At 65.8% G+C, this 54,507-nt stretch carries 53 protein-coding genes (1 of these 53 only partly in view); 28 read left to right on the forward strand and 25 right to left on the reverse strand.

Annotated features, from left to right (window positions below; genetic code table 11):
* Positions 1-764: 764 nt before the first annotated feature.
* On the reverse strand, positions 765-1,208 hold the full coding sequence (locus CCOS865_RS06935) for a hypothetical protein (protein ID WP_119139211.1): 444 nt from the start codon (positions 1,206-1,208) through the stop codon (positions 765-767).
* A gap of 312 nt (positions 1,209-1,520) precedes the next feature.
* On the opposite strand from CCOS865_RS06935, the gene CCOS865_RS06940 reads away from it, so the two are divergent.
* Positions 1,521-2,147 carry a response regulator transcription factor gene (locus tag CCOS865_RS06940; RefSeq protein WP_119139213.1) on the forward strand — a complete coding sequence of 209 codons (627 nt, stop codon included), beginning with the start codon at positions 1,521-1,523 and terminating at the stop codon, positions 2,145-2,147.
* 46 nt (positions 2,148-2,193) lie between these two features.
* Here the strand turns inward: CCOS865_RS06940 and CCOS865_RS06945 are convergent, their stop codons facing one another.
* From CCOS865_RS06945 to metG, 7 genes are all read right to left on the reverse strand, one after another.
* Positions 2,194-2,373 (reverse strand): PA3496 family putative envelope integrity protein, encoded by a 180-nt coding sequence (locus tag CCOS865_RS06945; protein ID WP_119139215.1) that lies wholly within the window; start codon positions 2,371-2,373, stop codon positions 2,194-2,196.
* Between the two features lie 104 nt (positions 2,374-2,477).
* Complete coding sequence (nth, locus tag CCOS865_RS06950; RefSeq protein WP_119139217.1) at positions 2,478-3,116, reverse strand: endonuclease III; 639 nt, start codon at positions 3,114-3,116, stop codon at positions 2,478-2,480.
* Positions 3,117-3,120: 4 nt separating this feature from the next.
* The gene (locus CCOS865_RS06955) at positions 3,121-3,645 is read right to left on the reverse strand and encodes an Rnf-Nqr domain containing protein (RefSeq protein ID WP_119139219.1); all 525 of its coding nucleotides are present in this window, start codon (positions 3,643-3,645) and stop codon (positions 3,121-3,123) included.
* Entirely contained in the window at positions 3,638-4,237 is a 600-nt protein-coding gene (locus CCOS865_RS06960; RefSeq protein WP_119139221.1) for an RnfABCDGE type electron transport complex subunit G, read from the reverse strand. The genes CCOS865_RS06955 and CCOS865_RS06960 overlap by 8 nt, the downstream gene beginning before the upstream one ends.
* Positions 4,237-5,205, reverse strand: coding sequence for an RnfABCDGE type electron transport complex subunit D (locus tag CCOS865_RS06965; RefSeq protein ID WP_119139222.1), 969 nt, complete (start codon positions 5,203-5,205; stop codon positions 4,237-4,239). Before CCOS865_RS06965 ends, CCOS865_RS06960 begins: the two co-directional genes overlap by 1 nt.
* On the reverse strand, positions 5,202-5,750 hold the full coding sequence (locus tag CCOS865_RS06970; protein ID WP_119139224.1) for an Rnf-Nqr domain containing protein: 549 nt from the start codon (positions 5,748-5,750) through the stop codon (positions 5,202-5,204). The genes CCOS865_RS06965 and CCOS865_RS06970 overlap by 4 nt, the downstream gene beginning before the upstream one ends.
* Before the next feature lie 98 nt (positions 5,751-5,848).
* Entirely contained in the window at positions 5,849-7,891 is a 2,043-nt protein-coding gene (gene metG / locus CCOS865_RS06975) for a methionine--tRNA ligase (protein WP_119139225.1), read from the reverse strand.
* 160 nt (positions 7,892-8,051) lie between these two features.
* On the opposite strand from metG, the gene apbC reads away from it, so the two are divergent.
* Positions 8,052-9,146, forward strand: a complete 1,095-nt coding sequence (gene apbC, locus CCOS865_RS06980; protein WP_119139227.1) for an iron-sulfur cluster carrier protein ApbC — start codon at positions 8,052-8,054, stop codon at positions 9,144-9,146.
* Positions 9,147-9,260: 114 nt separating this feature from the next.
* On the opposite strand, the gene CCOS865_RS06985 is transcribed toward apbC, so the two are convergent.
* Positions 9,261-9,470 (reverse strand): cold-shock protein, encoded by a 210-nt coding sequence (locus CCOS865_RS06985; protein WP_043197576.1) that lies wholly within the window; start codon positions 9,468-9,470, stop codon positions 9,261-9,263.
* A 326-nt stretch (positions 9,471-9,796) separates the two neighbouring features.
* Here CCOS865_RS06985 and dcd point away from each other — a divergent pair, with 326 nt between their 5' ends.
* On the forward strand, positions 9,797-10,363 hold the full coding sequence (gene dcd / locus CCOS865_RS06990) for a dCTP deaminase (protein WP_119139229.1): 567 nt from the start codon (positions 9,797-9,799) through the stop codon (positions 10,361-10,363).
* Between the two features lie 97 nt (positions 10,364-10,460).
* Positions 10,461-10,694, forward strand: coding sequence for a hypothetical protein (locus tag CCOS865_RS06995; protein WP_119139231.1), 234 nt, complete (start codon positions 10,461-10,463; stop codon positions 10,692-10,694).
* Here CCOS865_RS06995 and pdeM read toward each other — a convergent pair whose 3' ends face one another.
* The 5 genes from pdeM to CCOS865_RS07020 form a co-directional block, all read right to left on the reverse strand.
* On the reverse strand, positions 10,695-11,354 hold the full coding sequence (gene pdeM / locus CCOS865_RS07000; RefSeq protein ID WP_119139233.1) for a ligase-associated DNA damage response endonuclease PdeM: 660 nt from the start codon (positions 11,352-11,354) through the stop codon (positions 10,695-10,697).
* A gap of 1 nt (position 11,355) precedes the next feature.
* Complete coding sequence (locus CCOS865_RS07005; protein ID WP_119139235.1) at positions 11,356-13,815, reverse strand: ligase-associated DNA damage response DEXH box helicase; 2,460 nt, start codon at positions 13,813-13,815, stop codon at positions 11,356-11,358.
* A 64-nt stretch (positions 13,816-13,879) separates the two neighbouring features.
* Entirely contained in the window at positions 13,880-14,995 is a 1,116-nt protein-coding gene (locus CCOS865_RS07010; protein WP_119139237.1) for a succinylglutamate desuccinylase/aspartoacylase family protein, read from the reverse strand.
* Between the two features lie 214 nt (positions 14,996-15,209).
* Entirely contained in the window at positions 15,210-16,868 is a 1,659-nt protein-coding gene (locus CCOS865_RS07015; protein ID WP_119139239.1) for an ATP-dependent DNA ligase, read from the reverse strand.
* On the reverse strand, positions 16,865-17,881 hold the full coding sequence (locus CCOS865_RS07020) for a ligase-associated DNA damage response exonuclease (RefSeq protein ID WP_119139241.1): 1,017 nt from the start codon (positions 17,879-17,881) through the stop codon (positions 16,865-16,867). Before CCOS865_RS07020 ends, CCOS865_RS07015 begins: the two co-directional genes overlap by 4 nt.
* A gap of 211 nt (positions 17,882-18,092) precedes the next feature.
* Here CCOS865_RS07020 and CCOS865_RS07025 point away from each other — a divergent pair, with 211 nt between their 5' ends.
* Positions 18,093-18,275, forward strand: a complete 183-nt coding sequence (locus CCOS865_RS07025) for a type II toxin-antitoxin system HicA family toxin (protein ID WP_119139243.1) — start codon at positions 18,093-18,095, stop codon at positions 18,273-18,275.
* Positions 18,268-18,723, forward strand: a complete 456-nt coding sequence (locus CCOS865_RS07030; protein ID WP_341868372.1) for a type II toxin-antitoxin system HicB family antitoxin — start codon at positions 18,268-18,270, stop codon at positions 18,721-18,723. Before CCOS865_RS07025 ends, CCOS865_RS07030 begins: the two co-directional genes overlap by 8 nt.
* A gap of 49 nt (positions 18,724-18,772) precedes the next feature.
* On the opposite strand, the gene CCOS865_RS07035 is transcribed toward CCOS865_RS07030, so the two are convergent.
* The 5 genes from CCOS865_RS07035 to CCOS865_RS07055 all read right to left on the reverse strand — a co-directional run bounded on the left by CCOS865_RS07035 (position 18,773) and on the right by CCOS865_RS07055 (position 23,058).
* Complete coding sequence (locus CCOS865_RS07035) at positions 18,773-21,211, reverse strand: penicillin acylase family protein (protein WP_119139245.1); 2,439 nt, start codon at positions 21,209-21,211, stop codon at positions 18,773-18,775.
* Positions 21,212-21,393: 182 nt separating this feature from the next.
* Positions 21,394-21,600 carry an SEC-C metal-binding domain-containing protein gene (locus tag CCOS865_RS07040; RefSeq protein ID WP_119139246.1) on the reverse strand — a complete coding sequence of 69 codons (207 nt, stop codon included), beginning with the start codon at positions 21,598-21,600 and terminating at the stop codon, positions 21,394-21,396.
* A gap of 6 nt (positions 21,601-21,606) precedes the next feature.
* Positions 21,607-22,080, reverse strand: coding sequence for an LEA/WHy family protein (locus CCOS865_RS07045; protein ID WP_119139248.1), 474 nt, complete (start codon positions 22,078-22,080; stop codon positions 21,607-21,609).
* Between the two features lie 2 nt (positions 22,081-22,082).
* Positions 22,083-22,559 (reverse strand): YchJ family protein, encoded by a 477-nt coding sequence (locus CCOS865_RS07050; RefSeq protein ID WP_119139250.1) that lies wholly within the window; start codon positions 22,557-22,559, stop codon positions 22,083-22,085.
* 4 nt (positions 22,560-22,563) lie between these two features.
* Positions 22,564-23,058 (reverse strand): DUF6231 family protein, encoded by a 495-nt coding sequence (locus tag CCOS865_RS07055; protein WP_119139252.1) that lies wholly within the window; start codon positions 23,056-23,058, stop codon positions 22,564-22,566.
* A gap of 159 nt (positions 23,059-23,217) precedes the next feature.
* Here CCOS865_RS07055 and CCOS865_RS07060 point away from each other — a divergent pair, with 159 nt between their 5' ends.
* The 4 genes from CCOS865_RS07060 to CCOS865_RS07075 all read left to right on the forward strand — a co-directional run bounded on the left by CCOS865_RS07060 (position 23,218) and on the right by CCOS865_RS07075 (position 25,847).
* On the forward strand, positions 23,218-23,910 hold the full coding sequence (locus CCOS865_RS07060; protein ID WP_119139254.1) for a PA1041 family peptidoglycan-binding anchor lipoprotein: 693 nt from the start codon (positions 23,218-23,220) through the stop codon (positions 23,908-23,910).
* Positions 23,911-23,999: 89 nt separating this feature from the next.
* Positions 24,000-24,722, forward strand: a complete 723-nt coding sequence (locus CCOS865_RS07065; protein WP_119139256.1) for a PA1041 family peptidoglycan-binding anchor lipoprotein — start codon at positions 24,000-24,002, stop codon at positions 24,720-24,722.
* Positions 24,723-24,820: 98 nt separating this feature from the next.
* The gene (locus tag CCOS865_RS07070) at positions 24,821-25,096 is read left to right on the forward strand and encodes a DUF1145 domain-containing protein (RefSeq protein WP_119139258.1); all 276 of its coding nucleotides are present in this window, start codon (positions 24,821-24,823) and stop codon (positions 25,094-25,096) included.
* A complete protein-coding gene (locus CCOS865_RS07075) occupies positions 25,089-25,847 on the forward strand; it encodes a collagen-like protein (protein WP_119139260.1) in 759 nt (252 codons plus the stop codon). Before CCOS865_RS07070 ends, CCOS865_RS07075 begins: the two co-directional genes overlap by 8 nt.
* 11 nt (positions 25,848-25,858) lie before the next feature.
* On the opposite strand, the gene CCOS865_RS07080 is transcribed toward CCOS865_RS07075, so the two are convergent.
* Positions 25,859-26,323 (reverse strand): CopD family protein, encoded by a 465-nt coding sequence (locus CCOS865_RS07080; RefSeq protein ID WP_119139262.1) that lies wholly within the window; start codon positions 26,321-26,323, stop codon positions 25,859-25,861.
* A 97-nt stretch (positions 26,324-26,420) separates the two neighbouring features.
* Between CCOS865_RS07080 and dinG the strand changes: the two genes are divergently transcribed.
* The 5 genes from dinG to pdxH all read left to right on the forward strand — a co-directional run bounded on the left by dinG (position 26,421) and on the right by pdxH (position 33,935).
* Positions 26,421-28,565: an ATP-dependent DNA helicase DinG gene (gene dinG, locus CCOS865_RS07085; protein WP_119139264.1), complete on the forward strand. Its 2,145-nt coding sequence runs from the start codon at positions 26,421-26,423 to the stop codon at positions 28,563-28,565.
* An 80-nt stretch (positions 28,566-28,645) separates the two neighbouring features.
* Complete coding sequence (locus tag CCOS865_RS07090; RefSeq protein ID WP_119139266.1) at positions 28,646-30,883, forward strand: beta-galactosidase; 2,238 nt, start codon at positions 28,646-28,648, stop codon at positions 30,881-30,883.
* A 153-nt stretch (positions 30,884-31,036) separates the two neighbouring features.
* Entirely contained in the window at positions 31,037-32,182 is a 1,146-nt protein-coding gene (locus CCOS865_RS07095; RefSeq protein ID WP_119139268.1) for a serine hydrolase domain-containing protein, read from the forward strand.
* Positions 32,183-32,281: 99 nt separating this feature from the next.
* Positions 32,282-33,268 carry an OmpA family protein gene (locus tag CCOS865_RS07100; RefSeq protein ID WP_119139270.1) on the forward strand — a complete coding sequence of 329 codons (987 nt, stop codon included), beginning with the start codon at positions 32,282-32,284 and terminating at the stop codon, positions 33,266-33,268.
* Between the two features lie 19 nt (positions 33,269-33,287).
* Complete coding sequence (gene pdxH / locus CCOS865_RS07105) at positions 33,288-33,935, forward strand: pyridoxamine 5'-phosphate oxidase (RefSeq protein WP_119139272.1); 648 nt, start codon at positions 33,288-33,290, stop codon at positions 33,933-33,935.
* Here pdxH and CCOS865_RS07110 read toward each other — a convergent pair.
* Positions 33,932-34,165, reverse strand: a complete 234-nt coding sequence (locus CCOS865_RS07110) for a hypothetical protein (RefSeq protein ID WP_119139273.1) — start codon at positions 34,163-34,165, stop codon at positions 33,932-33,934. The two genes, pdxH and CCOS865_RS07110, sit on opposite strands and share 4 nt — an antisense overlap.
* A gap of 139 nt (positions 34,166-34,304) precedes the next feature.
* On the opposite strand from CCOS865_RS07110, the gene CCOS865_RS07115 reads away from it, so the two are divergent.
* Positions 34,305-34,769 (forward strand): outer membrane lipoprotein, encoded by a 465-nt coding sequence (locus CCOS865_RS07115; RefSeq protein WP_119139275.1) that lies wholly within the window; start codon positions 34,305-34,307, stop codon positions 34,767-34,769.
* A 1,039-nt stretch (positions 34,770-35,808) separates the two neighbouring features.
* Here the strand turns inward: CCOS865_RS07115 and CCOS865_RS07125 are convergent.
* Both CCOS865_RS07125 and CCOS865_RS07130 read right to left on the reverse strand, forming a co-directional pair.
* On the reverse strand, positions 35,809-36,834 hold the full coding sequence (locus tag CCOS865_RS07125; RefSeq protein WP_119139278.1) for an IS110 family RNA-guided transposase: 1,026 nt from the start codon (positions 36,832-36,834) through the stop codon (positions 35,809-35,811).
* A gap of 246 nt (positions 36,835-37,080) precedes the next feature.
* Complete coding sequence (locus CCOS865_RS07130) at positions 37,081-38,493, reverse strand: purine-cytosine permease family protein (protein ID WP_119139279.1); 1,413 nt, start codon at positions 38,491-38,493, stop codon at positions 37,081-37,083.
* Between the two features lie 385 nt (positions 38,494-38,878).
* Here CCOS865_RS07130 and parS point away from each other — a divergent pair, with 385 nt between their 5' ends.
* The 3 genes from parS (at position 38,879) to CCOS865_RS07145 (ending at position 42,199) form a co-directional block, all read left to right on the forward strand.
* Positions 38,879-39,409: a type II RES/Xre toxin-antitoxin system antitoxin gene (gene parS, locus CCOS865_RS07135; protein ID WP_119139281.1), complete on the forward strand. Its 531-nt coding sequence runs from the start codon at positions 38,879-38,881 to the stop codon at positions 39,407-39,409.
* Positions 39,409-39,876, forward strand: a complete 468-nt coding sequence (locus CCOS865_RS07140; RefSeq protein WP_119139283.1) for an RES family NAD+ phosphorylase — start codon at positions 39,409-39,411, stop codon at positions 39,874-39,876. The genes parS and CCOS865_RS07140 overlap by 1 nt, the downstream gene beginning before the upstream one ends.
* A gap of 115 nt (positions 39,877-39,991) precedes the next feature.
* The gene (locus CCOS865_RS07145; protein WP_119139388.1) at positions 39,992-42,199 is read left to right on the forward strand and encodes an ATP-binding protein; all 2,208 of its coding nucleotides are present in this window, start codon (positions 39,992-39,994) and stop codon (positions 42,197-42,199) included.
* 15 nt (positions 42,200-42,214) lie between these two features.
* On the opposite strand, the gene CCOS865_RS07150 is transcribed toward CCOS865_RS07145, so the two are convergent.
* Complete coding sequence (locus CCOS865_RS07150; RefSeq protein WP_119139285.1) at positions 42,215-43,261, reverse strand: LacI family DNA-binding transcriptional regulator; 1,047 nt, start codon at positions 43,259-43,261, stop codon at positions 42,215-42,217.
* A 239-nt stretch (positions 43,262-43,500) separates the two neighbouring features.
* On the opposite strand from CCOS865_RS07150, the gene CCOS865_RS07155 reads away from it, so the two are divergent.
* The 4 genes from CCOS865_RS07155 to CCOS865_RS07170 are packed head-to-tail and all read left to right on the forward strand — an operon-like array spanning position 43,501 to position 49,104.
* On the forward strand, positions 43,501-45,735 hold the full coding sequence (locus CCOS865_RS07155) for a TonB-dependent receptor (protein ID WP_119139287.1): 2,235 nt from the start codon (positions 43,501-43,503) through the stop codon (positions 45,733-45,735).
* Positions 45,736-45,787: 52 nt separating this feature from the next.
* On the forward strand, positions 45,788-47,131 hold the full coding sequence (locus tag CCOS865_RS07160; protein WP_119139289.1) for an LLM class flavin-dependent oxidoreductase: 1,344 nt from the start codon (positions 45,788-45,790) through the stop codon (positions 47,129-47,131).
* Positions 47,128-48,171: an L-glyceraldehyde 3-phosphate reductase gene (mgrA, locus tag CCOS865_RS07165; RefSeq protein WP_119139291.1), complete on the forward strand. Its 1,044-nt coding sequence runs from the start codon at positions 47,128-47,130 to the stop codon at positions 48,169-48,171. Before CCOS865_RS07160 ends, mgrA begins: the two co-directional genes overlap by 4 nt.
* A gap of 3 nt (positions 48,172-48,174) precedes the next feature.
* Positions 48,175-49,104, forward strand: a complete 930-nt coding sequence (locus tag CCOS865_RS07170; RefSeq protein WP_119139293.1) for an aliphatic sulfonate ABC transporter substrate-binding protein — start codon at positions 48,175-48,177, stop codon at positions 49,102-49,104.
* A 107-nt stretch (positions 49,105-49,211) separates the two neighbouring features.
* On the opposite strand, the gene CCOS865_RS07175 is transcribed toward CCOS865_RS07170, so the two are convergent.
* The gene (locus CCOS865_RS07175) at positions 49,212-49,691 is read right to left on the reverse strand and encodes a GNAT family N-acetyltransferase (RefSeq protein WP_119139295.1); all 480 of its coding nucleotides are present in this window, start codon (positions 49,689-49,691) and stop codon (positions 49,212-49,214) included.
* Between the two features lie 176 nt (positions 49,692-49,867).
* Here CCOS865_RS07175 and CCOS865_RS07180 point away from each other — a divergent pair, with 176 nt between their 5' ends.
* The 5 genes from CCOS865_RS07180 to CCOS865_RS07200 form a co-directional block, all read left to right on the forward strand.
* A complete protein-coding gene (locus CCOS865_RS07180; RefSeq protein WP_119139297.1) occupies positions 49,868-50,488 on the forward strand; it encodes a LysE family translocator in 621 nt (206 codons plus the stop codon).
* 21 nt (positions 50,489-50,509) lie between these two features.
* Positions 50,510-51,382, forward strand: a complete 873-nt coding sequence (locus tag CCOS865_RS07185; protein ID WP_119139299.1) for an alpha/beta fold hydrolase — start codon at positions 50,510-50,512, stop codon at positions 51,380-51,382.
* A 101-nt stretch (positions 51,383-51,483) separates the two neighbouring features.
* Positions 51,484-52,620, forward strand: coding sequence for an HlyD family secretion protein (locus CCOS865_RS07190; RefSeq protein WP_119139301.1), 1,137 nt, complete (start codon positions 51,484-51,486; stop codon positions 52,618-52,620).
* A complete protein-coding gene (locus CCOS865_RS07195) occupies positions 52,610-54,118 on the forward strand; it encodes an MDR family MFS transporter (protein WP_119139303.1) in 1,509 nt (502 codons plus the stop codon). The genes CCOS865_RS07190 and CCOS865_RS07195 overlap by 11 nt, the downstream gene beginning before the upstream one ends.
* Positions 54,119-54,180: 62 nt before the next feature.
* Positions 54,181-54,507 carry the start of an AraC family transcriptional regulator gene (locus CCOS865_RS07200; protein WP_119139305.1) on the forward strand. 420 nt of this gene lie beyond the right edge of the window, so 327 of the gene's 747 nt are visible here — the first part of the coding sequence; it begins with the start codon at positions 54,181-54,183; its stop codon lies off the right edge, out of view.

The following is a 54,507-nucleotide window of genomic DNA, read 5'->3' on the forward strand; positions in this document are numbered from 1 at the left end:
TTTTTCTTGGAAAAAAGTAACCAAAAACCGCTTGCTCCTGCATCCGGCCCTTCGCTGCGCTACGGGTTCCCTCACTCCGGCCTTGCTCCCGCGAGGACCGGGCTGTACGGGCCTTCCTGGCCCGCAGCCCTTGCCGGCCTTCCTGGCCGTCACCTCGCTTCGCAAGACCTCCGTTCGGCCTCCTGAAGTCGCGGTAGATCAAGATCACGAGCCAGATCAAAGGCCAGATCAAGTGCCAGGGCAACGGCTGGCGAATCGCTGCGCTCTCGCTTGTTTATAAGGGCGGTACAGCGCGTCAGCGCCAGAATGTGCATTGGCAGTGCCGGCCTCTTCGCGGGTAAACCCGCTCCCACAGGTTCTCTGCTGGCCGTAAGGCCACCGCGGTCCCTGTGGGAGCGGGTTTACCCGCGAAGAGGCCAAGCTATCCACCACCGATGCCACTATCGAAGATAACGCCAGTCCAGGCGCCACCCCTAACTTGGCGACCTCAGGAGGCCGAACGGAGGTCTTGCGGAGCGGGGTGACGGCCAGGAAGGCCGGCAAGGGCTGCGGGCCAGGAAGGCCCGTACAGCCCGGTCCACGCGGGAGCAAGACCGGAGTGAGGGAACCCGCAGCGCAGCGGAGGGCCGTATGTGGGAGCCAGCGGTTTTTGGTTACTTTTTTCCAAGAAAAAAAGTGACCCGCCGTAAGGGCGGAAGGGGCCATAAGAGCCACAAAATGGAATGGATAAGCCCACAATCCCCAAGCCCAAGCCAAAGCCGCATTCAAAACCCCCCAGGCCCCTCGGAATCCCCCAGCGGCGCCACCGACAGCTTGATGCACACCCGCGCATCGAGGTTGTACAACGTCCAGTTGCGCGGGCTAGGGTGCGTTTCCGCCAGGATGCGCAACAGCTGCGCCGCTATCAGCTCGTTGGCCTGCGGCCCCGACAGGGCGAGGCTGCTGCTTTCACCAGCGTGCCCCGATCTGCCCGCAGCGGGCTCAGGCTTGTCACCCCCTTCGTGGGGCAGGTAGAGGGTCTGGTGATTGAAGTTCAGCGTCAGAAAAAACAGGATCGTCAGAAAGAACGGAAACCCCACCAGGAACCACGTGTACACCGTCTGGCTCTGCTCACTGAGAAACGGCAGTGACGCCAGCGCCGAGGCTTCGACGATGCCGGCGAAGATCGCAATGAGCGTCAACGGGCTCAGGCTTTTCTGAATGTTCATGACGGCAGCCCTGCACGAGTTTTGTCCATGTTTACCCGGCGCGGCGCACGTAAGAAAGGTAGGAGAGTTCCACGCGCGGAACGATTGCCACGGGTACTGACAGAATTTGCCCGGATCAGGGTCCTGGCAGGCGCCGGTCAAGCCTTCCTGCGCACGGCGCGAACACCCCGCAGGGGCTCAGCTTGTAGGAAGCTTCCCTAATTAATGTAGGTTCCATCTTTGCATGAGTTGCGGGGCCGAACGACTGCGCCACTGGGTGCTCTGCTCGGTTATGGTGGCCGCTGGATAAAGCAACGAATCGATGGATATCGCATGAATAAAGTGCTGATCGTGGATGATCATCCGGTTATTCGCCTGGCCGTGCGCATGCTGATGGAGCGCCATGGTTACGAGGTGGTGGCGGAATCCGACAATGGCGTCGATGCCTTGCAACTGACGCGGGAATACCAGCCCGATATCGTCGTGCTGGATATCGGTATCCCTAAACTCGATGGCCTCGAGGTCATTGGCCGGATGATCACGGCCAGCCCGACGAGCAAGGTGCTGGTGCTGACCTCGCAGGCGCCGGGGCACTTCTCGATGCGCTGCATGCAGGCAGGCGCCGCCGGGTATGTGTGCAAGCAACAGGAGCTGACCGAGCTGCTCAGCGCGATCAAGGCCGTGTTGTCCGGCTACAGCTACTTCCCCAACCAGGCCATGTTCAAGACCCGTGGCACCCTCAACCGGGGGAGCGAAAGCGAGATGGTCGAACGTCTGTCAGCCAGGGAAATGATGGTCCTGCAGCAGTTGGCGCGCGGCAAGAGCAACAAGGAAATTGCTGACAGCATGTTTCTCAGCAACAAGACCGTCAGCACCTACAAGAGTCGCCTGCTGTTGAAGCTCAACGCCCGTTCGCTGGTGGACCTCATCGACCTGGCCCAGCGGCATGGCCTGACATAGCCCTGAAAAAAAGCCTCCGCAAGGGAGGCTTTCGAGAATTGATCGATTACAGGTCGTAATCGTAATCGGACAGCTGACGCTGCAGGCGTCGCTCTTCCAGGAGATTGTCGATGGTACGGCGCTTGTTCAGGTTGGTCTTCGCGGTTTCTACCTGAGGCTCTGCGTCATCATCCGCAGTACTGGTGAAGTCATCGTCGATCGACAGCTCTTCTTTATCGGTACTCATGCGTTGCTCCAAGCCAAAGGGCCATTCGCCGTCCTTATAACGAGAAACGCGGTGCTGGTAAAAAAGATTTTTTCAATCGCCCGACGGGGTTTTTACCTATCGGCTCAATCGTCGGAGGTCTTCAGCTTGTACTCGCACAGGTCTTCTATCCTGCAACTGCCGCAGCGCGGCTTGCGCGCCTGGCACACGTAACGCCCGTGCAGGATCAGCCAGTGGTGGGCATCGAGCAGGAAATCCTTGGGGACGAACTTCATCAGTTTCTTTTCCACCTCCAGCACGGTCTTGCCCGGGGCGATGCCGGTGCGGTTGCTGACCCTGAAGATATGCGTGTCGACCGCCATCGCGGGCTGCCGAAACGCGGTGTTGAGCACCACGTTGGCGGTCTTGCGGCCGACCCCCGGCAAGGCCTCGAGCGCCTCGCGGGTCTGCGGCACTTCACTGCCATGCAGCTCGATGAGCAGGCGGCAGGTCTCGATGACGTTCTTCGCCTTGCTGTTGAACAGGCCGATGGTGCGGATGTACGCGCTCAACCCCTCGACGCCCAGGGCGTAGATCGCCTCTGGCGTGTTGGCGACCGGGTACAGGCGGGCGGTGGCCTTGTTGACCCCGACATCGGTGGCCTGGGCGGACAGCACCACGGCGATCAACAGCTCGAACGGCGTGCTGTAGGCCAGTTCGGTCTTCGGTTCGGGGTTGTCTTCGTGCAGCCTGCGAAAGATCTCCAGGCGTTTGGCGGCATTCATGGGGTCAACGGGTTCCTTGACGACGAGAGGGGGCGGTGTCCGGACGCAGGCGATTGTACAAGGCCAGCAGCAGGCCGAGCAGTATCAATCCGCCCGGGGCGAGGGTGGCCAGGTGCGCGCCCGCCACCTGGCCTAGCCACTGGCGGCTGAGCCCCAGCAGCAGGCACAGCCCGACCAGGCCACCGAGGTGCATGGCCAGCAGCCGCCAGCGGCGCTGCTTGGGCAGCAGATGATCGGCTGCCAGGCATTGCAGGCTGAGTAGCGCCGGGTAATGGCCGAGGGCCAAGGCCAGCGGCAGGGCCCAGGCGCGCAGGCCCAATTGCAGGCAGCTGCACAGGGCGGCAATCAGCAGCAGGCTGGCCAGCAGGCGGGTGGCGCCTTGCAACGGGCGCGCTAACGCCGCCAGCAGTGCCTGGTGCAGGACCATCAGCGCTACCGTGCAGGCGGCGATCGCAGCCGCTTGCGCGACGGTTTGCGTAGCCCCGAGCAACGGCGCCAGGCTGATGCCCAAGAGCCAGAATCTATTCATCGCGCGCCCCCAGCAAAACGCTGCGGTGCTCGTCGAAATAGCGCAGGGCATCCTGCAGCGCCTCGAGTACGGCGCGCGAAGTAACCGTAGCGCCGGCCAGCTGATCGAAATCGCCGCTGTCCCGTTTCAGGGCCCAGGCGGCGTTGCGCGTGCGCCCCGTGAACTGCTCCAGCCAGCGCAGCCCGGGGTCCACCAACTGGTCGCCCAGCCCCGGGCTTTCCGCCTGCTGCAGGACGCGTATGCCGAGCAGGCGGCCATCGGCGCCGATGGCGATGGCCAGTTCGATGGGGCCGGCGTAGCCCTTGGCCTGGCTGCGCAAGATCACTGCGCTGGGCGCCCCCGCCAAAGTGGCGCGGTAGCCGGCCAGCAGCTGGCTGTGCGTGAGCTGCGCTGCGGGCAGCTCGAGAGGTGCTTGCAGCGGGGTGTTGTCGTAGCTGCCAGGCGGCAGCACGGCGAGCCATTCGCGGGTCTGCAGGTCGCGCTGGGCGTTGTCGATTGGCCTGTCAGTCCACTGCCTAAAGGCCAGCGTTGCCGCTAGCGCCAATCCACCCACCACTACCAGCCACAAGACTTGGCGCGTCAGCTTGTTCATCAGGCCACCTGCTCGCGGCGTGCCGCCAGACGGTCCAGCGCCGGCACCGCCAGGTTCATCAGGAGGATGGCGAACGCGGTGCCATCGGGGTAACTGCCCCACGTTCGAATCACATAGATCAGCACCCCGGCGCCGAACCCGAACAGCAATCGGGCGCTGGCCTGCCGGGGCCCGGAGACGGGCTCGGTGGCGATGAAAAACGCCGCGAGCATGCTCGAGCCGGAAAACAGGTGCAGCAGCGGCGAGCCATTGGAGTCGGAGCCCGAGCCGTTCCAGCACAGCAGGCTGAGCAGCACCAGGCCGCCGAGCAGCCCTGCGGGTGCGTGCCAACTGAACAGCTTGCGCTGCAACAGCCACACACCGCCGAGTAGAAACGCCAGGTTGACCCACTCGCTGCCGCGCCCGCCGACACTGCCAAAGCCCGGGTGCTGGGCGAACAACTCCTCCACGGTCAGGCTACGGTTGTGCCGCAGGCCATCGAGCACCGTCGGCTGCGCCCAGGCATCGATCCCGGTGTCGCCGAATATCAGCTGCAGCCCTTCGCTGAAGCCGGGTACGGGGCCGGGCCAGTGGTTCATCTGCAAGGGGAAGCTCAACAGCACCAATGCATAGCCGACCATCGCCGGGTTGAACAGATTACGCCCGACACCGCCGAACGCTTGCTTGCCCAGGCCGATCGCAGCACTGGCGGCGATCGCCGGCAGCCACCATGCGACGTAAGGCGGCAAGGCTGCGGCCAGCAGCACCGCTGTGACCAGGGCGCTGCCATCGACCAGTGACGGCAGCACGTGCTGCCCGCGCAGCCTCAGCAGCAAGGCCTCGCTGGCCAAGGCGAAGCCCGCGCACAGCAGCAGGTTGAACAGCACCCCCCAACCCTGCAGCCACAACAACGCCAGCAGGCCGGGGGCGCAGGCCAGCAAGACCTGGCCCATGGCCGCGGGCAGGCGGGGATCGGCGGTCTGGGTCATTGCCCGAAGAGTCCGTTGAGGCCACACAGAGCCATGCTCAGCACCCCGGCGCCGATCAGTTCGATGGGCAAGCCGCGCAGCGCCAGAGGCATCTCGGCGTGCGCGCTGCGCTGGCGCAGGTCATCGAACCAGGCCAGGGCCAGCCACAGGCCCAGGCCCGCCAGCAGCCCCCCGGCCAGGGTCGCCAGCCAGCTGCTGTGTTCATCGGTGAGCTGCAACATCAGGCCGAGCACGGCGGCGTTGCTCAACAGCACGATGCGCAGGTCCTCAAGGGGCGTTTCAGGGTAACGGCGGGCGAGCAGCGCAGGGATCGACCAGGCCAGCAACGCCAGCACGGGCAACAGCACGAACAGTTGCAGGTCGTGCAACTGCAAAGGCACCAGGAGCAGGCTGTCGAGCAGTTTTGCGCCGACCAGCCCCCCGAGCATCAGCAGCGCGCAGGCGGCGCCCTGCAGGTGCACGTGCACGCGCGTAGGCGACCCGCGCTGCAGGATCAGGTGGTTGACCAGCGCAGCGCTGACCAGAACCAGGACGTAGTCGCTCATGGGAATGCCAGAGGCCGTGGGCTGCAGTGAGTATATCCGGCACGGCGCCAGGCGGATGCAAATGCCCCGGCGCTGAGGCCGGGGCAGAAGGGGCGGGGTTACTTGATGCGCTGACCTGGCTTGGCGCCGCTGTCAGGGCTGAGCAGGTAGATCTCTTCACCGCCAGGGCCGGCGGCCATGACCATGCCTTCAGAGATGCCAAAGCGCATTTTGCGCGGCTTGAGGTTGGCCACCATCATGGTCAGGCGGCCTTCGAGCTTGGACGGATCGGGGTAGGCCGACTTGATCCCGGAGAACACGTTGCGGCGCTCGTCGCCGATGTCCAGGGTCAGTTGCAGCAGCTTGTCGGCACCGGCTACCGCCTCGGCCTTGACGATCAGCGCCACGCGCAGGTCGACGGCGGCGAAGGTGTCGAACTCGATTTCCGCCGACAGCGGGTCTTTGCCCAGCTCGCCGTTACCCACAGGCGCGGTGTTGCCCTGGGCGGCGAGCAGGTCTTCCTTGCTGGCGGCGATCATGGCTTCGACCTTGGCCGGCTCGATGCGGCTCATCAGCGGCTTGAAGGCGTTCAGCTGATGGTTTTCGAGGCGCGACTGGTGGTCGTTCCAGGTCAGCGGCGCGACGTTCAGGAAGGCCTCGGCATCGGCGGCCAGCAGCGGCAGCACCGGTTTGAGGAAGATCACCAGTTGGCGGAACAGGTTGACGCCCTGGGCACAGATGGCCTGCACCTCGTCCTGCTTGCCTTCCTGCTTGGCCAGCGACCACGGTGCCTTGTCGGCGATCCAGGCGTTGGCGCGGTCGGCCAGGCCCATGATTTCGCGCATGGCACGGGCGAAATCGCGGGCCTCGTAGGCTTCGGCGATGGACGGCGCGGCAGCCAGGAAGGCCTCGGTCAGCTCAGGGGCAGCGTCACCGCCGACCAGCACGCCGTCGTTGCCCTTGTGGATGAAGCCCGCGCAACGGCTGGCGATGTTGACCACCTTGCCGACCAGGTCGGAGTTGACCTTCTGCACGAAGTCTTCCAGGTTCAGGTCGAGGTCGTCGACGCCACGGCCCAGCTTGGCGGCGTAGTAGTAACGCAGGTATTCCGGGGCCAGGTGATCGAGGTAGGTGCGCGCCTTGATGAAGGTGCCACGCGACTTCGACATCTTCGCGCCATTGACCGTCAGGTAGCCGTGCACGTTGATCGCGGTCGGCTTGCGGAAGCCCGAACCTTCGAGCATGGCGGGCCAGAACAGGGCGTGGAAGTTGACGATGTCCTTGCCGATGAAGTGGTACAGCTCGGCCGTGGAGTCTTCTTTCCAGAAGGCGTCGAAGTCCAGCTCCGGACGGCGCGCGCAGAGGTTCTTGAAGCTGGCCATGTAGCCGATCGGCGCGTCCAGCCAGACATAGAAGTACTTGCCCGGCTCGCCTGGGATCTCGAAGCCGAAGTACGGCGCGTCGCGCGAGATGTCCCACTCCTGCAGGCCGGAGTCGAGCCATTCGGCGAGCTTGTTGGCGACCGCATCCTGCAGGGTGCCGCTGCGGGTCCACTGCTGGAGCATGGCCTGGAAGTCAGGCAGCTTGAAGAAGAAGTGCTGCGAATCCTTGAGCACCGGGGTGGCACCGGAGATCGCCGACTTGGGGTTCTTCAGCTCGGTCGGGGCGTAGGTGGCGCCACACTTCTCGCAGTTGTCGCCGTACTGATCGTCGGCCGCGCACTTGGGGCAGGTGCCCTTGATGAAACGGTCCGCCAGGAACATGCCTTTTTCCGGGTCGAAGTACTGCGTGACCGAACGGTTGGCGATGTGCCCGGCGTCGCGCAGGCGGGTGTAGATCATGCTCGACAGCTCACGGTTTTCGTCGCTGTGGGTCGAGTGGAAGTTGTCGAAGTCGACCAGGAATTCGGCGAAGTCGCCGCTGTGCTCGGCCTGCACGTTGGCGATCAGCTGCTCCGGGCTGATGCCTTCCTTTTCGGCGCGCAGCATGATCGCCGAGCCATGCGCGTCGTCGGCGCAGACATAGATGCACTGGTTGCCGCGCAGCTTCTGGAAGCGAACCCACATGTCCGTCTGGATGTACTCGAGCATATGGCCAAGGTGGATGGATCCATTGGCATAGGGCAGGGCGCTGGTGACGAGAATCTGACGTGGCTCGGACATGGGGGCTCGGCTACTTACTCTGGCTACGAGGAAAAATAAGGGTGATCGGCCACTATAAAGGCACGGCAAATATATTTCACCCCATCGACGTACCTGCTGACGATTGACGGGTTAGCATAGGCGCCTGTTTCACTTTCAGATCTTGCCTACGGGAGCCTCAATGAGTGCCGTCACACGTGCCGACGTCGAAGCCGTCCTTCGCCAGTACACCGACCCTTACCTGAACCAGGACCCGGTCAGCGCCGGTTGCGTGCGCGCGATCGACATCCAGGGCAGCCAGGTCAGCGTGCAGCTGCAGCTGGGCTACGCCGCGGGGTTGTTCAAGAATGGCTGGGCGCAGGTCCTGCAAACCGCCATCGAGACCCTCGACGGGGTCAGCGCCGCGCAGGTCTCGATCGAGTGCGTGATCGCCGCGCACAAGGCCCAGGCCCAGGTGCCGGGCCTGGCCAACGTCAAGAACATCATTGCCGTGGCTTCGGGCAAGGGCGGCGTGGGCAAGTCGACCACCTCGGCCAACCTGGCCCTGGCGCTGGCCCGCGAGGGCGCGCGGGTGGGTATTCTCGATGCCGATATCTATGGCCCCAGCCAGGGTGTGATGTTCGGTATCGCTGAAGGTACCCGGCCGCAGATCCGCGATCAGAAGTGGTTCGTGCCGCTCAAGGCGCACGGCGTCGAGGTCATGTCGATGGCGTTTCTGACCGACGACAACACGCCGATGGTCTGGCGTGGGCCGATGGTCTCCGGGGCGTTGCTGCAACTGGTCACCCAGACTGCCTGGGACGACCTCGACTACCTGGTGATCGACATGCCGCCGGGCACCGGCGACATTCAGCTGACCTTGGCGCAAAAGGTCCCGGTGGCGGGCTCGGTGATCGTCACCACCCCGCAGGACCTGGCCTTGCTGGATGCGCGCAAGGGCGTGGAGATGTTCCGCAAGGTCAACATCCCGGTGTTGGGCGTGGTCGAGAACATGGCCGTGCACATCTGCTCGAACTGCGGGCATGCCGAGCACCTGTTCGGTGAAGGCGGCGGCGCCAAGCTGGCAGGGCAGTATGGCGTCGAGTTGCTGGCCTCGCTGCCGTTGTCGATGCTGATCCGCGAGCAGGCCGACAGCGGCAAGCCGACGGCGATTGCCGAGCCGGAGAGTCAGATCGCCATGGTCTATCAGGAGCTGGCGCGCCAGGTCGGTGCGCGCATCGTCCTGCAGGAAGCGGCGGCGCCGGCGATGCCGAGCATTACCATCAGCGAAGACTGAACCCACGTGGGGGCGGCGCCGCGCCGCTCCCATGGGTCACGCGCGGGCAGGCTTCAGTTTCTGCCAGGCATAAAAAAACCCGCCGAAGCGGGTTTTTTCTGAAGCTAAACTGGATTAGGCCAGTTGAACTTCTTCAGCCTGCATGCCTTTCTGGCCGCGGGTAGCGACGAAAGTAACAGCTTGGCCTTCTTTCAGGGTTTTGAAGCCGTCAGCTTGGATGGCTTTGAAGTGCACGAACAGGTCATCGCCCGACTGAGGGGTGATGAAGCCGTAGCCTTTTTCATCGTTGAACCACTTGACGGTACCGGATTGACGGTTGGACATGTGTCTGTCTCCTTGGACAAAGTAAATTTCGGCACAGGAAACGCCCTGGCCGGACTGAGTGCAAAGAGTCGGAAAATTCAGCGATGGGCCGATGGAAATCGTGCATCTAACTAGAGTTCTCGGTGTCACGTGCAGCACAGTGGCGTCACCATAACCCACTTTCAACGACCTGCCAATGGTCAATAGCGGCTTTGATGAAATTCGGATCGGCGGCGGCCGCAGCCCCCGTCCGGCGCGGGATGCGGCACGGAACTTTAACCCAGGCGCCGGGACCGGTAAGATGCGCATCTTGTTTTTCACCTCGTACCCTCAGGACACCCCCCGCCATGAGCATCAAATCGGACAAGTGGATTCGCCGCATGGCGCAGGAACACGGCATGATCGAACCGTTCGTCGAGCGCCAGGTGCGCGGCGACGCCGAAAGCCGGGTCATTTCCTTCGGCGTTTCCAGCTACGGCTACGACGTGCGCTGCGCCGACGAATTCAAGGTGTTCACCAACATCAATTCGGCCACCGTCGACCCGAAGAACTTCGATGCCGGCAGCTTTGTCGACGTCAAGAGCGACGTCTGCATCATCCCGCCGAACTCCTTCGCCCTGGCACGCACCGTCGAGTACTTCCGCATCCCGCGCAACGTCCTGACCATCTGCCTGGGCAAGAGCACCTACGCGCGCTGCGGCATCATCGTCAACGTCACCCCGCTCGAGCCGGAGTGGGAAGGCCACGTGACCCTGGAGTTCTCCAACACCACCACGCTGCCGGCGAAAATCTACGCCAACGAAGGCGTGGCCCAGATGCTTTTCCTCGAATCCGATGAAGAGTGCGAAGTGTCCTATAAGGACCGTGGCGGCAAGTACCAGGGCCAGCGCGGCGTTACCCTGCCGCGGACCTGATCCGACGAGCGCGGGGAATTCCTTCCCCGCCCGGCACTCCAACGCTTGAACAGTTCCGGCGCGCATGACGTGCGCCGGCTCTCGCCAGGAGCTGCCTATGAAACTCCATCCCGCCGTCAGTGAGAAGCTGGCCACCCTCCAGCAACCCAATCAGATAGGCTTGCTGGCATGGTCACTGCTGGCGCATCCGCCGATGCCGCTGCAGGCCGGTGGCGTGCCGCACCAGCCCGATCCCGATACGCCGCAACCGCCCCAGCCCGGTGATACCCCACCGATGGAGCCGGGTGAGCCGACCCTGCCTGATGAACCGCCACCGGCGCCGGTCGCCTGATCAGCGCTGCACCGCCCAGACCCGCTCGGCCCCCGCGAGAAACACGCGGGTGGCCGCGTCGGGCTCGACGTTCCAGCCCCCGGTGAACTCGCCAAAGGCCGGTAGCAGGCTGACCTTGTCTTCGATCAGAAAACACGGCAGGCGCAGGCGCTGACGGCCCTTGCCGCGCAGTATGAAGGCCGGGTGTACATGCCCGGCGATCACAGGGTGGGTAGAATTCGACGCCGGCTCATGCTGCAAGGCGAAGGGTTCCTGTAGCCATGGTTGGTCCTGCACGTCGATGTTCAGTTCGGCGGGTGGGTCGCCTGCATGACGGTCATGGTTACCCCGCACAAGAACGATCCGCAACGGCGCGTGCCGCTGGCGCCAGGCCTTCAGCTTGGCGACGATGGCCGGTGCGCGGGCAGGGCGGGCATGCAGGAAGTCGCCGAGGATGATCAGTTGCTGGCAATCGTGTGCCGCCAGCAGGGCATCGAGGCGGGCCAGGGTGGCATCGGTGGTGCCGCGTGGCACTGGTTGATGCAGGGCGCGGTAGCTGGCGGCCTTGCCGAGGTGCACGTCGGCCACCAGCAGGGCGCGCCGCGCCGGCCAGTACAGCGCTTTGTCCGGCAGCAGCCAGAGGGTCTCGCCGCAGTGTTGGATTTCCAGGTGCTGGGTCATGTCACGCCTTCGTGTTGTTGTTCGCGACCTTTTCCAGGTCGGCCACCATGCGCGCGATGCGGTCGGCCAGCTTCTCGGTGCTGAGCGTCTCACGCATGCCTTCGACCAGCAGCGCAAACGCCAACGGCCCAGGCCGGCGCAACGCCTGCAGATCCAGGCGCAAGGCGCTCATCTTGAGCAGTTGCCGGTGCAGCCGCTCGATCTCCAGCTCCTCGCGCAATACCTCGTCACGTGCCTGGCCGAGCAGCAGGTTGTCGGCGTCATGCTTGCGAAACACCTCATAGAACAGCCCGCTGGACGCCTGGATCTGCCGGGTGCTCTTCTGCGCCGCCGGGTAGCCGCCGAACACCAGCCCGGCAATCTGGGCAATTTCGCGAAAGCGCCGCAGCGCCATCTCGCCGGCGTTGAGGCTGGCCAGCACGTCCTCCAGCAGGTTGTCGGTAGACAGCGCCATTGGCAGGCACGTCGCCCAGTCGACGGCGCTCGGGCTGAGCAGTTCGAAGCCGTAGTCGCTGACCGCGATCGACACCGACAGCGGCTGCTCGCGGCTGACCCGCCAGGCCACCAGGCTGGCCAGGCCGAGGTTGGCCATGCGCCCGGCGAACGGGTAGAGAAACAGGTGCGAGCCTTGCCGTGAGGTCAGGGTCTCAGCTAACAGGGTGCCCTGGGTGGGCAGTGCCGACCAGGCCTGCTGCAGCGCCAGCAATGGCCGTACGGCGCGCATTTCCGGGCCATTGAAGTGACCATGGGCGGCGGCGTCGAGCTGCTCGACGAGGGCATCCGCCAGTTCGCTCGAGAGCGGCATGCGCCCGCCATTCCAGCGCGCCACGGCGGCTTTGCGCGCGGTGCTGCGGCGCACGTAGGCGGTCATGTTCTCGACCCGTACCAGCTCCAGCACCCGGCCAGCGAAGACCAGCGTGTCGCCTGGGCGCAGGCGTGCGATGAAGGCTTCCTCGACGCTGCCCAGGCTTTTGCCGCCACCGCCCTTGCTCCAGTACTTGAGGGCGATGCTGGCCTCACTGACGATGGTGCCGATGCCCATCCGGTGGCGCCGGGCCAGGCGCTCGCTGGCCACCCGCCAGAGGCCGTCGGGGTGCGCGTGCACGCGTTGGTAGTCGGGGTAGGCGGTCAGCGAAGTGCCGCCGTGGCAGACAAAGTCCAGGGCCCATTGCCATTGACTGTCGCGCAGGTCGCGGAAGGCCCAGGTGCTGCGCACTTCCGCGAGCAGCTCGGCGGGCCGAAAGCCGCTGCCCAAGGCCATGCTGACCAGGTGCTGGACCAGCACATCCATGCTCAGGCGCGGCGACTGGCGCGCCTCGATCTGGCCGGCCGCCAGGGCATGGCGGGCCGCGGCGGCTTCCACCAGCTCGAGGCTATGGGTCGGCACCAGGGTAATCCGTGAGGCGCGCCCCGGGGCATGCCCCGAGCGTCCGGCACGTTGCATCAGGCGTGCGATGCCTTTCGCCGAGCCGATCTGCAGCACCCGCTCGACCGGCAGGAAGTCCACCCCGAGGTCGAGGCTGGAGGTGCAGATCACCGCCTTCAAGGTGCCCTGCTTGAGGCTGCGCTCGACCCAGTCGCGGGTCTGGCGCGCCAGCGACGCATGGTGCAGGGCGATCAGCCCGGCCCAGTCAGGGCGCTGTTCGAGCAGCGCCTGGTACCACAGCTCGGCCTGTGCGCGGGTGTTGGTGAACACCAGGCAACTGCTGCTGGCATCGATTTCGGCGCTGACCTGGGCGAGCATTTTCAAGCCCATGTGGCCGGCCCAGGGGAACCGCTCGATGGCCTCAGGCAGCAGGGTGTCGACCTGCAGGCGTTTGTCCTGCCTGCCGGTGACCAGCGCGCCGCCGGCCGGCAGCAGCACTTCACGGGCGTGCTGCAGGTTGCCCAGGGTCGCCGACAGGCCCCACACCACCAGCCCGGGGTGCCAGCGCCTGAGGCGCGCCAGGGCCAGCTGCAGCTGCACGCCGCGCTTGTTGCCGAGCAATTCGTGCCATTCATCGACCACCACCATGCGCAGGCTGGCGAAGTCCTGCACGGCGTGTTCGCGGGTCAGCAGCAGGGTCAGGCTTTCCGGTGTGGTGACCAGGGTGCTGGGCAGGCGCCGGGCTTGGCGGGCGCGCTCGGCGGCACTGGTGTCACCGCTGCGCACGCCGACGCTCCAGTTCAGGCCGAGCGCGTCGAGGGGCGGTTGCAGGGCGCGCGCGGTGTCGGCTGCCAGGGCGCGCATGGGGGTGATCCAGAGCACCTGCAGCGGCGCCGGCTGCTTGCCCGTGTCGGCCTTGGCAAAGGCGCGCAGGGCGGCCAGCCAGACCGCGTAGGTCTTGCCGGCGCCGGTGCTGGCGTGGACCAGGCCCGACTCACCGCGCTCGACCGCGGCCCACACCTGGCGCTGGAAGGCGAAGGGCTGCCAGCCGCGTGCGGCGAACCAGGCATTGGCAAGGTCGGGGGAGGCGGGCATGCGGCAGGTCCGTCGAGGGCTGTGCTTCTACAGACCCTGCGCCGCGGTGATTGGTTTTACCCGATCAGTTGCCCAGCAGATAACCGCTGCGGCAGACCTGCTCGCCGGCGACATGGGCAATGACCATGCCGGTCGTGGCCATGCGCCGGACGCTGCGTGCATAGAGCAGCCCGGCCTGGTCGTTGCGCAGGGCGGTGACCCGGTCGGTCAGCGGGTCGATGACCTCGGCGATCAGTTGCCCCGCCTGCAGGTACTGCCCAGGCGCTGCGTGAAACACCAGCAAGCCGCCCACCGGCGCGGTCACCGGCTCTACGGCGGCCAGTTGGGTGGCGGGGCGCAGCAGCGGCGGCAGCGCGACGGGCTGGCCTTCGATGGCGCCGCTGTGGGTGAGGAAGTCAAGGATCGCCTGGCAGTCCTTGCTCGCCAGGTCGTGGCTGACATCGGCCTGGCCGCGCAGCTCGAGGGTCACCGAAAAGCTGCCCTGGGGGATCGGGTAGCGTTTGCCGAAGCGTTGCTGCAGTTGCCACCAGACCAGGCTGAAGCACTCATCGAACGACTGCCCGCCGGAATCAGTCGCCAGCAGGCTCGCCTGGGCGCCCAGGTAGCGTGCCAGCGGCTCGACCTGGGGCCAGGCTTCCGGGGTGGTGTAGAGGTGCTCGACGGCTTCGAAGTCACAGTGCAGGTCGAGCACCATGTCGGCATCGCAGGCCAGCCGTTGCAGGCACAGGCGCTGGGACTGCAGCGGCGTGCGCACCGGGTGGGCGTCGAGGCCGCGGCGCAGGTGTTCGCGGATCAGCGCGAGGTTGTGCGCCGGGTCCTGATTGAGCTGGCCCTCGACCTGATCGCCGATCGTGTCCGAGAGGTCGACGAAGTTGCGATTGAAATTTTCCCCGCTCTGCAACTCGAAGCGGCCCAAGGGCGCGTCCAGCAGCACTTGTTCCAGACCGACCGGGTTGGCCACGGGCACCAGCACGATCTCCTGGCGCAGGCGGCCTTGCTGCTCAAGCTCGAGCAAGCGTTGCTTGAGGTGCCAGGCCACCAGCATGCCGGGCAGCTCGTCGGCGTGCAGCGAGGCCTGGATATACACCTTGGGGCCACCGCGCGGGCCGAACTGGAAGCTGTGCAACTGACGGGTGATGCCCGGGGCGGGGGAAAGCAGGTCGTGGGTAGAGTGATGCATGGCGGTCCTGGCGTGCTTGGGTTGAACGGTCTGCGACTGAAGATAGAAGCACAAACTTCGGGTTTGCGCATGGGCGCTTTCAGCTTTTGCACTGTCAGCACCGGCCTCTTCGCGGGTAAACCCGCTCCCACACGGATCGCTTCGAGCGCTGCAATCGTATTCGACACAACCCCTGTAGGAGCGGGTTTACCCGCGAAGAGACCCGCGCGGTTGCTCAGGCCAGCAACGCCTGCAGGGTCGCCAGGTCATCCGCCTCGTCCACCGGCTTGTCCAGCCGCCAGCGCAGCATCCGCGGGAAGCGCACGGCAATCCCGCTCTTGTGCCGCTTGGACAGCGCGATCCCCTCGAAGCCCAGCTCGAACACCAGGGTCGGGGTCACGCTGCGCACCGGGCCGAAGGTGTCCACGGTGGTCTTGCGGATGATCGCATCGACCTTGCGCATCTCTTCATCGCTGAGCCCCGAGTACGCTTTGGCGAACGGCACCAGCGTTCGCCCCGGCGTGCCGGCCGGGGCATCCCAGACGGCGAAGGTGTAGTCGCTGTAGAGGCTGGCCCGGCGGCCGTGACCACGCTGGGCGTAGATCAGCACGGCATCGACGCTGAACGGGTCGATCTTCCACTTCCACCACAGGCCCATGTCCTTGGTCCGGCCGACCCCGTACAGCGCATCGCGCTGCTTGAGCATCAGGCCTTCGACGCCGAGGCTGCGCGACTGCTCGCGCTGGCGGGCGAGGTCGGCCCAGTCGGCGCCGTGCAGCAGCGGCGACAGCAGCACGGGCGCCAGCGGGTACGCCTCGACGATGCGCTCCAGCTGGCTGCGACGTTCATGTTGCGGGCGATTGCGCCAGTCCTGGTCCTGCCATTCGAGCAAGTCATAGGCCTTGAGCACCACCGGCGCATCCGCCAGCAGCTTCTTGCCCAAGGTCTTGCGGCCCAGGCGTTGCTGCAACAGGGCGAATGGCTGCACCGCCACGGCCTGGTCGCTGGCGCCGGGCTTCCAGACCAGGATTTCGCCATCGAGCACGGTGCCGTCCGGCAAGGTGCTCGTCAGGCTGTGCAGCTCGGGAAATCGATCGGTGACCAGCTCTTCGCCGCGCGACCAGATCCACAACTGGCCGTCGCGCTTGACCACCTGGGCACGGATGCCATCCCACTTCCACTCCACCTGCCAATCGCTGACCGGCCCGAGCAAGGCCTCGAACTGTTCGGTGGGCGCCTGCAAGGCGTGGGCGAGGAAAAACGGGTAAGGCTGGCCACCGCGCTGGCTGTGTTCATCGGCCGACTCGCCGGCCACCAGCTTGAGGTAGCTGTCGGCGCTGGGCTTATGGCTCAGGTCGGTATAGCCGACCATGCGCTGGGCGACGCGCTTGGCGTCGAGGTCGGACAGTTGCGCCAGGGCACGGGTCACCAGCAGTTTCGACACGCCGACCCGAAAGCTGCCGGTGATCAGCTTCAGGCAGAGCATCAGGCTCTGCCGGTCGAGTTGCGCCCAGAGCAGCGGCAGGCGCTCGCGCACGGCCTCTTGCGGCTGGCCGCGCAACGGCAGCAGGTGCTGTTCGACCCATTCGGCCAGGCCCTCGTCGCTGCCTTGCGGGTTGTCCGGCAGCAACAGCGAGATGGTCTCGGCGAGGTCGCCGACCGACTGGTAGCTTTCTTCGAACAGCCAGTCCGGCAGTTGCGACAGCGCGATCGCCAGTTCGCGCAGCAGGCGCGTGGGCACCAGTTGCCGCGGCCGGCCTCCGGCCAGGAAGTACACCGCCCAGGCCGCGTCGCGCGCCGGCGCCTGGCTGAAATACTCACGCAGAGCCTGCAGCTTGGCGTTGCTGGAGGTGGTGCCGTCCAGGCGCAGGTACAGCTCGGCAAAGGCTTTCATGCCGGGGCCTGCGGCTCGCGGGTGTCGTCCTCGTCGCCGTATTCGGTGACGAACGCGCGGGCATCGAGGCCGCGCTCGCTGAGGTAGCGCACCAGCACATTGACCGACCCGTGGGTGACCATCACCCGTTGCGCGCCGGTCTGCTCGATGGCCCACAGCAGCCCGGGCCAGTCGGCGTGATCGGAGAGTACGAAGCCGCGGTCGACACCGCGCCGCCGGCGGGTGCCGCGCAAGCGCATCCAGCCACTGGCGAAGGCATCGCTGTAATCGCCGAAGCGCTTCATCCAGCTGCTGCCGCCCGCCGAGGGTGGCGCCAGCACCAGGGCCTGGCGCAGCAGCGGGTCGTTGCGCGCGAAGTCGCCGGCATAGTGGGTGTCGGGCAGGGCCACGCCAGCCTCGCGGTAGACCCGGTTGAGCGGCTCGACCGCGCCATGCACCAGGATCGGCCCGATGCTCGGGTCCAGCCCGTGGAGGATCCGTTGCGCCTTGCCGAAGGCGTAACAGAACAGCACGCTGGCCTTGCCCAGTTCACGGTTGGCCCGCCACCAGGCGTTGATCTCGCTGAAGATCGTGGCTTGTGGCGGCCAGCGGTAGATCGGCAGGCCAAAGGTCGATTCGGTGATGAAGGTGTGGCAGCGCACCGGCTCGAACGGCGCGCAGGTGCCATCGGGTTCGACCTTGTAGTCGCCCGAGGCGACCCACACCTCGCCCTGGTATTCCAGCCGCACCTGCGCCGAACCCAGCACATGGCCTGCGGGATGAAAGCTCAGGGTCACGCCGTGATGCACCAGGCGTTCGCCGTAGGCCAGGGTCTGCAGGTCGATGTCCTGGCCCAGACGGCTGCGCAGCACCCCGGCGCCGGGGGCGGCGGTGAGGTAGTGGGCGTTGCCGGTGCGCGCATGGTCGCCGTGACCATGGGTGATCACCGCACGCTCGACCGGCCGCCACGGGTCGATGTAGAAATCACCGGGCGGGCAGTACAGGCCTTCGGGGCGGGCAATCACAAGGTCCATGGGCACGGGCGCTGGCTTGGGGGTTACAAGGTAGGAGCGCGGATCGAGGGGCGAAGTTCGGATGGGTTTGCTGCGGTAGGGAAGGGGACTACGTTAAACGCGGAAATGCGGAAGGCTGCTTTGATGTTCAATCGGGGCTTCGCTTGCTCATCGCGCAACATTTATGTTGCTAGGGCAACATAAATGTTGCACATTGAACTCGAAGGCCCACATGAAATACAGCGAATTCCGCCGGTGGCTGCGTCTTCGGGGGGCTACATTCCTGCCCGCGAAGGGGAGCCATTTCAAAGTGTACCTTGGCAACCGCCAAACGATTTTTCCAGATCATGGTGCCAAGGAGATAGGTGAGGGTCTCAGGAGAAAAATCATCAAGGACTTGGGATTGAGTGAGTGAACAACAGACTGGAGATGATCTGATGATCTTTGAGTACCCAGTGATCGTACATCAGGAGAACGGCAGCGTTTGGGTCAGCAGTCCGGATGTCCCGGAAATGGCCAGTGCCGGGGACACTGCTGAGGAAGCTCTGTTCGACGCCGTAGATGCCTTGGAATCGGCGCTTTCGCTTTATGTCGATCAGAAGATCGCAATTCCATTGCCCACTTCTGCTGCCGATGGGCAGGCTGTCGTCCGGCTTCCCGCATTGACGGCCGCCAAAGCGGCCCTGTGGAACACCATGCTGGCGCAAAGGGTGAGCAAGACCGAGATGGCTCGCCGTCTGGGTGTTAATCGCCCTCAGGTTGACCGTTTGGTGGATCTGCTGCACCGATCCAAAATCGAACAGGTAGAGCATGCGCTGCAGGTGCTCGGGCAACGCATTGCGCTTGCGGTGGTTGCAGCCTGAGCATGAAAAAGCCGCCAAATTTGGCGGCTTTTTCATTCAGGGCGGCAAGTTACTTGCCCGGCACCAAGGTCAGCCGCTGAGTGCCATACGCCCGGGCGAAGTTCTGCGGTTGCACCGGCAGGCTCATGAAGCGCCCCTTGAACCAGGCATCCAGGCCGTCGCCGTAATGACGGCTGGCCGGGTTGCCGGACTGGCCGCTGCTGGTCAGCAGCTGCAGCGGTTCGGCCTGGCCGAAGTCGACGATCATCCGCGCCGAAGCTGGCAGGCGCGTATCGAAGTTGCTGCCCCAGGCGTAAGGCGTCATGGCCAGGGTGCTGAAGTCGCCGCCGGCCGCTAGCGGTGCGCGGCTCAGCGCGTCGCCCAGGCCGTAGTAGTTTGCGGCTGGCCAACGGTACTGGTGCAGTTTGCCCCACTGCCAGGCGCGGCGATCAGCCCCCAGCTGGGCGGTACCGGTGTCGATGGCGCCCGCCAGGCTGCGGGCCAGGATTGCCGGCTTGTCTTCTTTCTGCGGGGTCGTGCGGTCGTCCCAGAACGGGCTGTCTTCACGCCCCAACAGATGATCGGCCTGGGCCGAATAGGACAGCTGGGCGTCGCCGACAAAGGCCTGCCAGGCCGGGCTGGACTCGGGGCCGAGGTCGTCAAGGAAGGTCTGCCGGGCGAATTCCTGGAGGAACAGCTGATACAGCGCGGCATCCGCCGACACCGTGCTCAAGCGGCCGTCGAAGGCCTTGAGCCGGGTCAGGGCCTCACGGGCCTTGTCGCGCTGGGCCGCGGGCAGGGCGTCGATCGCCTGCTTGAGCGGTTGGGCCATGCCCGGGGCGTCGAACATCTGCTTGAGCTTGTCGGCCAGCAAGGTGGTCTGGTCGTTCTGCAGGGCCATCAGGCTGCGGCCGTCGTGGCGGCCGTTGCCGGCCAGCTGGGCCAGGCGCTCGGCACGCTCGGGGTAGTACCAGCTGTTCGACAGCTGCATGCCGTAACCCTTGGCCAGGCTGCGCTGGTTGGCGTGGCCGAGCCAGCCGGCGGGCGGGTCCTGGTCGTACGGGTGGAGCATCGGGTCGGCGAAACCGTCCCAGTCATAACGCCCCTCCCAGCCCGGCGACGGCAACAGGCCCTGGCCTTCGCGGCGGTTGGGGTAGCGGCCGCTGACCTGCCAGCCGATGTGCTCGGGTTCGGCAAAGACGAAGTTCAGCGCCGCGGCGCCGACCTCGCGGGTACTGTCGAAAGCGCGCTCGACGTTGGCTGCGCGGGTCAGGTCGAACAGCGCGTCGAGGCTGCGATCACCCTTGAGCTGCGGCAGGCTCAGGGCCAAGCCGAGGCCGTTGCTGCCCGGCTGGCCGAGCAGGGTGCCGTGGCGGGTGTCGTACATGACTTCGCGCAGCGGCCGCTGACCGCGGGCCAGGAAGGTTTCGTTGCGCGCCCGCGCCGGCTGCCACTTGCCGTCGGCCAGGTAGGTCACCTGGTTGCCCTGGCGGCGCACCTGCTCCAGGAACAGGTCCTGATTGTCGGCCATGACCGCGCTGCTGCTCCAGGCCAACTTGCCGTTGTAGCCGCCCAGCAGGATCGGCAGGCCGGGCAACGACAGGCCGGCGACCTGGTACTTGCCGGTGTGGATCTGCACCGGGCTGAGCGCCCAGGCGGCGCGGCTGTCGCTGGCCAGCAGGCTCTTGGCACTGCGGCTGCGCTGCGGGCCCAGGGCGACGTTGGCCGAGCCCGGGCTGCCGAGCAGGCCAAGGTCGGCGAGCTTCTGGCTGGCGCTGGCGAGGGCCGGCAACCCCGGCAATTGGCGGGCCAGGTCGAGCCCTTTGAGTTTGTCGATTTCGGCTTCGGCCAACGGCTCGTCGGGGGCGATCGGCAGCAGCCAGGTGAGCTTGTCGCTGCCGACTTTTTGCGCCAGGGTCAGCGCCGCCAGCTCTTCCTGCAGGTTGACCGACTGGCTGAAGGCATACAGGCTGAACACCAGCGCCGAGTCCTCGGGCTTCCAGTATTCCGGGCGATAGCCACTGCGGGCGAGCTCACCCGGCAGCTTGTCGCGGAAACGGAACAGGTAGGCGTTGACCCCGCGTGCGTACACCTCGAAGAAGCGCTTGAGGCGTGGCGAGGCGTCGGCGTACAGCTGGCCGGCGCTCTGCTTGAGGTTGGCCGCACGCATCAAACGGTCGATATCCAGCGCTTCCGGGCCGGCCATCTCGGCCAGGCGGCCCTGGGCCAGCAGGCGCATGGCGACCATCTGCTCGATCCGATCACCGGCGTGCACATAGCCCAGGCTGAACAGCGCATCGTGGAAGTTGCTGCTCTCGATCAGCGGCGCGCCCATGGCGTTGCGCCGCACCGAAACGTTCTGCGCCAAACCCTTGAGCGGTTGCACGCCCGTGGTCGGTGGCACGCTGTCCTGATAGCCGCCCATCTGGCAGCCGCCGAGACCGAGCAGGCCGAACACGGCCAGGGTAACGAGGCGGGGACGGAAGGGAGGAAACACGGGGGCGGCCATGACTAGGCTCCTGCAAGGCGTGGCGGGGTTCGAAAGGCGCTAAGGTAGTGAGCGTGCGGGCGCCGTGCAAGGTGCTGCGAGGCTTTATTTACGTGGGGCTGCCGAGTGGTCGTCGGTCATTGGAGGGCGCTGCGGCCATCCGCGGGGTTACCCGCGAATGGCACGGCACGGTGCTGGGCCGATCAGGCGCCGTGGCACTTCTTGTACTTCTTGTCGCTGCCGCACGGGCACGGGTCGTTGCGGCCAACGTCCTTCAGGGCGTTGCGCACCGGTTCCTGGTGGCCGTGGTTGCAGTGCGGGCCGTGCACATGGCCGTGATCGTGATCGTGCTGATGATGATCGTGATCGTGGTTGCAGTCTGGGCCATGGACATGGGGTTGTTGGGTCATTGCGGGTTACTCCGGTATGAAATCGCCGGGCATTATCTCACCACTGCGCGACAAGTGCAGGCTCTGAAAGATAACCAGCCCGGTGTTCAGCTCGGCGTCCAGCCGATACTGCAGCGGCTGCTTGCTCTTGAGCAGCTTGGCCAGGGGTTTCAGGTGGGCCCAGAGGTTGGTCCGCGCGGTGATCTTGAAGGTCCGCTGCTGATGCCCGCCGACGCTGCGCCAGAGGCTCGCCTGGTCATCGACCAGCAGCAGGTCGTTGAGCCGCACCGCGTACGCCAGGTTGCGGATGAACAGCCGGCTGTCGTTGGGGTTGTCGACCCGCAGGTGGAGCACGAACTCCTGCTGGTGCAGGCGCGCCTTGACCGTTTCGACCTTGACCAGGTGCACCTGCGGCTCGCGCCAGGCTTCACCGCCCCAGCTGACACAGCCCGCCAGCAACAGCATGACACTGGCGAGAAGCAGGCGGGCCAGGGCGTTCATGCTCAGCTACCGACGTAACTGGAGCAGCATTTCTTGAATTTCTGCCCGCTGGCGCAAGGGCAGGGGTCGTTGCGCGTGGCCTTGAGGGCCACGGTCGGGTCGATGAAGTACCAGCGCCCCTCGCGTTGGACAAAGGCCGAGCGTTCGCGATGGGCGTGCTCGCCTTGCGCGTCGTGCCAGCGCGCTATAAAGGTGACGAAGGCATGTTCGGGCTGGCCGCCGAACACCTCGGCGCTCTCCACTTCGAGGCCAAGCCAGGTGCTCTGCGCGCTCCAGCTGGCCATGGCGGCGCGGTCCAGGCCGGCTTGCTGGGCCGGCAGGGTGGTGCTCGCCAGGTAATCCATCAGCCCCAGCACGTAGGCGCTGTAGCGCGAGCGCATCAGTGCCTGGGCATCGGGCGCCGGGGTGCCCGCGTGATAATGCCCGCAGCAGGCGTCGAGCAGGTTGCCGCTGCCACACGGGCAGACCGAGACACTCATCAGATCACCACCAGTACTTGCCGAAGTTTTCAGGGTTGGCCCAGAAGCGGGCGTTGAGCCAGTCCGGGACCTGCTTGTAGTCATGTAGATCATAGGTGAACAGGCTCAGGACCTGCGCGTCACGACGAAACTTCTCGCTGGCCGACATCGCCAGGGAGAAGAAGTCGGTGTCCTGCCAGCCGCAGGCGCCAAGGTCGGCCAGCACCGCCACGCGACTGGCGTTGAGGTTGCGGATACCGCCGAGCAGTTCCAGGCCGGTGCGCTTGGGCAGGTGCTCCAGGCAGTCGACCAGCACCGCCAGGTCGTAACGCTGGGCGGCGATCGCAGCCGGCAGCGCGCCGGGTGCGGCGACCTCGAGGCTCACCTCGGGGTGCGCCAGGGCAAAGGCCTCCAGGGCCGGGAAACGCGAGCCGACCAGCAGCAGGCGCTGCGGCGTGAAGCGCTCCAGCAGAGCCGCCAGGGCTTGCTGCGGAGTACGTTGGGAAAAACCGTCGGTCATTGCCATTCCTCGTTCAGGGTCTCCAAGACTAGCGGTCCTCGGCGCGCGGGCAAAGGGTTACGAGGCCGCCGTGTGGCTTATCGCTGGCAGAGCGGTAATGTGCGGTCTTTACTCCCAGAGATCGGCCTGGTGCCGATTCCCCCTAGGAGATGCTACAAAATGAGCATAGTTCGCACAGCGATACCCCTGGTTCTGCTCACCAGTGTGTTGACTGGTTGTGCAGGTTTGCAAAAGACCGACTGGCCGAAGTGTGCTGCCGTCGGGGGTGTGGGCGGCGCCGCCCTGGGCGCCATCGAGAGCTCCGCCTGGGCTGGCTGGGGCGCCTTGCTCGGCGGCGGCCTGGCCGCTGGCTACTGCTGGGCCCACGGTGACGGCGACGAAGACGGCGATGGTGTGCCAGACAGCCGCGACAAGTGCCCGGGCACGCCGCGCGGGGTGCAGGTCGACGCCAATGGCTGCCCACCCGAGCCGGTTGCCGTGGTCGAGGAAGTGGTGGTGGTAAAAGAAGAAGTCATCGTCATCCGCGATGTCCACTTCGAGTTCGACTCGGCACGCCTGACGGCCGCCGACAAAGAGCGCCTGAACACCATCGCCACCCGCCTCAAGCAGGAAGCGGCGAGCGCGCGCCTGAGCGTCACCGGCCACACCGACAGCGTCGGCTCCGACAGCTACAACCAGAAACTGTCTGACCGCCGTGCCCATTCGGTGACGGACTACCTGGTCGACAGCGGCGTGCCGCGCAGCAGCTTCATCTCGGTGGTCGGCGCGGGCGAAACGCAACCGGTCGCAGACAACGCCACCGCCGATGGGCGCGCCATGAACCGTCGCACGGAGATCAAGATCCAGCGTTGACGGCGGGCGCCCGCGCCTTGAGAAGTGGCGCGGGCGCGTCTTTACTCCTGTGGGACCGGTAGCGGCCGGTGACACAGGAGCATCCAACCATGCGAGTTTTGTCGAAGGCGGCCTTGCCGTTGCTGTTGCTGTCGGGCCTGCTCACAGGCTGCGCCACCCACAGCGATGGCAGCGCGCCCCTCAATCAAAGGACCTGGCCCTTCTGCAGCCTGCTCGGTGGGCTGGCAGGCGGGGGCCTGGGCGCCATCGAGAGTTCCAGCTGGGCCACCGGGCTTGGCGCAGCGGGGGCGATCGCCGGCGGCCTGATCTGCTATGCCCAGGATGGCGACGAGGATGGCGATGGCGTCTTCGACCGCCGCGACCGCTGCCCGGATACCCCTGCCGGGACCGCCGTCGACCACATGGGGTGCGCGCTGCCGCAGTACCCGCCCTCGGCGCCACGGGCCGAGACGTCGGTGGCCAAGTCCGAAGTGATCACCCTGGATGACCAGGGCCAAGTGCTGTTCGCCTTTGATTCGGCCGAGCTCATGCCTGCCGCCCAGCAGCGTCTGCGCGAGCTGCTGCCCAAGCTCGACAATCCCAACGTGGCGACGATCAAGGTGATTGGCCATACCGATGGCGTCGGCAGCGACAGCTACAACCAGGGCTTGTCCGAACGGCGCGCCGCGAGTGTCGCCGAATACCTCATCAGCCAGGGCCTGGCGCCCGACAAGGTGACCAGCCAGGGCCGTGGCAAAAGCGAGCCGGTGGCTGACAACGACACCGACGAAGGCCGCGCACTCAACCGGCGGGTGGAACTGCACCTGAACTGAGCGGCCGCTGGTGCGAACCCCTGGCATGGGGTTACTGTGGGCGCAGCGGTCCGTTGCTTCGGGCCGCGGCGCCATGACGACCAATCAGGGGGCGACGCATGAAATTCATCCTGGGCCTGGGCAAGGCGCTGACGGTAGTGTTCTGGTGGGTGGTGCTGATCAATCTGTTCATCCCGCAGCCCCTACCGTTCAACCTGTTGATTAATGCGGCCGGGATCTTCCTGCTCGGCCTGCATGTGCTCGAGGTGCTGTTTTTCAATGCCAGCCTGCGTCAGCGCAGCCACCGATGGTTCGATCGGTTGCAGATTCTGTTGACCGGTATTTTTCATGTGATGTCCATTCCCAAGCCGCAGGAGACGCCGCGCCGTGCGTAAATTGATGTTGCTGGTGGCATTCGCCAGCCCCCTGGTACAGGCCGAGAGCCTGGAAGTTGCCGCCCATTCGGTATTGCGCCTGGCGAACAAGGCCAACAGCGTGCACTTGCAGCACCTGCAGGTGGCCGATTCGGCCACCTTGCTGCTGCCGGCTTCACTCACCTCGTTGAAGGTCGACCACCTGCAGCTCGGCCGCGATGCGCGGATCGCCGTGGCACCGGCGGACGCCCCCTTGAGCATCGAGGCGGGGACGGCGCGGTTCGCCGAGGGAAGTGAAATCACCGCCACCGGCGCGCCGGGCAGCTACGAACGCGCAGCCCGGCCTGGGCGCAACCTTGACGTGCAACTGCACGCCCTTGAGGCGGATCGCCTGGCGATCGATGCGCGCGGCGGTGCAGGCGGGCCGGGGTATGTCGGCCTCGATGGGGCCAATGGCAAGGCGGGCGGCTGCACCTGGGGCCAGGCCAGCCGCGGAGCCGACGGCGACAACGGCGGTAACGGCCGCGATGGCGCGGCGGGCGGGCGGATTCGTCTGGCGGTGCCGGCGGGCTTTGCCCAGGAGCGCATCGTGGTGCGCTTGGATGGCGGGGTGCCGGGTAAGCCAGGCGCGGCCGGTAAACCGGGCGCCGGTGGCGCCAGCAAGGGCTGCCTGGTGTACCGCACCGATGCCGGGGCCAAAGGCAAGCCCGGCGAGCCCGGTCAGCCAGGCTTGGCCGGGGCGGCTGGGGAGTTGATTCTACAGCGGCTCTGATCGGTCACGGGTCAGAGCAGAACGCGCGAGCTGGCCACGGCCACCACGGCCAGCCCGTGCAACAGATTAGCCCCGACCGTGCGCCGAATCCGCGCCAGCACCGCGGCGCCGGCGGCCCAGTCCTCGGCCTGCACCGCCGCGCGCAGCTCCGGCAGCATCAACGACTGCACGCGCATGAACAGCGCAAACATCACGATCCCGCCGCCGATCATCAGTTGCACATAGTGCGGGGCGGTCTCGAAGCCGCTGAAGCGCATATGCAACATGCCGATACCACTGATCGCCAATATCGCCACCGCCGCCCAGACCCAGGCAAAGAAGCGTCGGAATACTTCCACCCACAAGCGCAGCCGAGCGGGCCCTTCAAGGGCCGCAACCGTTGCCGGGCGCAGTATCAGCCAGGCGAAGAACATCCCCCCGACCCAGACCAGGGCGGCCAGAACATGCAATGTGTAGGGTAGGGCGAAGGCGAGCATCCGGATCTCCATGCGGCACAAAGGGCGATAGCGGGGTATGATAGCCGCGCATGCAAAACACTGAAAATATATCCAGCCCTTCGGGCGCCTGCAGACCATGATCAGCAACGAACTCAAAGCCACCATTCAGGGCGCCTACTCGCGTTTTCTCGAAGCCAAGAGCCTCAAGCCACGCTATGGCCAGCGCCTGATGATCGCCGAGGTGGCGAAAGTCCTCGGCGACATCGCCTGCGACGACGAAGGCCGCCGCGCGGGTGACCCCGCCGTGGTCGCGGTGGAAGCCGGTACCGGTACCGGCAAGACGGTCGCCTACGCCCTGGCCGCGATCCCTGCCGCCAAGGCCGCCGGCAAGCGCCTGGTGATCGCCACCGCGACCGTCGCCCTGCAGGAGCAGATCGTCTTCAAGGACCTGCCCGACCTAATGCGCAACAGCGGGCTCAACTTCAGCTTCGCCCTGGCCAAGGGCCGTGGCCGCTACCTGTGCCTCTCCAAGCTCGATGTGCTGCTTCAGGAGGGCCACGCGCAGTCGGCCACTGCCCAGCTGTTCGAAGAAGAAGGCTTCAAGATCGAAGTCGATGAGCGCAGCCAGAAGCTGTTCAACAGCATGATCGAGAAGCTCGCCGGCAATCGTTGGGACGGCGACCGCGACAGCTGGTCCGAGGCCCTCGAAGACCAGGACTGGGCGCGCCTGACCACCGACCACAGCCAGTGCACCGGTCGCCACTGCCCGAACTTCCAGCAGTGCGTGTTCTACAAGGCGCGCGAAGGCATGGGCAAGGTCGACGTGATCGTCACCAACCATGACATGGTCCTCGCCGACCTGGCCCTCGGCGGCGGCGCCGTGCTGCCCGACCCGCGCGACACCGTGTACGTGTTCGACGAAGGCCACCACCTGCCGGACAAGGCCATCGGCCACTTTGCCCACTATTCGCGGCTGCGCTCCACCGCCGACTGGCTCGAGCAGACCGCCAAGAACCTGACCAAGTTGCTCGCCCAGCACCCGCTGCCGGGTGACCTTGGCAAGTACATCGAGCAGGTACCGGAGCTGGCGCGGGAGATCCGCACCCAGCAGCAGTTCATGTTCACCTTGTGTGAGCAGGTCGCAGACTTCCGCCCGGGCGAAGACACCGAAGGCCGTGACCGCCCGCGCTACCGCTTCGAAGGCGGCGTGGTGCCGGAGCAGATCCGCGAAGTCGGCATCGAGCTGAAAAAAGGCTTCTCGCGCCTCAATGACCTGTTCACCCGCCTGGCCGACCTGCTCAAGGAAGGCATGGACGGCGAGAAGAACATCGGTATCGCCAGCCACCAGGCCGAAGAGTGGTACCCGCTGTTCGGCAGCCTGGTGACCCGTGCCCAAGGCAACTGGGACCTGTGGACGGCCTTTACCGCCGAAGACCCGGAGGAAAGCCCGCCGATGGCGCGCTGGCTGACCCTGGCCGAGACCGGTGCGCTGTTCGACATCGAGGTCAATGCCAGCCCGATTCTCGCTGCAGAGATGCTCCGTCGCAGCCTCTGGAGTGTCGCCCACGGCGCCTTGGTGACCTCGGCCACCCTCACTGCGCTGGGCAAGTTCGACCGCTTCCGCATGCGCTCCGGCCTGCCGCGCGACGCCGTCACCTGCGTGGTGCCGAGCCCGTTCGTGCATGGCGACGCCGGGCTGCTGCGGGTGCCCGACCTCGGCGCCGACCCGCGCGACGCCGCGGGGCACACCGCGGCAATCATTCGTGAACTGCCGGGGATGCTCGAGGACGCCCGCGGCGCGCTGGTGCTGTTCTCCTCGCGCAAACAGATGCAGGACGTCTTCGATGGCATCGACCGCGACTGGCGCAAGCTGGTGCTGATCCAGGGCAACCTGTCCAAGCAGGAGACCCTCAACAAGCACAAGGCGCGGGTCGACGATGGCCAGCACAGCGTGCTGTTCGGCCTGGCCAGCTTCGCCGAGGGTGTCGACTTGCCGGGCGCCTACTGCGAGCACGTGGTGATCGCCAAGATCCCCTTCTCGGTGCCGGACGACCCGGTCGAGGCGGCCTTGGCCGAGTGGATCGAGGCCCGTGGCGGCAACCCGTTCATGGAGATTTCCGTGCCCGACGCCTCGCTCAAGCTGATCCAGGCCTGCGGCCGCCTGCTGCGCACCGAGCAGGACCGCGGCGTCATTACCTTGCTTGACCGCCGCTTGGTCACCCAGCGCTACGGCAAGGCTATTCTCAATGCGCTGCCGCCGTTTCGGCGGGAGATTTCCTGACGCCCGGAGCAGTTTCGCCGGCCCGTTGTCCATTACTCAGTCAGGGGCCCATGAGGGCCCTGAAGGAGAGCCCCAGCCCTATGTTCCGTCGCACCTTGCCCGCCGTACTCACCCTGCTGTTCAGCTCGCCCTTGCTGGCCGGGCAGCAGACGCTGTTCAGCTTTGTGCGGCCGGCATCGGTGGTCAATGTGATCACCGCCGATGCCAGCATGCCCCAGTACAACGCGGAGCAGACGGCCGAAGGCGAGGTGCTGCGGCGCGTGGTGTTCAACCCGGTGGAGCGGCCGACGCTGGGCTTGAGCCCGCAGAGCGGCGTCTGGGACTGGTCTGCCGGCAAGGCCCTGGCCCTGCGCCTGCAGAGCGGGATGGACTGGGCGCTGAGCGTGGATGTCACGGTACAGAGCAGCGATGGTCGCACCCTGACCAGCCGCATCGACCTGCCCGCCGGGCCGGCGCAGACCGTGATGGTGCCGCTCACGGCCCGTTCGCCGCTGGACCAGGGCATGCGCGCCGGGCCGCCGATGCCCTGGACCTACGAGGGGCAACGCCTGCTGCTGACCAGCAGCGTCGGTGAGGTCGACCTCAAGCAGGTGACCTCGGTCACCCTCAGCATCCCCAAACCCAATGTGGCGCAGAGCCTGCTGATCGAGCGGGTTGCCCTGCAGGACGACGACCTTGCGTTCAAGGCCGCCTACGCCGGGCTGATCGACGCCTACGGCCAGTCCACGCGCGGTCGCTGGCCTGAGAAGATCGTCAGCGACGACCAGCTCAAGGCCGCCGACACCCGCGAGCAAGCACAGCTCAAGGGCTGGCTGACGGAGCGCGGCAAGCAGCAACTGGACAGCTACGGTGGCCTGCTGGCAGGCCCGGCGTTCGAGGCACAGGGGTTTTTCCGCACTGAAAAGCGCGACGGCCGCTGGTACCTGGTAACGCCTGAGGGGCACCCGTTCTACTCGCTGGGCGTCAACGCGGTGGCCGCCGATGGCGGGCGCACCTATGTGGCCGGACGCGAAGGCATGTTCAGCGCCTTGCCCGGCGAGGGCGAGCCGCTGGCGGCGTTCTATGGCGAAGGCAACAACGACGACGGCAATGCCTCGTCGCAAGGCCGCAACTTCAAGCAAGGCCGCTGGTTCGACTTCTATGCCGCCAACCTGCAGCGCGGCTACGGTCAGCCCTGCCCGGCGCCCATTGAGGGCCAGCCGGCAGTAGCCTGTCCGCCGCTGGCGCTGGATGCCGCGCGCTGGCAGGCACACACCCTGGACCGGCTGCAGGCGTGGGGCTTCAACACCCTCGGCAACTGGAGCGACCCGGCCCTGGGCCTGGCCAAGCGCGTGCCCTACACGCTGCCGCTGTCGATCGTCGGCGACTACGCGAGCATCAGCACCGGCATGGACTGGTGGGGGCGCATGCCTGACCCGTTCGACCCGCGCTTCGCCATGGCCACCGAACGGGCCGTGGCCATCGCCACCCGCGACCACCGCGATGATCCCTGGTTGATCGGCTATTTTGCCGACAACGAGTTGGCCTGGGCGGCGCCCGGCAATGACCCCAAGGCACGTTATGGCTTGGCCTTCGGCACCCTGCGCCTGACCACCGATGTCCCCGCCAAGCGTGCCTTCCTCAAGCAGCTGCGCGACAAGTACCGCAACCAGCAAGGCCTGTCCAAGGCGTGGGGCATAGAGCTGCAGGCTTGGGAACTGATGGAAGACCCAGGCTTCGAGGCACCGTTGCCCGACCCCGAGCACCCCGAGATCGAGCGCGACTACCAGCACTTCCAGCAGGTGTTCGCCGACACTTACTTCAAGACCATCGCCGATGCGCTGCAGTGGCATGCGCCCAATCACCTGCTGCTGGGTGGGCGCTATGCGCTGAGCACCCCGGAAGCGGTCAAGGCCTGCGCCGAGTACTGCGATGTGCTGAGCTTCAACTTCTATACCCTCAAGCCTGACGACGGCTACGACTTCGCCCGCCTGGCCGAGCTGGACAAGCCGTTGCTGGTGTCCGAGTTCCAGTTCGGCTCGCGTGACCGTGGTCCGTTCTGGCCGGGGCCGCTGGAGCTGCCGCGCGAAGAAGACCGCGGCCCGGCCTACGCCAACTTCCTCAAGGCCGCGCTGGCGCAGCCGATGATCGTCGGCGCGCATTGGTTCCAGTACCTCGATCAACCCGCCAGCGGGCGTCTGCTCGACGGCGAAAATGGCCATCTGGGGCTGGTGGCGATCACCGATGTGCCGTACCCCGGCTTCGTCGAGGCCGTGCGGCGCAGTAACCAGCAGGTCATGGACGAGCTGCGCAAGGGGCTCAGCAAGCCGGCCCCGTGAGTGCCGGCAGCGCGTGCGCAGCCGTTGCGCTGCGCCACCGCTGCCGTCCGTCGGGTTTTATCAGCGACCATCCAGCCTTATTCGGTTTGCAAACCGGCCAACTACTGAAACAATGCACGACTTTGTGAAATCCAGTCGTACGGAGAGCAGTAGGTGCAGATCCAGGGTCACTATGAGCTGAAGTTCGAGGCGGTGCGCGAGGCATTCGCCGCGTTGTTCGAAGATCCCCAGGAGCGTGGCGCGGCGCTGTGCATCCAGGTTGGCGGTGAGACCGTGATCGACCTCTGGGCCGGCACTGCCGACAAGGATGGCCGCGAGGCCTGGCACAGCGACACCATTGCCAACCTGTTCTCCTGCACCAAGACCTTTACCGCTGTCACCGCCCTGCAGTTGGTGGGCGAGGGCAAGCTGGCGCTGGATGCCCCGGTGGCGCGCTACTGGCCGGAGTTTGCCCAGGCCGGCAAAGACACCGTCACCCTGCGCCAGTTGCTCAGCCATCGCGCCGGCCTGCCAGCGCTGCGTGAGCTGCTGCCGGCAGAGGCGCTGTACGACTGGCAGACCATGACCGCTGCCTTGGCCGCTGAAACACCGTGGTGGACGCCGGGCAGCGAACACGGCTACGCCGCGATCACCTACGGCTGGTTGATCGGTGAGCTGATCCGTCGCGCCGACGGCCGCGGGCCCGGCGATTCGATCGTGGCGCGTACGGCCAGGCCGCTGGGCCTGGACTTTCACGTGGGCCTGGCCGATGACGAGTTCCACCGCGTGGCGCACATCGCCCGTGGCAAGGGCAACCCCGGTGACGCCGCTGCCCAGCGCTTGCTGCAGGTGACGATGCGCGAACCCGAGGCACTCTCGACCCGCGCGTTCACCAACCCACCGGCGATCCTCACCAGTACCAACAAACCGCAATGGCGGCGCATGCAGCAGCCCGCGGCCAATGGCCATGGCAACGCGCGCAGCCTGGCCGGCTTTTATGCCGGCCTGCTCGACGGCAGCCTGCTCGAGTCGGAACTGCTCGACGAACTGACCCGCGAGCACAGCCTCGGCGAGGACCGTACCTTGCTCACCCAGACCCGTTTCGGCCTGGGCTGCATGCTCGACCAGCCGACGGTGGCCAACGCCACCTTTGGCCTCGGCGCCCGGGCGTTCGGCCATCCAGGCGCCGGTGGCTCGGTCGGCTTTGCCGATCCGGAGCACGATGTCGCCTTTGGTTTCGTCACTAATACCCTGGGCCCTTATGTGCTGATGGACCCGCGCGCGCAACAGCTGGTGCGGGTGCTGGGCAGCTGCCTTTGATCGGGTAACGCGGGTATTGCCCCGACCCTTTGACTATCCTGAATGCCAACGCCTCGTGTGCGTGGGCAAAATTTCTTTCTAATTCATGGTGTATCGCTGATGTCTTCACAAAAAACCTTAGCACTCGCCCTGTGCCTGGCCATGACCGGCTGCGCCAGCCACTCGCAGGACGCCAGCAAGGACAGCGGCAGCAGCTGGTGGCCATTTGGCGCCGACAAGGTGGCCGATCAGCAGGTGAAAGAGGCGGTGACCGAGAAGGTAGTCAAGGCCGACGCCAAATCCGACAGCGGCAGCCGCTGGTGGTGGCCGTTCGGTGGCGACGAACAGCAGGCCAAAGGCCCTGTGGTGCCAAAAATCGACCAGAAGGCCACCCAGGCCTGGCTCGACGAGTACGAGCCGAAACTGCGTGAAGCGGTCAAGGGCAGCAAGTTCGAAGTGGAGCGCCGCGAGGACGTGTTGGCAGTGACCATCCCGGTCGACGGCTCGTACAACCCGGACCGCCCGAACATGCTCCTGCCGGCCACCCTCGGCCCGATCACCCGTGTCGCCAAAGCCGTGGAAGTCGACAGCAAGACGGCCGTGCTGGTGTTGGGCCACGCCGACAGCAGCGGCGTCGCCGCCGCCAACCAGAAGCTCAGCCTGGAGCGCGCCGCCTCGGTTTCGGCGATCTTCCGCCTCAGCGGCCTGAAGCGTGATCGCCTGACCCTCAAGGGCATGGGTTCGGTCATGCCGCGTGCGGCCAATGACAGCCTCGAAGGCCGTGCCTTGAACCGCCGTGTGGAAATGCTGCTGACCCCGCAGAACACCATGATCGCCCTGCTGGCCAAGTACCAACAGGCAGCCCCGGCGCCGACTGCACTGGTCGCCGCCCAGGACGCCAAGGCCCCGGCCGCACAGGCCGTTGCCAGCAAGCCTGCCGCCAAGGCTGCGGCCAAGCCGGCAGCGAAGAAGGCTGTCGCCAAGGCACCCGCGAAGAAAGCCGTAGCGGCCAAACCCGCTGCAAAGAAAGCGGCTGCCAAGCCTGCCGCGAAAAAAGCCGCGACCGAGAAGAAAGTCGCCGCGACCAGCCCTGCGAAGACCAACTGATCGTCAAGGAAGCGCAGTCATGACTCAATCCCTGGCCGATATGCGCCGCGACTACACCCGTGATGGCCTGGCCGAGGCCCAGGCCCCGGGCGAGCCGTTCGCCCTGTTTCACCAGTGGTTTGCCGATGCGGTGAAGACCGAACAGGCACCGGTCGAGGCCAACGCCATGACCGTCGCCACCGTCGATGCTGACGGCCGCCCGCACTGCCGGGTGCTGTTGCTCAAGGGCCTCGACGCGCAGGGCTTCACCTTCTTCAGCAACTACGACAGCGCCAAGGGCCAGCAGCTGCAGGCCAATCCGTTCGCCGCGATGACCTTTTTCTGGCCGGCACTGGAGCGTCAGGTGCGCATCGAGGGGCGGGTCGAGAAGGTCACGGCCAAGGAGTCGGACGACTACTACCAGGTGCGCCCGTTGGGCAGTCGCCTGGGTGCGTGGGCATCCCCACAGAGCCGGGTGATTGCCGGCCGTGAGGAGCTCGAAGGGTTGGTCAAGGCCACCGAGGCACGTTTTTCCGACACCCAGCCGCACTGCCCGGAGCACTGGGGCGGCTACCGCCTGCTGCCTGAGCGCATCGAGTTCTGGCAGGGCAGGGCGAGCCGTTTGCATGACCGTTTGAACTACCGCCTGGTCGAGGGTCAGTGGCTGCGTGAGCGCCTGGCACCTTAACCGTGGTACTCGGCGGCCTGGCGTTGCAGCCAGGCCGTCAGCTGCTTTCGCTTGACCCCCTTCGCCCGCGCCTGTTCCAGGCGCTGCAGCATGTAGGCGCGCTTGGCGCCATCCTCACCGGCCAGCGACAGTGCCAGGTCGCGGTCCATCCAGCGGCGGATGCGCAGGTACAGCCAGCCATGGAAGTACAGGCCGGCGACGGTCGTCAGAAATACAATGAAGTAATCCATGGCTATCCCTTGTCTGATGATCAGGCGCCTGCACAGCGGCTGTACCTGCGCTGAATGAAAGCAACTTTATGATCTATGTGTCGTGACAGCCGTCAACCTGCGGCGTCTAATGGACACCTGACTTATGGAGATCTGACCCATGCGTAAATCCGTTTTGCTGGTGGCGTGCTTTACCACCGTGTCGCTGCTACTGGGCGGTTGTGCGTCGAGCCTGACCGGTGACAGTTATTCCCGTGATGAGGCCCGCCGTGTGCAGACTGTGCGCATGGGGACCATCGAGTCGCTGCGGCCGGTGAAGATCGAGGGCACCAAGACGCCGATCGGTGGGGGTGCGGGTGCGATCGTGGGCGGTGTGGCCGGCAGTGCGGTGGGCGGTGGTCGCGGGAGTATCGTGGCGGCGGTGATTGGTGCTGTGGCGGGGGGGCTGGCGGGGTCGGCGGCTGAAGAGGGCCTTACGCGTACCCAGGGTGTCGAGATCACTGTGCGTGAAGATGACGGCAGTACGCGTGCCTATGTCCAGGCGGTGCAGCAGAACGAGATCTTCCGGGTGGGTGAGCGGGTGCGGATCATGACTGTTGATGGGACCAGCCGGGTTAGTCACTGATTTTTGGGGTGGGGCCGCGATGCTGTGGGGCCGGTTGGGGGCTTATCCGTTTGCTGTGGTGGGGCTACTGGCCCCTTCCGCCCTTACGGCGGGTCACTTTTGGCAAACGCCCCAAAAGTAACCAAAAGGTCTTGGCTCCTGCATCCGGCCCTTCGCTGCGCTACGGGTTCCCTCACTCCGGTCTTGCTCCCGTGAGGACCGCGCCGGACGGGCCTTCCTGGCCCGCGGCGCTTGCCGGCCATCCATGGCCGTCACCTCACTCCGCAAGACCTCCGTTCGGCCTCCTGAAGTCGCTGTAGATCAAGATCACGAGCCAGATCAAAGGCCAGATCAAGTGCCAGGGCAACGGCTGGCGAATCGCTGCGCTCTCGCTTGTTTATAAGGGCTGTACAGCGCGTCAGCGCCAGAATGTGCATTGGCAGTGCCGGCCTCTTCGCGGGTAAACCCGCCCCCCCACAGGTTCTCTGCTGACCGTAAGGCCACCGCGGTCCCTGTGGGAGCGGGTTTACCCGCGAAGAGGCCAAGCTATCCACCACCGATGCCACTATCGAAGATAACGCCAGCCCAGGCACCACCCCTAACTTGGCGACCTCAGGAGGCCGAACGGAGGTCTTGCGGAGCGGGGTGACGGCCAGGAAGGCCGGCAAGGGCTGCGGGCCAGGAAGGCCCGTACAGCCCGGTCCACGCGGGAGCAAGACCGGAGTGAGGGAACCCGCAGCGCAGCGGAGGGCCGGATGTGGGAGCCGGCGGTTTTTGGTTACTTTTTTCCAAGAAAAAATCTATGGTCACCCCATTTTTTGCAATACTGATTAACGGATGAAATGGGTGGCTTGCTTAAATCTATCCGGCGTCTATTGGGCTCTAATCCCGCGCCACGATGAGTATTCGCACCTGACGATCCTAAAAAAGTGAGCGGCTTCTGTGAGCCAAATTTTCTTCCAGGATCACCGTCAGGCCGATCGGCCGTTTATTTCATCTGTTGTCAGCTATCGCAAAACCTGGTGGTAAAACACTTGCAAAACGGTGCTGTACTGCGGGGTCAGGCGTTGGTGACGTCTGGCTCCGCTTCATATTGCGTGTGCCGAGTGGTGATTGCCCACGCGATACGTGCGAGTTTGTTGGCCAACGCACAGGCCACCACATTGGAGTGTCGCCGCATTGACAGCGACCTCACCCATTCGGCCAAGGGACCTTTTTGGTGCTCCAGGCGCAGCATGTACACCCGGGCGCATTGCACCAACAAGCGCCGTAGATTCTTGTCGCCGCGCTTGCTGATTCCTAGCAGGTTGGGCTTGCCGCCGGTACTGAACTGTTTGGGTACCAAACCGACGGATGCCGCAAAATCCCGACTACAGCTGTATTGCTGACCGTCGCCCATCTGTACGGCCAGCAGGCTGGCGGTGATCGGGCCAACACACGGGATGCTCAACAAACGGCTTCCGAGATCATCGTCAGCCAGCTGGCTTTCCAGCTCCTTGTCCAACACCTTGATTTGCTCTTCCAGATAGACGAAATGGTCGTGCTGGCGCTGCAGCAAAGCGATGAGGCGCACAGGCAGGTCGTGTTCCTCAAGGATCGAGGCTAGCCGTTTGACGACTGCCAGCCCGGTCGGCAGGCTGATGCCGAACTCGAGCAAGAATCCATGCATCTGGTTCACCGTCTTGGTGCGGTCGCGGATCAGCGATTCACGAATCCGGTGTGAGACTGAAAGCGTCTGCTGCTCCACAGTCTTGGCCGCGACGAAACGCATCGTTGGCCGAGAAGCGGCTTCGCAGATCGCTTGAGCGTCGACAAAATCGTTCTTGTTACTTTTGACGAAAGGTCGCACGAACTGAGGGGAAATCAGCTTGGCATCGTGCCCCGCAGCTTTCAGTTCACGCGCCAGGTAATGCGCTCCAGCGCAGGCTTCCATCACCACGGTGCATACCGGATGGTTGGAGAAAAAGCGCATTAATTGCTGTCGTGAGCACTTCTTGCGTAGCACTTCCCGGCCGGACCTATCCTGAGCATGCAGGTGGAAGGTGTGCTTGCCGATGTCGATGCCGACTAATGCCACTTCGCTCATGGTGATGATCTCCGGAGATAAAAACACCCTGCGCAAGCCTAGCCTGCGCAGAGTGCCGGGGTGACCATCTCATTAAGTGACCCGCCGTAAGGGCGGAAGGGGCCATCAGCATCACCACATCAACCGGATATGCTCGATAATCGAAACGCACCAGCACCAGCACCAAATCCCCGAAAACCCATGCTGAACCGGAAATCTCGGGGCTACAAAGCAGCCCCAAAACCTCTCCCAGGCGACGACTATCTATCAGGCCGCCGCTGCCAGCTTGGCACTGGTCTGGCGACGACGGTAGGCACTGTCGCGGCTCGCCAGCCACCAGTACAGCGGCGAGGTGATCAGCAGCCCGACCAGCCACGACAGGTCAGCCCCGTTGATGTGCTCGGACACCGGCCCGACATACAGCGGGGTGTTCATGAACGGGATCTGCACGATAATCCCCACCGCATAGGCCAGCAGCGCCTGCGGGTTGTAACGACCGTAGATACCCCCATCGACCTTGAAGATCGACGCGATGTCGTAGTCACCCTTGTGGATCACGTAGAAGTCGATCAGGTTGATCGCCGTCCACGGCACCAGCACCACCAACAGCACCAGAACCATGTCGACGAAGTGGCCGATGAAGTCCGCCGAGGCGAACACCGCCACCACGCAGCAGCCCGCCAACACGATCAACGACAGCACCGCACGGCTCTTCGCGGTCGGGATCCAGCGGTAGGCGAAGGTCTGGATCAGGGTGATGATCGACAGCACCGCGCCATACAGGTTGAGGGCGTTGTGGCTGATCACGCTGAGCAGGAACAGCACCAGCATCAGAGGACCGATCGCGCCGGTGGCGAGCTTGACCGCGTCCATGGTGTCCATGCCGGCCGGGATCGCCAGCACCGCCACTGCGCCGAACACGAACGACAGGCTCGAACCCAGCGCAGAGCCGAGGTACGTGGTCCAGAAGGTCGAGGAGACTTTCACATCCGCTGGGAGGTAGCGCGAATAATCCGACACATAGGGCGCAAAGGCGATCTGCCAGAGCGCGGCGAGCGACACGGTAGCCAGCCAGCCGGCGAGGTTGAAGCCGCCCCGGGTCAGGAAGTCGTCACTCTGCACGTGGGTGAAGATGTAGCCGAAGCCGACCACGATGCCGATCCCCAGCACCCAGGTGCCGATGCGGTTGAGCACGTGGATGAAGCGGTAGCCGATGATGCCGATGATGCCCGAGCCCAGCGCACCGACGACGATGCCCACCGGTACCGGGATCGACTCGGCCACGCCGTGCAGCGACTTGCCCGCGAGGACGATGTTGGAGGCAAAGAAGCCGATGTACATCACCCCGGCGATCACCACTACCAACAGCGCGCCGAGCGAGCCGAACTGGGCGCGGCTCTGGATCATCTGCGGGATGCCCATCTGCGGGCCCTGGGCCGAGTGCAGTGCCATCAGCACCCCACCGACCAGATGCCCGACCAGGATGGCGACGATGCCCCACACCAGGTTCAGGTGAAACAGCTGCACGCCCAAGGCGCCGGTGACGATGGGCAGCGGTGCGATATTGCCGCCGAACCACAGTGTGAACAGATCCCTTACCTTTCCATGGCGGTCCTGCGGGGGCACATAGCCGATCGTGTGTTTTTCTATCAGAGGTGCCGAATTGGCTGCACTGGTCATGACTGACTCCAAGGCAAGGAGGGGCACCGGGAGGTGCCCGGGTACGTGCCGGCAAGGGGCGACGTGTTCTTGTTGGAGGGATGATGCGGGGTGCGTGGGGAACGAGAAATTAGTAAATATGTGCTCATGAACCTTAAAAAACCTAAGGCTGACAAAAGGTTAAGGGACGAGTGGTAGCAAGGAGCAGGCCAACCCCCGGCAAGCCGCAAGGTAGCGGGCGTGGCAGCGGCGGGGCCGAAGCAGGGGCGATCCATGATGGTGCGCGCGCCTATCGAGTGCCCCACGGTCGACGTCCAGTCATGCGGATACAATTGAGTGGGTGCAGGCGCCACCGAGATAGAGTAGCCTTCATTTGATGTAAAATTATCGTCATATGAGGTGGTGTATGAGCGAACAGACTGAGAAGCCCCGGGCTCGTCGTCGAGCCATCGAAGGCAGAGGCGCTGATAGTCCCTACGCCACGTCGGAGGGCGACGCCAGCACGCTCGAAACGCGCGAGGCGCCTGGCCTGTTCTGGCGATATTCCGCGTCGCATGAACAGCTGACAGAGGCGCAGCGTCTGGTGCAGATCCGACAGGGCCTGCCGGCCAACTTCTATCAGGAAGTGAAGCGGCTGTTCAGCCTGCCGGAAAAGCACCTGGCCGAACTGTTCAATGCCTCCATCTCAACGCTCGAGCGCCGCGTGCGCGACAAGCAACCGCTGGACGTGGTGGCTTCCGAACGGGTCGACCGGATCGTCGAACTCACCGCCCAGGCGGTCGATGTGTTCGAGAGTATCGAGGCGGCCGTCGCCTGGATGTCGCACGCCAATGACAGCCTCGGCGGCCAGGCCCCGGTGATGCTCTGCGAGACCGAGATCGGCGCCAAGCAGGTCCGCCGGGTACTCACCGCGCTGGAATGGGGCGGGGTTGTCTGATGCTGGCGTGGCGTGTCGCCAAGGCGTCGCGGGCGGATGACCTGAGCGGCAAAGGCGCGGCCATCGTCGGTGGCCGCTGGAACCAGATAGAAGTCCCCGCGCTGTACATGGGCCTGTCGCCGGCCATCTGCAGCCTCGAGACCTTCGTGCATGCGGCGGGTCGGCCGACTTTTGCCCTGACGATCAGCTGCTTCGAGTTGCCGGATGATCCTGCGCTCTATCTCGAACCGAGCGCTGGCGACCTGCCGCCCGGCTGGGATGCGCTACCGGCCGACAGCCCGAGCATGGGCTATGGCACACGCTGGCTGGAGGCAGGGACCCACCTGGGGTTGATCGTGCCCTCGGTGGTGCTCCAGCTTGAGCACAACGTGGTGGTCAATCCCCGCCACCCGGCGATTAGTCAGGTCCACCTGCGCGAGGTGTTCGACTTTGCCCATGACGAGCGGATGTTCAAGCGTCGCACCTAGCGGGCGCGTCGGTCTGTGACGAATCAACCGCTCAGACGGAACGTCTGCCGTTCTCAGATTTCATATCCAGCAGATGGATGGCGAAGTGCCTGAGGCGATTGATGATCGGCGTGAGATGAAACCCGTGCAGGACAACGATACAGACAACCCCGCTGCCGCGATGCCGAGCTTCCTGCTCGGTGGCGGCACCGTCAGCACGTTGCTGCAGTCGCTTGACTGGGCAGCGTCGCCGTTGGGGGCGCCGCAGGATTGGTCTGCGAGCCTGAAGACCCTGATGGCGACCATTCTCCCGGCCAAGGCGCAGATCGTACTGTTCTGGGGCGCCGACTACGTGTCGCTGTACAACGATGCCTATGCGCCGACCATCGGCGCCAAGCACCCGCGGGCCCTCGGCCGGCCCGGCCAGGAGAACTGGAGCGAGCTGTGGCACGACCTCGAACCGCTGTTGCGCGGCGTGCGTGAGACCGGCGAGACGTTCGCCGCGCAGGATCGCCCGTTCTACATCGAACGCCGGGGGTTGGGCGAGATCGCCTACTTCGACGTGTCGTATTCCGCCGTGCGCGAGATCGATGGCAGTGTCGGTGGGGTGCTGTGCATCGTCACCGAAACCACCGAGCGGGTGCAGTTCCAGCGCCGCCAGGCGTTTCTCCTGGAGCTCGGCCAGGCGTTGCCGGGCATGGATAACGCCGAGGACATCGAAGCGTTTGCAGTGCGCCGCCTGGGCGAGGAACTGGGGGCGTCGCGGGTGTTTTTCGGCGAAGACCTGGGCGACGGCCAGCATGTGCGCGTGGCCCGCGACTGGGTTGATGGCGCCACCTCGGTGACCGGCGAGCTGAACTACCAGGCGTTCGCTGCAGACCTGCCGACGGCGTTGGCCAGTGGCCGCAGCGTGCACGCCGACTACCCCGCGGGAACCTCGGCGCAGCTGTGCGCCAGCCTGTACGTGCCGGTGCTGCGCAGCGACGGCCTGGAGGCGCTGCTCGCCGTGCAGTTTCAGGCCCCGCATGTGTTCGTCGAGGACGAGTGCCTGCTGGTCGAGGCCACCGCCAAGCAAGCCTGGAAGGCCATTACCCATGCCCGCGCCGAGCGAGCGCTGCGTGCCAGTTCGGCCCACCTGGAGGCAACCTTCGCCGAGCTGATGGCGCTCAACGAAAGCCTCGAAGAGCGCGTCGGGGCAATGCTCGCTGACCGCGAGGCGGCGCTGCTGCAGTTGCACGAAGGGCGCAAGATGGAAATGATCGGCCAGCTCACCGGCGGCATCGCCCACGACTTCAACAACATGCTGACGCCGATCATCGCCTCGCTGGAGCTGATCCGCAGGCGCCCGGACGACGCCGAGCGCTCGACCCGGCTGATCGACGGCGCGCTGCAGGCGGCGGACCGTGCGCGCAACCTGGTGGGCCGCCTGCTCAGCTTTGCCCGGCGCCAGACCCTCAAGCCGCAGGCGGTGTCGCTGGCTGCGCTGGTGGGCGACATGCGCGAGCTGATCGCGCGTTCACTGGGCCCGACCATCGAGGTCCAGGTGCGGATCGACAGCGGCCTGCCGCCGGTGCTGGTCGACCCTCACCAGCTGGAACTGGCGCTGCTCAACCTGGTGGTCAATGCGCGCGATGCAATGGCCAATGGCGGTCGGCTGGTGATCGCTGCCGGCGACGTCGACAGCGGCCCGGGCAAGCCCGAGGGGGTCGCCGGGCAGCAGCTGTGGCTGCAGGTCGGTGACAGCGGCAGCGGCATGACCGAGGACGTGTTGGGGCGCTGCATCGAGCCGTTCTATTCGACCAAGGGCGTGGGCAAGGGCACCGGCCTTGGCCTGCCGATGGTGCAGGGGCTGGCCGCGCAGTCGGGCGGTGGTTTTGCGATCCGTTCGCAGCCCGGTGAGGGCACCCAGGCCACGTTGTGGCTGCCGCTCGCCGAGGCACCGATCAGCGCCGCTGGCGCTGCGGCCGAGGAGGTGCCGCTGGCCGAGGGCGTGCGGGTATTGCTGGTGGATGATGAAGACATCGTGCGCCATGCCACGGCCATGCAACTGCGTGATCTGGGCTATCACGTGACCGAGGCGGCGAGCCCCGCCCAGGCGCGTGTGCTGCTCGACGAGGGGCTGCGCATGGACGTGCTGGTGACCGACCAGATCATGGCCGACGAGACCGGCTCGCAGTTCGCCCGCGGGTTGCGTCAGCGCCATGGGGCATTGCCGGTGTTGATCATCACCGGTTACGCCAACCTGTCGCCGCGCGAGCTGTATGGCTTCGAGGTGTTGCGCAAGCCGTTTCGGCGGGCGGAGTTGGCCGAGAGCCTGGCGCAGTTGTTGCGCAACAAGGCCTGAGCGCGCAGCCCGGGATCAGGCGCTTTCCCTGGCCACCAGCTCGCAATGCAACAGGTTCAGCCGCGGCACGTCGCCGGCATGCTCGACCACGCCCAGGTGCTGCAAGACGCGCAAGGCCGCAACCTCGCCGATCTCCCGCGAAGGCGGGCGCAAGGTGGTAAGACTCGGCAGCAGCATGTCGGCAAAGGCATAGTCGCCAAACCCCACCACGGCCATGTCCTGCGGCAGTTGCAGGCCGGCACGCTGGCCGGCGAGCAGGGCACCGGCGGCCAGGTTGTCGTTGGCGAAGATGATCGCGTCGGGCCGCGGGTCGCGGCGGATCAGCGCCTCCATCGCCTGCTTGCCGGCCTCGAACGGCGCGCGGTCGGCGGAGGGCACGAACACCCAGGGCTCGAGGCCGGCCTCGCGCAGCGTGTGGGCGTAGCCATCCCGCCGCTCGAGGGCGCTGAAGTCGCCCGCCGCGCTGTTCTGCACGAAGGCGATGCGCCTGAAGCCCTTGTCCAGCAGGTAGCGACACGCTTGCACGCCCACGTCGAAATGCAGGAAGCCGACCTGCAGCGGCGTTCGCTCGGGGCGGTAGTCCCAGATTTCGACCACCGGCACATCGGCCTCGGCGAGCATCTTTTCGGTCGCTTCGCTGTGGAAGTGGCTGGTCACCACCAGCGCTGCCGGCGACCAGCCGAGAAACGCCCGCACGGCGCTTTCTTCCTGGGTTTCGCTGAAGTAGCTGGAAGCCAGCAGCAGCTGGTAGCCATGCCGGCTGAGGGTGTCGCTGAAGGCCTGGATGGTCTGCGCAAAGATCGGCCCGGAGATGTTCGGGATGACCATGCCGACGATGCGCCCACGCGCCGACGCCAAGCCACCCGCGACCAGGTTGGGCACGTAGCCGAGCGCCTGCACCACGGCCTCGATGCGCTCGCGCAATGGCGGCGACACTTGCTCGGGCTGATTGAAGTAGCGCGACACGCTGATGGCCGAAACACCGGCCTCCCGCGCCACGTCGGCAAGGGTGACGCGGCCGGCGCCACGGCGCTTGCGGGGGGTGTCCTTGGCCTGGCTCACAAAGGCAGCCTCCTGGGGAAAGCGCCGATGTTAGCGCTAACGTGTGGTCCACATGCAAATAGCTTTATGGAATATCAATCTGATTTTTTAGTATTTGACCTGCTAAGCAGGACGCTCTGATACTTGGCCATGTTAGCGCTAACACAGCGCTGCTGTTGGCCACCGACTGCCACTCGCACGAGCGAGACCAGACATCGACAGCATTCTTTCAGGTCTGGTCTTTCAGGGCAGTGAGCATCATGCAGACAACCCGTATTGCCGCTTCTCAGCGCGGCTCCAAGTTCCCCTCCGTGCGCCGTTCGCCGTTGGCCGCCGCCGTGCTGCTGGCCGCCATCGGTCAGTCGGCCCACGCCGCCGAAGCGCCGCGCTCGACCGACGAACCTACCGCCCTGAGCGCGGTGACCGTCACCGCCACCCGCCGCGAGGCCAGCCTGCAGGAAGTGCCGGTGGCGGTCTCGGTGGTGCAGGGCGAACAGCTCGAGCGCGACAACCGCAACAGCGTCGCCAGCATCGTCCAGCAGGTACCGACCCTCAATTACCGCGCCGGCGCCTCGAACAAGGACACCTCGCTGTTCATCCGTGGCGTGGGCACCATTTCCACCTCGCCCGGCGTCGAGCCGACCGTGGCCACCGTGGTCGATGGCGTGGTGTTCGGCCGCCCTGGCCAGTCGACCCTGGACCTGCTCGACCTGGAGCGCATCGAGGTCCTGCGTGGCCCGCAAGGCACGCTGTTCGGCAAGAACGCCTCGGCCGGTGTGCTCAACGTGGTGAGCAAGTCCATCCCGGAACAGACCCACGGCTACGTCGACTACTCGCACTTCGGTGGCGGCGATGAAAACCGCCTGCGCTTCGGCCTCGGCGGGCGCCTCAACGAGCAGCTCAAGGGCTCGCTGAGCACCCTCTGGGGCGACTACGATGGCAACGTCGAAAACCTCGCCAACGGCCATGACGTCAACGGCTACGAGCGCAAGGGCGTGCGTGGCAAGCTCGAGTTCGAGCCCAACCAGGACCTGCGCCTGACCCTGATCGCCGACTACATGAAGGGCGAGGACACCCTGCCCAGCGGCGTCGTCACCCAGGCCAGCCCGGCTTTCGCCAGCCAGTTGGGGGCGGTGCGCCCAAGTGCCCACAACCGCGACATCAGCAGCGACTTCAAGACCCACGTCGAGGACGAGAACCAAGGCCTGTCGGCCCAGCTCGACTGGCAACTGGGCGACTACACCCTGACCTCCATCAGCGCCTGGCGCGGCTGGGACAACACCCAGTACCAGGATGGCGACCGCCGCGCGCTGCTGCCGCTGACCGCGTCGCACGACAAGGGCACGGTCGACTACGACCAGTACAGCCAGGAGTTTCGCCTGACCTCGCCCAAGGGCGAATTCAACGAGTACGTGCTCGGGGCGTTCTACATGCACGGCACCTCGCGTGAAACCTACCAGCGCCTGTCGGTCAACGGCGGGGTGGCCAACAGCGGCCGCGCCGACTACTCGACCACCAACGACAGCGTCGCGCTGTTTGGCGAAAACACCTTCAACTTCACCGATGATTTCCGCGCGATCTTCGGCCTGCGCTGGACCCACGACGACCTCGAGTACGACCACCGCCGGGCTTCCACGTCGGCCGCCTCGGTCACCGGCATCCAGCCGTCGACCTCCAGTGAAGGCTCGGTCGACGAAGACGGCTGGAGCGGGCGCACCGGCCTGCAGTACGACTTCAACGACAACCTGACCGGCTACGTTACCTACTCGCGGGGCTACAAAGGCCCGGCCTACAACGTGTTCTTCAACATGCAGCCGCGCGACACCGGCGCGCTCAAGCCGGAAACCTCCGACGCCTACGAGATCGGCCTCAAGAGCACCGCGCTGGACAACCGCCTGGTGGCCAACCTGGCGGTGTTCCATACCGACTACGACGACTACCAGGCCAACTTCTTCGACACCGTGGCCAACCAGGTGGTCACCCGTCTGGTCAATGCCGGCAAGGTCAAGACCCAGGGCGTCGAGCTCGACGCCAGCTTCCAGGCCACCCGCCAGCTCAAGTTGTCGGCGGCCGCGGCGTACACCAAGGCGCGGGTCGACCACTTCAATTGCCCGGCGGGCGCGGCGGCCAGCTGCGACATCGACGGCGGTCACCTGCCGTTCACCCCGGACTGGAAAACCTATGTGCGGGCTGACTATGTGATCCCGTTGGACAACGGCCTGGATGTCGAGCTCTCCAGCGATTACAGCTGGCAGGATTCGGTGCAGTTCAGCCTCGACCAGAACCCCGACACCCTTCAGGGCGCGTATGGCATCTGGAACGCCAGCATCGCCCTGGCCGACTACAACGACGGCTGGCGCGTGGCCTTGCTGGGCAAGAACCTCGGTGACAAGTCGTACGCGCAGATGCTCGCCAGTGGCGGCGACTACATCTACCGCTCGGTACCGCGTGACGATGGCCGCTACTTCGGCGTGCAGTTGCGCAAGGACTTCTAACTGCCGGGGCCGCACAGCGGCCCCAACAATGGATTGCCAAGCGAGGAACCCGATGACCAGCGCAACCCGCCAACTCAGCCTAGGCGCCTTCCTGATGGCCACCGGGCACCACGTCGCCGCCTGGCGCCACCCCGATGTCCCCGCCGACCCGCTGGACTTCGCCACTTACCGGCGCGTCGCGCAAGCCGCCGAGGCCGCCTGCTTCGACGCCCTGTTCGTCGCCGACAGTGTCGCCGCGCCCAGCGACGCCTTGGCCAGCCACAGCGCTCGCTCGGTGTACTTCGAGCCGTTGACCCTGCTCTCGGCCCTGAGCACCGTCACCGAGCGCATCGGCCTGATCGCCACCGCCACCACCAGCTACAACGAGCCGTACCACGTAGCACGCAAGTTCGCTTCGCTCGATCACCTCTCGGGTGGCCGTGCGGGCTGGAACCTGGTCACCTCCGATGCCGCCGCCGAGGCCGGCAACTTCGGCCGCGCGGCGCACATCCCGCACGCCGAACGCTATGCCCGAGCCCGCGAGTTCCAGCAGGTGGTGCAGGGCCTGTGGGACAGCTGGGCGGATGACGCCTTCATCCGCGACAAGGCCAGCGGCCAGTTCCATCATGCCGATGGCGTGCGTGCGCTCGATCACGTCGGCGAGCACTTTCGCGTCAAGGGCCCGCTCAACGTCGCCCGATCACCGCAAGGGCGGCCGGTGCTGGTACAGGCCGGGTCGTCGGAAACCGGCCGTGAACTGGCCGCCGAAAGCGCCGAAGTGGTGTTTACCGCACAGCCGTCGATGGCCCGTGCCCAAGCCTTCTACGCCGACCTCAAAGGGCGCCTGGCGCGCTTCGGTCGCGCGCCGGACTCGCTGAAGATCATGCCCGGGGTGTTTGTAGTGGTCGGCCAGAGCGAGGCCGAGGCACAAGACAAGGCCGAGCAGTTCCAGACGCTGGTCAACCCCCGCGTGGGCGTCGCGTTGCTGGGGCGCATGCTTGGCAACTTCGACTTGTCCGGCTACCCGCTGGACGGCCCGCTGCCTGACCTGCCACCCACCGAAGACGGCCAGCGCAGCCGCCAGCAACTGCTCACCGAACTGGCCGGCAACGAGCAGCTGACCCTGGCCCAGCTCGGCCAGCGCATCGCCGGTGGGCGAGGGCACTACAGCCTCATCGGTACGCCAACGCAGATCGCCGATGAGCTGCAGGCCTGGTTCGAGGGGCGCGCCGCCGATGGCTTCAACGTGCTGGTGCCGCACCTGCCGCAAGGCCTGGAGGACGTCGCCCGCCATGTGGTGCCGGAGCTGCAGCGCCGTGGCCTGTTCCGCCGTCAGTATCAGGGTCGCACCTTGCGCGACCACCTGGGCCTGCAAGCGCCCGCCAACCCTTACTTTGCCGACCGAGGTCAACCATGAGCTACACCGCCCACCCCGAGCGCTATGCGCGCATGCCGTACCGCCGCGTCGGCCGCAGCGGCCTGGTGCTGCCGGCCCTGTCCCTGGGCCTGTGGCACAATTTTGGCGACGCCACGCCGATCGACACCCAGCGCGCGTTGCTGCGCACCGCGTTCGACGCCGGCATCAACCACTTCGACCTGGCCAACAACTATGGCCCGCCCTATGGCAGCGCCGAAACCAACTTCGGCCGCCTGCTGCGCGAAGACCTGCGCGCCTACCGCGATGAGCTGATCATCTCCAGCAAGGCCGGCTGGGACATGTGGCCCGGGCCCTATGGCCAGGGTGGCAGCTCGCGCAAGTACCTGATCTCCAGCCTCGACCAGAGCCTGACCCGCCTGGGCGTGGACTACGTCGACATCTTCTACTCGCACCGCTTCGACGCCGACACACCGCTGGAAGAAACCGCGGTGGCCCTGGCCGATATCGTCCGCCAGGGCAAGGCGCTGTACATCGGCATCTCGTCCTATTCGGCGGGCAAGACCCGCGAGATCGCCGCCTTGCTGGATGACCTGAAGGTCCCGCTGCTGATCCACCAGCCGGCCTACAACCTGTTCAATCGCTGGATCGAGCAGGACCTGCTCGACACCACCGACGACCTCGGCGCCGGCGTCATCGTCTTCACCGCCCTGGCCCAGGGCCTGCTCAGCGACAAGTACCTGCAGGGTGTACCGGCCGATGCCCGGGTCAACCGCGCGGGTGGCAGCTCGTTGCGCGCCGAGCACCTGTCCGAAGCCAACATCGCCCGCGCTCGCGCCTTGAACGAGATCGCCCAGCGTCGCGGTCAGAGCCTGGCCCAGTTGGCCCTGGCCTGGACCCTGCGCGACCCGCGGGTGACCTCGGCGCTGATCGGCGCCAGCCGCCCCGAGCAGATCATCGAGAACGTCGCCGCCCTGGACAACCTGGCGTTCAGCGCCGAGGAGCTGGCCGAGATCGACCAGTACGCGGTCGAAGGCGGGATCAACCTGTGGGAAAAACCCTCGACCGACTGGAAGGACTGAGCGATGAAGTTTCTACGCGTTGCCGCATTGTTGCTCGCCGGCCTGGCCGGCACGGTGCAGGCGGCCGACCCGGCGGCGCTGCGCATCGGCTACCAGAAGGGCTCGATCAGCCTGGTGCTGGCCAAGCAGCACCGCCTGCTCGAACAACGCTTCCCGGACACCCAGGTGGAGTGGATCGAGTTTCCCGCGGGCCCGCAGATGCTCGAGGCGCTGAACATCGGCAGCCTGGACATCGGCTCGACCGGCGACATCCCACCGATCTTCGCCCAGGCGGCCGGTGCCGACCTGCTGTACATCGGCGCCGAGCCCGCCAAGCCGCAGGCTGAGGTGATCCTGGTGCCCAAGGCCAGCACGATTGCCAGCGTCGCCGAGCTGAAGGGCAAGCGTATTGCCCTGCAGAAGGGCTCCAGTGCGCACAATCTGCTGCTGCGGGCCTTGGCCAAGGCCGGCTTGAGCATCCGTGACGTACAGCCGGTGTACCTGGCGCCGGCCGATGCGCGCGCCGCCTTCGAGCGCGGCAGCATCGATGCCTGGGCGATCTGGGACCCGTTCTATTCGGCCATCGACCTGGAGGGCAAGTCGCGGGTGCTGGCAGACGGGCAGGGGTTGGGGCTGATCGGGCCGTTCATGCTCGGCGCGCGCGGTTATGTCGAGGGCAATCCGGCATTCGTGGGCGCGTTGCTCGATGAGATCAGCCGCGCCGAAGCGCTGACGCGCAGTGACGAAGCGGGCAGCATCACGCTGTTGGCGGGCTTCATGGGCTTGCCGGAGGAGGTGGTGCGGCGCAGCTTCAGCCATCGGCCGGCGTCACCGGTGTTGCCGGTGACAGCCGAGATCGTGGCGGCGCAGCAGCGCACGGCTGAGTTGTTCTTCGACAACCGCATACTGCCCAAGCGCGTGGAGGTTGCCGGGGCGGTGTGGCAGCGTCATTGACGCAGTGTCTGTTACTGCCCTATCGCGGGTAAACCCGCTCCTACAGGGGCCACGCTGATCCCTGTAGGAGCGGGTTTACCCGCGATAGGGCCAGCACAGGCTACAGCTTACCCTCGGGCAAACTGCGCCAGCTTTTGCCCCTCCAGGCGGTAGCGAATCCACTCATCCTGCGGTTCGGCCCCGAGCGACTGATAGAAGCCGATCGCCGGCGCGTTCCAGTCCAGCACGCTCCATTCCAGCCGCCCGCAGCCATTTTCCACCGCCTCTTGGGCAATGTGCCGCAACAGCCGTCGACCGGCGCCGTCGCCGCGCTGCTCAGGGGTGACATACAGGTCTTCCAGGTAGATCCCGTTACGCCCCAGCCAGGTGGAGTAACTGTAGAAGTACACCGCGAAGCCAATCGCTTGCCCATCGCGCTCGCAGATCAGGCTGCTCACGGTGCTGCCTTCGTCAAACAGGCTGCGCTCGATATCCGCCAGGCTGGCGACCACCTCATGGCGGGCCCGCTCGTAGTCGGCCAGTTCAGTGATGAACGCGAGGATCTGTGCGGCGTCACTGCGCACGGCGGGGCGGATGATGAGGCTCATGTTGGGCGTCCTTGGGCTGAGGCAGTCATCTTAACCGCTAGGCGCAGTGCTTGCCGAGGGGCTGCCAACGGTACAAAAATGTGTATCTGAATAATTTATGGTAACTGTACGGGTGGTCTGCGGGGTGCGCTCGGCTACTGTGGTCAGACGATAATCAGATCTCGCGGACCATAGCCATGCTTGCCTCACTCGACCTGCTGACAGCTTTCGTGCTGTTCGCCTTTGTCTCCTCGATCACGCCGGGGCCAAACAACACCATGCTGCTGGCCTCGGGCGTCAACTTCGGGGTGCGCCGCTCGATCCCGCACGCCCTGGGCATCAGTATCGGCTTCATGGTCATGGTCCTGGCGGTCGGTTTTGGCCTGGGCGAAGTGTTCAAGGCCTGGCCGCCGCTGTACACCGTATTGCGCTATGGCGGCGCGGCCTACCTGCTGTACCTGGCCTACAAGATCGCCACCTCCGGGCCGATCTCCGGCAGTACCCGCGGCACCGGCAAGCCGATGGGCTTCTGGGGCGCGGCGGCGTTTCAATGGGTCAATCCGAAAGCCTGGGTGATGGCGATCGGCGCGATCACCACCTACACGCCGGCCCAGGGCTATGTGCTCAACGTGATCGTCATCGCCGCGGTGTTCGCCCTGGTCAACCTGCCCAGCGTCGGCATCTGGGTGATGTTTGGCAGCGCGTTGCGCAACCTGCTGCAGAACCCGCGCTGGCTGATGCTGTTCAATGTCCTGATGGCCCTGCTGCTGGTGATTTCCCTCTACCCGCTGCTGTTTGTAGAATCGGCGTTTTCCTGATGCGATGAGAGCAGCCGACCGATGCAATTGATTCCCTGGTCCCACGACTGCCCCGAAGGTTTCACCCTGCGCGGCTGGCGCTCGCCGGCCAGTGGCCGGCCGCTGCTGCATTTTCTCCACGGCAACGGCTTCTGCAGCCTGGTCTACCAGCCGTTGCTGATGCGCCTGGGCGAGCACTATGACCTGTGGCTGAGCGATGCCCAAGGGCATGGCGACAGTGATCACGGCGGCGCCTTTGTTGGCTGGAACCGCACCGCCGCGCTGGCGGTGGAGGCGTTCGAGGCCGGTCGAGGCGAGTATGGCGAGGTGCCCCGGCATGCCGTTGGGCACAGCTTTGGCGGGGTGGTCAGCGGGTTGATCCTGGCCAACCATGCGCACTTGTTCGAGCGCGCGGTGCTGCTCGATCCGGTGCTGTTCAGCCGCAGGATGATCGGCGTCATGGGCGCGGCCGTCCTGCTGGGCCTGCACCGTCGCCATGGTTTGGCGCGCAAGGCGGCGACCCGCCGCAGCCATTGGCCCGACCGTGGCTCGGCGCTGGCCGCGTTGCAGGGTCGGGGGATCTTCAAAGGCTGGAGCGACGAGGCGCTGCAGGCCTACGTCGAGCATGCCATCGGCGATCACGGCGAGGGCGTGGTGCTCAAGTGCCGGCCAAGCCGTGAAGTGGAAATCTTCAGTTCGTTCCCGCAGCGGATGTGGGCGAACCTGGGACGCATCAGCACGCCGACCTGCATCCTCCATGGCCAGCAGACCTACCCGTTCGTGCCCCATTCGGTGCGCCGGCTGGCGGTGATCAATCCTGCCGTGAGCGAACAGCAGGTGCCCGGCGGGCATTGCTTCATGCAAGAAGACCCGGCGGCTACGGCAGACGCCATCCTGGCGTTCCTGAAACCCTGACACTGCTTGTCCATTTCGCGACGATAGCCGGCTGATTCGCGTGCGAACGACACGCGCCGATTGCATACCCTGACGCTCCCAACCCGCAAGGAGCCCAGGTAATGAATCAGGCGGTAACCCCCGACCCGCAAGTCGCCCTCGAAGACGCTCAACGCAGCCGTCGCCAACATTGGCGACGTTATGCCCTGGCCGGCTGCGCGGGCCTGGCGCTGGTGGGCTATGCGGCGCATTGGTGGTTGGATACGCGCTTTCTCGAACAGACCGACGACGCCTATGTGCGCGCCGACTGGGCGCCGGTCAGCGCGCGGGTCAGCGGTTACGTGGCCGAGGTGCGGGTGGCCGATAACGCCCGGGTCAAGGCCGGGGAGTTGTTGCTGCGGCTCGACGCGCGCGATTTCCGTGAGCGCCTGCACAGTGCCGAGGCGCGCGTGGCGGTCAGTGAAGCGGCGGTGCAGGTCCAGCGCATGCGCTTGCGTGGCCTGGCGGCGCAACAGGCCGAGCAGCGCCAGGCGATCGCCCATGCCGAGGCTGAACGCGCGGGCAGCCGTGCTGAAAGCCAGCGCGCCGACGCCGACTGGCAACGCTACCAGCGCTTGGGGCAATGGCAGGCGGTCAGCGTGCAGCGCCTGGAGCAGGCCAAGGCCACGCGGATCCAGGCCCAGGCGCTGCAACGGGGTGCCGATGCGCAGTTGGCCCAGCAGCAGGCGCGCACGCAGGTCCTGCAGGAGCAGGGGCAGGAGTTGCAGGCCGAACTGGAACAACGCCTGGCTGACCTCAAGCAGGCCCGCTCGGCGCTGGCCTTGGCCCACAGTGCGTTGGCCGACACCGAGATTCGCGCGCCCTTCGATGGCGTGGTGGGCCAGCGCAAGGTCCGCCAGCAACAGTACGTGACCCCCGGCCTGCCGTTGCTGGCGGTGGTGCCGGTGGAGCAGGCCTATGTCGTGGCCAACTTCAAGGAAACCCAGCTCGAGCACCTGCGCCCCGGGCAGCCGGTGGTGCTGGCGGTGGATACCTTCGGCCAGCATTGGCAGGGCAAGGTCGACAGTGTGTCGCCGGGCTCGGGCGCGGTGTTCGCATTGTTGCCGCCGGACAACGCCACCGGCAACTTCACCAAGATCGTCCAGCGCTTTCCCGTGCGTATCCGCCTCGAGCCGACCTCGGGCGAGCGGCCGCGGTTGCTTGCCGGGATGTCGCTGACCGCCACCGTAGATACCCGCGGGGCAGTCGATGAGCACTGAAGAAAAGGTATCCACGCGGGCCTGGATAGCCGTGATCGGCGGCCTGTTCGGCTGCTTCATGGCGGGCATGAACGTGCACGTTACCAGTGCCGCCCTGCCAGAAATCGAAGGCGCGCTGGGGGCCAGCTTCGAGGAAGGCTCGTGGATTTCCACAGCCTACCTGGTGGCGGAGATCAGCATGATCCCGCTGACCGCGTGGCTGGTGCAGGTGTTCTCGCTGCGCCGGGTGATGCTGGTCGGGTCGGCGGTATTTCTGGTCAGTTCGGTGAGCTGCGCGCTGGCGCCAAGCCTGCAGGCGATGATCACCCTGCGGGTGATCCAGGGCGCGTCCGGCGCAGTGCTGATCCCGCTGTCGATGCAACTGATCATTACCGAACTGCCGGCCAGCCGGATCGCCCTGGGCATGGCCCTGTTCAGCTTGTCCAACAGTGTTGCCCAGGCGGCCGGCCCATCGATTGGCGGCTGGCTGACGGACCTGTATTCGTGGCGCTGGATCTTCCTCCTGCAACTGCCGCCCGGGTTGCTCCTGCTGGCGGCGGTCGGCGGTGCGATCAAGGGCCAGGCGGGTGACCGCAGTGCCCTGCGCAAGGCCGACTGGCTGGGGATCGCAGCCATGGTGCTGGGGCTCGGCGCACTGCAGATCGTGCTCGAGGAGGGCGGGCGCAAGGACTGGTTCGACTCGCAGTTCATCGTTGGCTGCAGTGTGCTGGCGCTGGTCGCATTGGCGCTGTTCATCCAGCGCCAGTTGTACGGTACGCGGGCGTTCATCAACCTGCGTCTGCTGGCCAGCTACAACTTCGGCGTGTCGAGCCTGGCCATGGCGATCTTCGGCGCCGCGACCTTCGGCCTGGTGTTCCTGGTGCCCAACTACCTGGCCCAGGTGCAAGGCTACAGTGCCAGCGAAATCGGCCAGAGCCTGATCGCCTACGGCCTGGTGCAGCTGTTGCTGGCCCCCTTGCTGCCGCGGCTGATGCGCTGGCTCAACGCCAAGCTGCTGGTGGCCAGTGGGTTCGCCATCATGGCCCTGGGCTGTTGGCTGGGCGCGCACCTGACGGCGGATGCCGGCCGTAACGTGATCATCCCCTCGACCGTGGTGCGCGGGCTTGGCCAGCCGCTGATCATGGTGGCGCTATCGGTGCTGGCCGTGAAGGGGCTGGACAAGGCCCAGGCCGGTTCGGCCTCGGCGTTGATCTCGATGTTGCGCAACCTCGGCGGCGCCTTGGGCACGGCATTGCTCACCCAGCTGGTGTCGCAGCGCGAGCGGTTTCATTCGGCGCGCCTCGGCGAGCACCTGACGCCGTTCGACAGCGTCTTGCAACAGCGCTTGCCGGACGGTGTGGCCGACCCGCAGTCGCCCGAGGTGATGCAGACCCTGGCCCTGCTCGACAGCAGCGTGCGCGAGCAGGCGTACCTGATGGCCTACTCGGATGCCTTCTACCTGGCGTGCCTGGCCTTGCTGGGCTGCGCCGTGGCGGCCTTGTTGCTGCGCAGCCGTTGACGTGGTCGACCTGTTGCACGGAGCGCGGCAATAATGACCGCACCTTGCATGGACCCAACCTGATGAACCGACCCGCCATCCTGCCGCTTGCCGAAAACTACCGCCACGGCGAGCGGATCGCCGCGCACTGCCACGACCGGGCGCAGCTGATCCACGCGCTGAGCGGGGTGATCACGGTCAACTCGCGCCAAGGCAGCTGGGTGGTGCCGCCTGGGCGCGGGGTGTGGGTGCCGGCGGCGGTCGAGCATGACCTGCAGATGGCCGGCGCGGTGCAGATGCGCACCTTGTTCGTCGATCAACGGGTGCGGCCCGACTTGCCGGGCGAGTGCCAGGTGATCGAGATCTCGCCGTTGCTGCGTGAGCTGATCATCCGCGCAATGGACATCCCA

It is taken from the genome of Pseudomonas reidholzensis, assembly GCF_900536025.1.
GTDB lineage: Bacteria > Pseudomonadota > Gammaproteobacteria > Pseudomonadales > Pseudomonadaceae > Aquipseudomonas > Aquipseudomonas reidholzensis.

What these genes read in the sequence shown, in the direction of transcription:
- CCOS865_RS06935 (WP_119139211.1), bottom strand. Translation starts at nt 1,208, where the DNA reads ATGAACATTCAGAAAAGCCTGAGCCCGTTGACGCTCATTGCGATCTTC.
- CCOS865_RS06940 (WP_119139213.1), top strand. Translation starts at nt 1,521, where the DNA reads ATGAATAAAGTGCTGATCGTGGATGATCATCCGGTTATTCGCCTGGCC.
- CCOS865_RS06945 (WP_119139215.1), bottom strand. Translation starts at nt 2,373, where the DNA reads ATGAGTACCGATAAAGAAGAGCTGTCGATCGACGATGACTTCACCAGT.
- nth (WP_119139217.1), bottom strand. Translation starts at nt 3,116, where the DNA reads ATGAATGCCGCCAAACGCCTGGAGATCTTTCGCAGGCTGCACGAAGAC.
- CCOS865_RS06955 (WP_119139219.1), bottom strand. Translation starts at nt 3,645, where the DNA reads ATGAATAGATTCTGGCTCTTGGGCATCAGCCTGGCGCCGTTGCTCGGG.
- CCOS865_RS06960 (WP_119139221.1), bottom strand. Translation starts at nt 4,237, where the DNA reads ATGAACAAGCTGACGCGCCAAGTCTTGTGGCTGGTAGTGGTGGGTGGA.
- CCOS865_RS06965 (WP_119139222.1), bottom strand. Translation starts at nt 5,205, where the DNA reads ATGACCCAGACCGCCGATCCCCGCCTGCCCGCGGCCATGGGCCAGGTC.
- CCOS865_RS06970 (WP_119139224.1), bottom strand. Translation starts at nt 5,750, where the DNA reads ATGAGCGACTACGTCCTGGTTCTGGTCAGCGCTGCGCTGGTCAACCAC.
- metG (WP_119139225.1), bottom strand. Translation starts at nt 7,891, where the DNA reads ATGTCCGAGCCACGTCAGATTCTCGTCACCAGCGCCCTGCCCTATGCC.
- apbC (WP_119139227.1), top strand. Translation starts at nt 8,052, where the DNA reads ATGAGTGCCGTCACACGTGCCGACGTCGAAGCCGTCCTTCGCCAGTAC.
- CCOS865_RS06985 (WP_043197576.1), bottom strand. Translation starts at nt 9,470, where the DNA reads ATGTCCAACCGTCAATCCGGTACCGTCAAGTGGTTCAACGATGAAAAA.
- dcd (WP_119139229.1), top strand. Translation starts at nt 9,797, where the DNA reads ATGAGCATCAAATCGGACAAGTGGATTCGCCGCATGGCGCAGGAACAC.
- CCOS865_RS06995 (WP_119139231.1), top strand. Translation starts at nt 10,461, where the DNA reads ATGAAACTCCATCCCGCCGTCAGTGAGAAGCTGGCCACCCTCCAGCAA.
- pdeM (WP_119139233.1), bottom strand. Translation starts at nt 11,354, where the DNA reads ATGACCCAGCACCTGGAAATCCAACACTGCGGCGAGACCCTCTGGCTG.
- CCOS865_RS07005 (WP_119139235.1), bottom strand. Translation starts at nt 13,815, where the DNA reads ATGCCCGCCTCCCCCGACCTTGCCAATGCCTGGTTCGCCGCACGCGGC.
- CCOS865_RS07010 (WP_119139237.1), bottom strand. Translation starts at nt 14,995, where the DNA reads ATGCATCACTCTACCCACGACCTGCTTTCCCCCGCCCCGGGCATCACC.
- CCOS865_RS07015 (WP_119139239.1), bottom strand. Translation starts at nt 16,868, where the DNA reads ATGAAAGCCTTTGCCGAGCTGTACCTGCGCCTGGACGGCACCACCTCC.
- CCOS865_RS07020 (WP_119139241.1), bottom strand. Translation starts at nt 17,881, where the DNA reads ATGGACCTTGTGATTGCCCGCCCCGAAGGCCTGTACTGCCCGCCCGGT.
- CCOS865_RS07025 (WP_119139243.1), top strand. Translation starts at nt 18,093, where the DNA reads ATGAAATACAGCGAATTCCGCCGGTGGCTGCGTCTTCGGGGGGCTACA.
- CCOS865_RS07035 (WP_119139245.1), bottom strand. Translation starts at nt 21,211, where the DNA reads ATGGCCGCCCCCGTGTTTCCTCCCTTCCGTCCCCGCCTCGTTACCCTG.
- CCOS865_RS07040 (WP_119139246.1), bottom strand. Translation starts at nt 21,600, where the DNA reads ATGACCCAACAACCCCATGTCCATGGCCCAGACTGCAACCACGATCAC.
- CCOS865_RS07045 (WP_119139248.1), bottom strand. Translation starts at nt 22,080, where the DNA reads ATGAACGCCCTGGCCCGCCTGCTTCTCGCCAGTGTCATGCTGTTGCTG.
- CCOS865_RS07050 (WP_119139250.1), bottom strand. Translation starts at nt 22,559, where the DNA reads ATGAGTGTCTCGGTCTGCCCGTGTGGCAGCGGCAACCTGCTCGACGCC.
- CCOS865_RS07055 (WP_119139252.1), bottom strand. Translation starts at nt 23,058, where the DNA reads ATGACCGACGGTTTTTCCCAACGTACTCCGCAGCAAGCCCTGGCGGCT.
- CCOS865_RS07060 (WP_119139254.1), top strand. Translation starts at nt 23,218, where the DNA reads ATGAGCATAGTTCGCACAGCGATACCCCTGGTTCTGCTCACCAGTGTG.
- CCOS865_RS07065 (WP_119139256.1), top strand. Translation starts at nt 24,000, where the DNA reads ATGCGAGTTTTGTCGAAGGCGGCCTTGCCGTTGCTGTTGCTGTCGGGC.
- CCOS865_RS07070 (WP_119139258.1), top strand. Translation starts at nt 24,821, where the DNA reads ATGAAATTCATCCTGGGCCTGGGCAAGGCGCTGACGGTAGTGTTCTGG.
- CCOS865_RS07080 (WP_119139262.1), bottom strand. Translation starts at nt 26,323, where the DNA reads ATGCTCGCCTTCGCCCTACCCTACACATTGCATGTTCTGGCCGCCCTG.
- dinG (WP_119139264.1), top strand. Translation starts at nt 26,421, where the DNA reads ATGATCAGCAACGAACTCAAAGCCACCATTCAGGGCGCCTACTCGCGT.
- CCOS865_RS07090 (WP_119139266.1), top strand. Translation starts at nt 28,646, where the DNA reads ATGTTCCGTCGCACCTTGCCCGCCGTACTCACCCTGCTGTTCAGCTCG.
- CCOS865_RS07100 (WP_119139270.1), top strand. Translation starts at nt 32,282, where the DNA reads ATGTCTTCACAAAAAACCTTAGCACTCGCCCTGTGCCTGGCCATGACC.
- pdxH (WP_119139272.1), top strand. Translation starts at nt 33,288, where the DNA reads ATGACTCAATCCCTGGCCGATATGCGCCGCGACTACACCCGTGATGGC.
- CCOS865_RS07110 (WP_119139273.1), bottom strand. Translation starts at nt 34,165, where the DNA reads ATGGATTACTTCATTGTATTTCTGACGACCGTCGCCGGCCTGTACTTC.
- CCOS865_RS07115 (WP_119139275.1), top strand. Translation starts at nt 34,305, where the DNA reads ATGCGTAAATCCGTTTTGCTGGTGGCGTGCTTTACCACCGTGTCGCTG.
- CCOS865_RS07125 (WP_119139278.1), bottom strand. Translation starts at nt 36,834, where the DNA reads ATGAGCGAAGTGGCATTAGTCGGCATCGACATCGGCAAGCACACCTTC.
- CCOS865_RS07130 (WP_119139279.1), bottom strand. Translation starts at nt 38,493, where the DNA reads ATGACCAGTGCAGCCAATTCGGCACCTCTGATAGAAAAACACACGATC.
- parS (WP_119139281.1), top strand. Translation starts at nt 38,879, where the DNA reads ATGAGCGAACAGACTGAGAAGCCCCGGGCTCGTCGTCGAGCCATCGAA.
- CCOS865_RS07140 (WP_119139283.1), top strand. Translation starts at nt 39,409, where the DNA reads ATGCTGGCGTGGCGTGTCGCCAAGGCGTCGCGGGCGGATGACCTGAGC.
- CCOS865_RS07145 (WP_119139388.1), top strand. Translation starts at nt 39,992, where the DNA reads ATGAAACCCGTGCAGGACAACGATACAGACAACCCCGCTGCCGCGATG.
- CCOS865_RS07155 (WP_119139287.1), top strand. Translation starts at nt 43,501, where the DNA reads ATGCAGACAACCCGTATTGCCGCTTCTCAGCGCGGCTCCAAGTTCCCC.
- CCOS865_RS07160 (WP_119139289.1), top strand. Translation starts at nt 45,788, where the DNA reads ATGACCAGCGCAACCCGCCAACTCAGCCTAGGCGCCTTCCTGATGGCC.
- mgrA (WP_119139291.1), top strand. Translation starts at nt 47,128, where the DNA reads ATGAGCTACACCGCCCACCCCGAGCGCTATGCGCGCATGCCGTACCGC.
- CCOS865_RS07170 (WP_119139293.1), top strand. Translation starts at nt 48,175, where the DNA reads ATGAAGTTTCTACGCGTTGCCGCATTGTTGCTCGCCGGCCTGGCCGGC.
- CCOS865_RS07175 (WP_119139295.1), bottom strand. Translation starts at nt 49,691, where the DNA reads ATGAGCCTCATCATCCGCCCCGCCGTGCGCAGTGACGCCGCACAGATC.
- CCOS865_RS07180 (WP_119139297.1), top strand. Translation starts at nt 49,868, where the DNA reads ATGCTTGCCTCACTCGACCTGCTGACAGCTTTCGTGCTGTTCGCCTTT.
- CCOS865_RS07185 (WP_119139299.1), top strand. Translation starts at nt 50,510, where the DNA reads ATGCAATTGATTCCCTGGTCCCACGACTGCCCCGAAGGTTTCACCCTG.
- CCOS865_RS07190 (WP_119139301.1), top strand. Translation starts at nt 51,484, where the DNA reads ATGAATCAGGCGGTAACCCCCGACCCGCAAGTCGCCCTCGAAGACGCT.
- CCOS865_RS07195 (WP_119139303.1), top strand. Translation starts at nt 52,610, where the DNA reads ATGAGCACTGAAGAAAAGGTATCCACGCGGGCCTGGATAGCCGTGATC.